57 protein-coding genes, 2 tRNA genes and 1 pseudogene (1 of these 60 running past the window's edge) are annotated in these 57,671 nt (G+C 31.1%); 50 read left to right on the top strand and 10 right to left on the bottom strand.

Features of this window, described 5'->3' with window-relative positions:
* The 36 genes from BOW57_RS10435 to BOW57_RS10260 all read left to right on the top strand — a co-directional run.
* Positions 1–164: the end of an acyltransferase gene (locus BOW57_RS10435; protein WP_241687432.1), read on the top strand. It extends 220 nt beyond the left edge of the window; 164 of the gene's 384 nt are visible here — the last part of the coding sequence; its start codon lies beyond the left edge, outside the window; the stop codon is at positions 162–164.
* A 357-nt stretch (positions 165–521) separates the two neighbouring features.
* Complete coding sequence (locus BOW57_RS10430) at positions 522–1,520, top strand: O-antigen ligase (RefSeq protein WP_164973691.1); 999 nt, start codon at positions 522–524, stop codon at positions 1,518–1,520.
* 48 nt (positions 1,521–1,568) lie between these two features.
* On the top strand, positions 1,569–2,513 hold the full coding sequence (locus BOW57_RS10425) for a glycosyl transferase (protein WP_129054093.1): 945 nt from the start codon (positions 1,569–1,571) through the stop codon (positions 2,511–2,513).
* 211 nt (positions 2,514–2,724) lie between these two features.
* On the top strand, positions 2,725–3,843 hold the full coding sequence (gene wecB / locus BOW57_RS10420) for a non-hydrolyzing UDP-N-acetylglucosamine 2-epimerase (protein ID WP_129054091.1): 1,119 nt from the start codon (positions 2,725–2,727) through the stop codon (positions 3,841–3,843).
* Between the two features lie 11 nt (positions 3,844–3,854).
* Entirely contained in the window at positions 3,855–5,072 is a 1,218-nt protein-coding gene (wecC, locus tag BOW57_RS10415; protein ID WP_129054089.1) for a UDP-N-acetyl-D-mannosamine dehydrogenase, read from the top strand.
* 8 nt (positions 5,073–5,080) lie between these two features.
* A complete protein-coding gene (locus tag BOW57_RS10410) occupies positions 5,081–6,208 on the top strand; it encodes a glycosyltransferase family 4 protein (protein ID WP_129054086.1) in 1,128 nt (375 codons plus the stop codon).
* Complete coding sequence (locus BOW57_RS10405) at positions 6,201–6,578, top strand: FdtA/QdtA family cupin domain-containing protein (RefSeq protein WP_129054084.1); 378 nt, start codon at positions 6,201–6,203, stop codon at positions 6,576–6,578. Before BOW57_RS10410 ends, BOW57_RS10405 begins: the two co-directional genes overlap by 8 nt.
* 18 nt (positions 6,579–6,596) lie before the next feature.
* Positions 6,597–7,700 carry a DegT/DnrJ/EryC1/StrS aminotransferase family protein gene (locus BOW57_RS10400; protein WP_129054082.1) on the top strand — a complete coding sequence of 368 codons (1,104 nt, stop codon included), beginning with the start codon at positions 6,597–6,599 and terminating at the stop codon, positions 7,698–7,700.
* 52 nt (positions 7,701–7,752) lie between these two features.
* Positions 7,753–8,436: a hypothetical protein gene (locus BOW57_RS10395; protein ID WP_129054080.1), complete on the top strand. Its 684-nt coding sequence runs from the start codon at positions 7,753–7,755 to the stop codon at positions 8,434–8,436.
* A gap of 30 nt (positions 8,437–8,466) precedes the next feature.
* Complete coding sequence (locus BOW57_RS10390) at positions 8,467–9,492, top strand: glycosyl transferase (protein WP_129054078.1); 1,026 nt, start codon at positions 8,467–8,469, stop codon at positions 9,490–9,492.
* Positions 9,493–9,534: 42 nt separating this feature from the next.
* Positions 9,535–10,737: a glycosyltransferase family 4 protein gene (locus tag BOW57_RS10385; protein WP_129054076.1), complete on the top strand. Its 1,203-nt coding sequence runs from the start codon at positions 9,535–9,537 to the stop codon at positions 10,735–10,737.
* The gene (locus tag BOW57_RS10380) at positions 10,737–11,156 is read left to right on the top strand and encodes a hypothetical protein (protein WP_129054074.1); all 420 of its coding nucleotides are present in this window, start codon (positions 10,737–10,739) and stop codon (positions 11,154–11,156) included. Before BOW57_RS10385 ends, BOW57_RS10380 begins: the two co-directional genes overlap by 1 nt.
* A 182-nt stretch (positions 11,157–11,338) precedes the next feature.
* Positions 11,339–12,556 carry a DegT/DnrJ/EryC1/StrS aminotransferase family protein gene (locus BOW57_RS10375; protein ID WP_129054072.1) on the top strand — a complete coding sequence of 406 codons (1,218 nt, stop codon included), beginning with the start codon at positions 11,339–11,341 and terminating at the stop codon, positions 12,554–12,556.
* The gene (locus tag BOW57_RS10370; RefSeq protein ID WP_129054070.1) at positions 12,556–13,143 is read left to right on the top strand and encodes a sugar transferase; all 588 of its coding nucleotides are present in this window, start codon (positions 12,556–12,558) and stop codon (positions 13,141–13,143) included. Before BOW57_RS10375 ends, BOW57_RS10370 begins: the two co-directional genes overlap by 1 nt.
* Before the next feature lie 62 nt (positions 13,144–13,205).
* Entirely contained in the window at positions 13,206–14,324 is a 1,119-nt protein-coding gene (gmd, locus tag BOW57_RS10365; protein ID WP_129054068.1) for a GDP-mannose 4,6-dehydratase, read from the top strand.
* A 45-nt stretch (positions 14,325–14,369) separates the two neighbouring features.
* A complete protein-coding gene (locus BOW57_RS10360) occupies positions 14,370–15,302 on the top strand; it encodes a GDP-L-fucose synthase (RefSeq protein WP_129054066.1) in 933 nt (310 codons plus the stop codon).
* A gap of 107 nt (positions 15,303–15,409) precedes the next feature.
* Positions 15,410–16,543, top strand: coding sequence for a DegT/DnrJ/EryC1/StrS aminotransferase family protein (locus tag BOW57_RS10355; RefSeq protein ID WP_129054064.1), 1,134 nt, complete (start codon positions 15,410–15,412; stop codon positions 16,541–16,543).
* 9 nt (positions 16,544–16,552) lie between these two features.
* A complete protein-coding gene (rfbC, locus tag BOW57_RS10350; protein ID WP_129054062.1) occupies positions 16,553–17,101 on the top strand; it encodes a dTDP-4-dehydrorhamnose 3,5-epimerase in 549 nt (182 codons plus the stop codon).
* Positions 17,101–17,946: a dTDP-4-dehydrorhamnose reductase gene (rfbD, locus tag BOW57_RS10345; protein ID WP_129054060.1), complete on the top strand. Its 846-nt coding sequence runs from the start codon at positions 17,101–17,103 to the stop codon at positions 17,944–17,946. The genes rfbC and rfbD overlap by 1 nt, the downstream gene beginning before the upstream one ends.
* 26 nt (positions 17,947–17,972) lie before the next feature.
* On the top strand, positions 17,973–18,857 hold the full coding sequence (gene rfbA, locus BOW57_RS10340) for a glucose-1-phosphate thymidylyltransferase RfbA (RefSeq protein WP_129054058.1): 885 nt from the start codon (positions 17,973–17,975) through the stop codon (positions 18,855–18,857).
* Between the two features lie 83 nt (positions 18,858–18,940).
* Entirely contained in the window at positions 18,941–20,908 is a 1,968-nt protein-coding gene (locus tag BOW57_RS10335; protein ID WP_129054056.1) for a nucleoside-diphosphate sugar epimerase/dehydratase, read from the top strand.
* A 94-nt stretch (positions 20,909–21,002) separates the two neighbouring features.
* The gene (locus tag BOW57_RS10330; protein ID WP_129054054.1) at positions 21,003–21,869 is read left to right on the top strand and encodes an ABC transporter permease; all 867 of its coding nucleotides are present in this window, start codon (positions 21,003–21,005) and stop codon (positions 21,867–21,869) included.
* A 39-nt stretch (positions 21,870–21,908) separates the two neighbouring features.
* Positions 21,909–23,201 (top strand): ABC transporter ATP-binding protein, encoded by a 1,293-nt coding sequence (locus BOW57_RS10325; RefSeq protein ID WP_129054052.1) that lies wholly within the window; start codon positions 21,909–21,911, stop codon positions 23,199–23,201.
* The gene (locus BOW57_RS10320) at positions 23,194–24,057 is read left to right on the top strand and encodes a hypothetical protein (protein ID WP_129054051.1); all 864 of its coding nucleotides are present in this window, start codon (positions 23,194–23,196) and stop codon (positions 24,055–24,057) included. Before BOW57_RS10325 ends, BOW57_RS10320 begins: the two co-directional genes overlap by 8 nt.
* Positions 24,058–24,972: a glycosyltransferase family 2 protein gene (locus BOW57_RS10315; RefSeq protein WP_129054050.1), complete on the top strand. Its 915-nt coding sequence runs from the start codon at positions 24,058–24,060 to the stop codon at positions 24,970–24,972. It abuts the gene before it with no gap.
* 36 nt (positions 24,973–25,008) lie between these two features.
* The gene (locus BOW57_RS10310; protein WP_129054049.1) at positions 25,009–26,010 is read left to right on the top strand and encodes a glycosyltransferase family 2 protein; all 1,002 of its coding nucleotides are present in this window, start codon (positions 25,009–25,011) and stop codon (positions 26,008–26,010) included.
* Between the two features lie 53 nt (positions 26,011–26,063).
* The gene (locus tag BOW57_RS10305) at positions 26,064–27,155 is read left to right on the top strand and encodes a glycosyltransferase family 4 protein (protein WP_129054048.1); all 1,092 of its coding nucleotides are present in this window, start codon (positions 26,064–26,066) and stop codon (positions 27,153–27,155) included.
* A gap of 1 nt (position 27,156) precedes the next feature.
* Positions 27,157–27,819: a cytidylyltransferase domain-containing protein gene (locus BOW57_RS10300; protein WP_129054047.1), complete on the top strand. Its 663-nt coding sequence runs from the start codon at positions 27,157–27,159 to the stop codon at positions 27,817–27,819.
* A 148-nt stretch (positions 27,820–27,967) separates the two neighbouring features.
* Positions 27,968–29,401 carry an MBOAT family protein gene (locus tag BOW57_RS10295; RefSeq protein ID WP_089055277.1) on the top strand — a complete coding sequence of 478 codons (1,434 nt, stop codon included), beginning with the start codon at positions 27,968–27,970 and terminating at the stop codon, positions 29,399–29,401.
* On the top strand, positions 29,401–30,282 hold the full coding sequence (locus tag BOW57_RS10290) for a hypothetical protein (protein ID WP_129054046.1): 882 nt from the start codon (positions 29,401–29,403) through the stop codon (positions 30,280–30,282). The genes BOW57_RS10295 and BOW57_RS10290 overlap by 1 nt, the downstream gene beginning before the upstream one ends.
* An 8-nt stretch (positions 30,283–30,290) precedes the next feature.
* Complete coding sequence (locus BOW57_RS10285) at positions 30,291–31,670, top strand: CDP-glycerol glycerophosphotransferase family protein (protein WP_129054045.1); 1,380 nt, start codon at positions 30,291–30,293, stop codon at positions 31,668–31,670.
* Entirely contained in the window at positions 31,660–32,817 is a 1,158-nt protein-coding gene (locus BOW57_RS10280; RefSeq protein WP_241687431.1) for a glycosyltransferase family 4 protein, read from the top strand. Before BOW57_RS10285 ends, BOW57_RS10280 begins: the two co-directional genes overlap by 11 nt.
* Positions 32,818–32,893: 76 nt before the next feature.
* Complete coding sequence (locus BOW57_RS10275; protein WP_129054044.1) at positions 32,894–34,009, top strand: glycosyltransferase; 1,116 nt, start codon at positions 32,894–32,896, stop codon at positions 34,007–34,009.
* The gene (locus BOW57_RS10270; RefSeq protein ID WP_129054043.1) at positions 34,006–35,076 is read left to right on the top strand and encodes a glycosyltransferase; all 1,071 of its coding nucleotides are present in this window, start codon (positions 34,006–34,008) and stop codon (positions 35,074–35,076) included. Before BOW57_RS10275 ends, BOW57_RS10270 begins: the two co-directional genes overlap by 4 nt.
* 4 nt (positions 35,077–35,080) lie before the next feature.
* Entirely contained in the window at positions 35,081–36,412 is a 1,332-nt protein-coding gene (locus tag BOW57_RS10265; protein WP_129054042.1) for an O-antigen ligase, read from the top strand.
* Between the two features lie 73 nt (positions 36,413–36,485).
* Positions 36,486–37,880 (top strand): sugar transferase, encoded by a 1,395-nt coding sequence (locus tag BOW57_RS10260; RefSeq protein WP_129054041.1) that lies wholly within the window; start codon positions 36,486–36,488, stop codon positions 37,878–37,880.
* On the opposite strand, the gene BOW57_RS10255 is transcribed toward BOW57_RS10260, so the two are convergent.
* Positions 37,881–39,017 carry a DUF4105 domain-containing protein gene (locus BOW57_RS10255; protein ID WP_129054040.1) on the bottom strand — a complete coding sequence of 379 codons (1,137 nt, stop codon included), beginning with the start codon at positions 39,015–39,017 and terminating at the stop codon, positions 37,881–37,883.
* Between the two features lie 37 nt (positions 39,018–39,054).
* Positions 39,055–40,038, bottom strand: coding sequence for a PorV/PorQ family protein (locus tag BOW57_RS10250; RefSeq protein WP_129054215.1), 984 nt, complete (start codon positions 40,036–40,038; stop codon positions 39,055–39,057).
* Positions 40,039–40,313: 275 nt separating this feature from the next.
* On the opposite strand from BOW57_RS10250, the gene BOW57_RS10245 reads away from it, so the two are divergent.
* Positions 40,314–41,030: a phosphatidylcholine/phosphatidylserine synthase gene (locus BOW57_RS10245; RefSeq protein WP_129054039.1), complete on the top strand. Its 717-nt coding sequence runs from the start codon at positions 40,314–40,316 to the stop codon at positions 41,028–41,030.
* 10 nt (positions 41,031–41,040) lie between these two features.
* Positions 41,041–41,898: a glycoside hydrolase family 25 protein gene (locus BOW57_RS10240; RefSeq protein WP_129054038.1), complete on the top strand. Its 858-nt coding sequence runs from the start codon at positions 41,041–41,043 to the stop codon at positions 41,896–41,898.
* Between the two features lie 147 nt (positions 41,899–42,045).
* Here BOW57_RS10240 and lptB read toward each other — a convergent pair whose 3' ends face one another.
* The 4 genes from lptB to BOW57_RS10220 form a co-directional block, all read right to left on the bottom strand.
* Entirely contained in the window at positions 42,046–42,786 is a 741-nt protein-coding gene (gene lptB, locus BOW57_RS10235) for an LPS export ABC transporter ATP-binding protein (protein WP_089055265.1), read from the bottom strand.
* 87 nt (positions 42,787–42,873) lie between these two features.
* Positions 42,874–43,227, bottom strand: coding sequence for a carboxymuconolactone decarboxylase family protein (locus tag BOW57_RS10230; RefSeq protein ID WP_089055264.1), 354 nt, complete (start codon positions 43,225–43,227; stop codon positions 42,874–42,876).
* Positions 43,220–44,035, bottom strand: coding sequence for a twin-arginine translocase subunit TatC (gene tatC / locus BOW57_RS10225; protein ID WP_089055263.1), 816 nt, complete (start codon positions 44,033–44,035; stop codon positions 43,220–43,222). Before tatC ends, BOW57_RS10230 begins: the two co-directional genes overlap by 8 nt.
* On the bottom strand, positions 44,035–45,000 hold the full coding sequence (locus tag BOW57_RS10220) for an SIS domain-containing protein (protein WP_164973690.1): 966 nt from the start codon (positions 44,998–45,000) through the stop codon (positions 44,035–44,037). The genes tatC and BOW57_RS10220 overlap by 1 nt, the downstream gene beginning before the upstream one ends.
* 88 nt (positions 45,001–45,088) lie before the next feature.
* On the opposite strand from BOW57_RS10220, the gene recQ reads away from it, so the two are divergent.
* On the top strand, positions 45,089–47,284 hold the full coding sequence (gene recQ / locus BOW57_RS10215; protein ID WP_129024667.1) for a DNA helicase RecQ: 2,196 nt from the start codon (positions 45,089–45,091) through the stop codon (positions 47,282–47,284).
* An 83-nt stretch (positions 47,285–47,367) separates the two neighbouring features.
* Here the strand turns inward: recQ and BOW57_RS10210 are convergent, their stop codons facing one another.
* Positions 47,368–47,607, bottom strand: a complete 240-nt coding sequence (locus BOW57_RS10210; protein WP_129054037.1) for a hypothetical protein — start codon at positions 47,605–47,607, stop codon at positions 47,368–47,370.
* Between the two features lie 475 nt (positions 47,608–48,082).
* On the opposite strand from BOW57_RS10210, the gene BOW57_RS10205 reads away from it, so the two are divergent.
* Both BOW57_RS10205 and BOW57_RS10200 read left to right on the top strand, forming a co-directional pair.
* Positions 48,083–49,642, top strand: a complete 1,560-nt coding sequence (locus BOW57_RS10205; RefSeq protein ID WP_129054036.1) for an NAD(P)/FAD-dependent oxidoreductase — start codon at positions 48,083–48,085, stop codon at positions 49,640–49,642.
* Between the two features lie 162 nt (positions 49,643–49,804).
* A complete protein-coding gene (locus tag BOW57_RS10200) occupies positions 49,805–50,884 on the top strand; it encodes a hypothetical protein (protein WP_129054035.1) in 1,080 nt (359 codons plus the stop codon).
* 67 nt (positions 50,885–50,951) lie between these two features.
* Here the strand turns inward: BOW57_RS10200 and BOW57_RS10195 are convergent, their stop codons facing one another.
* Positions 50,952–51,908 carry a quinone oxidoreductase gene (locus BOW57_RS10195; protein WP_129054034.1) on the bottom strand — a complete coding sequence of 319 codons (957 nt, stop codon included), beginning with the start codon at positions 51,906–51,908 and terminating at the stop codon, positions 50,952–50,954.
* 429 nt (positions 51,909–52,337) lie between these two features.
* Here BOW57_RS10195 and BOW57_RS10190 point away from each other — a divergent pair, with 429 nt between their 5' ends.
* A complete protein-coding gene (locus BOW57_RS10190; protein ID WP_129054033.1) occupies positions 52,338–52,775 on the top strand; it encodes an META domain-containing protein in 438 nt (145 codons plus the stop codon).
* Between the two features lie 60 nt (positions 52,776–52,835).
* Here BOW57_RS10190 and msrA read toward each other — a convergent pair whose 3' ends face one another.
* Positions 52,836–53,444, bottom strand: a complete 609-nt coding sequence (gene msrA, locus BOW57_RS10185; protein ID WP_129054032.1) for a peptide-methionine (S)-S-oxide reductase MsrA — start codon at positions 53,442–53,444, stop codon at positions 52,836–52,838.
* Between the two features lie 8 nt (positions 53,445–53,452).
* On the bottom strand, positions 53,453–54,010 hold the full coding sequence (msrB, locus tag BOW57_RS10180; RefSeq protein WP_089055255.1) for a peptide-methionine (R)-S-oxide reductase MsrB: 558 nt from the start codon (positions 54,008–54,010) through the stop codon (positions 53,453–53,455).
* A 300-nt stretch (positions 54,011–54,310) separates the two neighbouring features.
* Here msrB and idi point away from each other — a divergent pair, with 300 nt between their 5' ends.
* From idi to BOW57_RS10140, 8 genes and pseudogenes are all read left to right on the top strand, one after another.
* Positions 54,311–54,838 (top strand): isopentenyl-diphosphate Delta-isomerase, encoded by a 528-nt coding sequence (idi, locus tag BOW57_RS10175; protein WP_089055254.1) that lies wholly within the window; start codon positions 54,311–54,313, stop codon positions 54,836–54,838.
* Positions 54,839–54,858: 20 nt separating this feature from the next.
* Positions 54,859–55,269 carry a 6-carboxytetrahydropterin synthase gene (locus BOW57_RS10170; RefSeq protein WP_099720455.1) on the top strand — a complete coding sequence of 137 codons (411 nt, stop codon included), beginning with the start codon at positions 54,859–54,861 and terminating at the stop codon, positions 55,267–55,269.
* A 3-nt stretch (positions 55,270–55,272) separates the two neighbouring features.
* A complete protein-coding gene (locus tag BOW57_RS10165; RefSeq protein ID WP_129054031.1) occupies positions 55,273–55,731 on the top strand; it encodes a peroxiredoxin in 459 nt (152 codons plus the stop codon).
* 58 nt (positions 55,732–55,789) lie between these two features.
* Complete coding sequence (locus BOW57_RS10160) at positions 55,790–56,758, top strand: type I phosphomannose isomerase catalytic subunit (protein WP_129054030.1); 969 nt, start codon at positions 55,790–55,792, stop codon at positions 56,756–56,758.
* Positions 56,759–56,815: 57 nt separating this feature from the next.
* On the top strand, positions 56,816–57,082 hold the full coding sequence (locus tag BOW57_RS10155) for a hypothetical protein (protein WP_068843886.1): 267 nt from the start codon (positions 56,816–56,818) through the stop codon (positions 57,080–57,082).
* A 76-nt stretch (positions 57,083–57,158) separates the two neighbouring features.
* Positions 57,159–57,232 (top strand) — tRNA-Thr (locus BOW57_RS10150).
* 106 nt (positions 57,233–57,338) lie between these two features.
* Positions 57,339–57,415 (top strand) — tRNA-Thr (locus BOW57_RS10145).
* Between the two features lie 124 nt (positions 57,416–57,539).
* Positions 57,540–57,671, top strand: a pseudogene (locus BOW57_RS10140) (DUF4294 domain-containing protein); the annotation flags it as partial.

Below are 57,671 nucleotides of genomic sequence, written 5' to 3'. Positions count from 1 at the left end.
TTGAAGATGATGTTTGGATTGGAAGGCAAGTTATCTTTACGCCTGGTAGGCATGTAAAAAAAGGTTCTATAATCGGAGCAGGAACTGTTTTGTGTAGAAATTTTGATGAGTATAGTATTATTGGTGGAAATCCTTCCGTTTTAATACGATCTAGAAAAAAATAATTCGTTCAAATTTGTAAATTATAACGAGTTTATCTGTAATAAATGAATATTAGCCGAGTACTTTATTTCTGCATTTCCCTCTTATTGTTTTCATCAATACTGCTGGTAAAATTCCAATTTGGCAGTTACAGTTTTTTCCATCTTTGGATGTTGTTAATTTTAGCTTTAGTATTGGTTTTTCCAAACAAAAAAATTTTAAAAGAATTTCTAAGAATTGACACTATTTTTTTGAGTCTTTCATTTTTTGTTTTCATTGTAATTATTTCGTATATAATAAATATACCAAATGCTACATTGGTGTCGAAAACATTTTCTTCTAATTCTGGAGAATCCCCTTCCTTCCTATATTTGAAGATTATGCTTAATGGAGTAATATTTTGTATCAGTGCAATTCTTGCCTATTTGTTGGGCAGAACAATAAGTTTGTCGAAAGTAAACTTTTTTAAATTGTATCAATTATTATTTGGATTTTGTTTGTTAAATGGTTTTGTTAATGTTGTAGCATGGATTATAACAACAGGAGGATCTATCGGGCGCTATAATTTTGAACCACCTATAACATTTTCACCAGGAATCAGTATTTTGTACAGTTCTATTGGTTTTTTAATAGGGCTTTCAATTTTAGCGAGAATCGAAAAGGCATTTAAACGAAAGCTATTTATCGTTGCCTTAAGCATTCTTTTATTAAGTGTTTTAATTATACAAACACGCCAAAGTCAATTGAGCTTTGTGATTATGTGTATGTTATATTTTTTTAAAACTCATAAATTTTCAGTAAAAACGTTTTTTTGGCTTGTTCCTTCTTTTATTATTTTTTCAATTTTAATTTTAATAATTTTTAAAAGTTCAAGTGCCCTCGAAAGCTATGGTGATATTGATTCAACGGATAGTGTGGATGTTGCAATTAGATTATTGATGTTGAATTCTGCCTACGAAATTTTTCTAGCACATCCAGTATTTGGTATTGGTTATGGAATGTTTGTTGGTCACAATACAATACCTATCATAATAACAGGAGTGCCCGTATATTTAGCAAGTCCACACAATGGAATAGCTGCTATACTGTGCGAATTAGGCTTAGCAGGCATTATTACTCTCTTTGTAATTACCTTTTTTATAATAAAAAAGTTGAATAAGGCTTTAAAATTAGTGAAAGATCCGATTTTAAAAAAATATTGCATTTCTGTTTATGTTATTCAGGTGGTTCTTTTAATATCAGTTTTTCTTAGTAATTCGTCTATATTTGGACCTCCTGCAGAAATTTCCTACCTGTATATTTCTTTTCTTTCATTTTTTATGATTGGTTCTGTAATTGGAATTTCTAGAAACGAATCACAAATTGTAACATTTAATTAATGGTTTTTCGTAAAGTTAAATCCGCTTTTATAAATTTATTTTCAACAAATGAGTGACTTTTTAATTTTCAAGTACAACAATATTAATGATAAATATAAGTTTTTAAGAGCAGTTAAATTTTATTCTATTTATAGGTTTTTGCTTAAGTTAATTGCAATTACTTTTGTTCCTATTTGGTTTAAAATTTCAAATCTATTCAAAATATACAAATTAAGCCCTTCAACTGAAGAGAAGAAGGTTATAGTTTCCTTAACAACATTTCCTAAAAGAATCAGTATTATTTGGATTGTTATTGAATGTATGTTACGTCAAAGTGTATTACCTGATAAAATTATTCTGTGGCTTTCTAAAGATCAATTTTCAGGATTGAATGATTTGCCAAAATCTTTGTTAAAACTACAAAAGAGAGGATTGGAAGTTAAATTTTGTGAAGGAGACTTGAAATCTCACAAAAAGTATTATTATGCACTTAAAAATTACACAGATGATATTATAATAACAATCGATGATGATCTGTTTTATCCTTCATATTTAGTAAGTGATTTATTAGAGTTACATAATAATTTTCCTGATTCTATTTGCTGTCATAGAGCTTCAAAATATAAGACGTTTGATGGTAAATTATTGTCGTATAAGGAGTGGGATGAAAGAATTTTGATTTCTGAACCTACACTTGATATATTTTTCACCACTGGCGGAGGTACATTGTTTCCTCCAAATTGTTTTTCTGGAGATGTTCTTAAGGCCGAAGTTTTTATGGAAATTTGTAAGTATGCTGATGATGTTTGGCTAAATCTATTGGCTCAATTTAATAAAACCAGAATCGTAAAGATTCAAAGAGAGGATGAGAATATAATGCCAATATTAATTATAGACAATATAGAATTACATTCTGTAAATGTTACAAATGATTACAATGATATTCAATTTCAAAATGTAGTAAAATATTTAAAAGGCATTAAAGAATTAAGTTGGGGAGTTTTTAATTTTTAAAATTATTTAATTAGAGATAATTAGTAATTCTTTTTTAATATAACCGGGATAAATTAGATTGAGATTTTTTTTGGAAAATTGGTTTAGATTATGAAAGGGTATTATTTTATCCTTTTTATTTGGAAGGAAACTGTTTTTTTTTGACCATATAGTGGGAAACTCTAACTTTAAAACGTAATTAACATATCAAATTCATATAGAACAATAAAAAATGAAAAAAATACTTTTGATTTTTGGAACTCGACCAGAAGCAATAAAAATGGCACCTTTGGTTAAAGAGTTTCTTAAATTTCCTGCAAAATTTGATACTAAAGTTTGTGTAACTGCACAACACCGTGAAATGTTGGATCAAGTTTTGAGTTTCTTTGAGATTATTCCAGATTTTGATTTAAATCTCATGAGACCTAATCAAAATTTATATACATTAACATCTGATATTTTATTAGGTCTTAAGCCTGTTATGGAATCTTTTAAACCTGATTTTGTATTTGTGCATGGAGATACTACAACAACAATGGCGGCTAGTATAGCTTCGTTTTATGCAGGTGCAAAAGTTTGTCATGTTGAAGCAGGTTTAAGAACATTTGACAAATGGTCCCCTTTTCCTGAAGAAATGAACAGACAAATAACAGGAAGACTAACCGATTTTCATTTTGCTCCAACTGCAACATCAAAAGAAAATTTATTAAAAGAGAATATACCTGTAGAAAAAATAATAGTTACCGGAAATTCCGTTATCGACGCTTTATTACAAAGTGTAAATAAAGTTGATCAATTACTAGATATTGAAATTGAATGGTTGAAAAAAATTGTTGACCCTTCTAAAAAGATTATTCTAGTAACTGGTCATAGAAGAGAAAATCATGGTGATGGCTTTATACGAATTTGCGAAGCTCTAAAGCAAATTAGTAAAAATAATCAAAATATTCAAATTGTTTATCCAGTACATTTGAATCCAAATGTTAAAAATATTGTTCATGAAATGCTTGAAGGTATTGATAACATCCATCTGATTGCTCCATTAGCTTATCCTGCATTTGTATGGTTAATGAACAAATCGTATTTAATACTAACAGATAGTGGTGGTGTACAAGAAGAAGCTCCAAGTTTAGGTAAACCTGTTTTGGTTATGAGGGATACTACAGAGAGACCTGAAGCTGTTGAAGCTGGGACCGTTATTTTAGTTGGTACACAATTAGAGAAAATTGTTAAAGAGTGCGAAGTGTTGTTAAATAAAAAAGAGCATTACGACCAAATGAGTTTACTACATAATCCTTACGGTGATGGAAAAACTTGTGAACGAATTGTAAATTTTTTAGTTTCATTATAAAAATAGAATAGATGAGTCAAGAAAAAGTAGTAATGATTGGTTTAGGATATATAGGTTTGCCTACCGCTGCATTAATAGCTAACAATAATATCCATGTTCATGGAGTTGATATAAATCCAAGTGTTGTTGATACAATTAATGCTGGAAAAATTCATATAGTAGAACCAAGTTTAGATGAAGCTGTTGCAAACGCAGTTAAAACAGGGTATTTAAAAGCTGATATAGCTCCAGTTGTTGGAGATGCGTACTTAGTTGTAGTTCCTACTCCATTTAAAGAAAAAAATGAACCAGATATTTCCTTCGTATTAGCAGCAACAAAAGCTATTATTCCATTGTTAAAGGAGGGTGATTTATATATTATTGAATCAACATCTCCAATTGGAACAACCGAAAAGATGATGGATGTAATTATTTCTCTAAGACCAGAGTTAAGAGATAAAATTTATATAGCGTATTGTCCAGAAAGAGTCTTGCCTGGTAATGTAATGTATGAATTGGTAAACAATGATCGTGTTATTGGTGGTGTAAATGAAGCTTCAACGAAAAAAGCTGTTCACTTTTACAGTAGATTTGTTAAGGGAGAGCTACATGAAACTAATGCAAGAACTGCAGAAATGTGTAAACTTACAGAGAACTCTTCTAGAGATGTGCAAATTGCGTTCGCTAATGAGTTGTCTTTAATATGTGCAAAAGCTGATATTAACGTATGGGATCTGATAAGATTAGCAAATAAACATCCGAGAGTAAATATATTGCAGCCTGGTTGTGGTGTAGGTGGACACTGTATTGCTGTAGATCCTTATTTTATAGTGGCAGACTATCCGATGGAATCGCAGATTATTGGTAAAGCAAGAGAGATTAATAATTATAAATCTTTCTGGTGTGCTGAACAGGTTAAAACTGCAAAATTAGAGTTTCAACTTAAGAATGGTCAAAAAGCAAAAATTGCCATTATGGGATTGGCTTTTAAACCAAATATAGATGATTTAAGAGAGTCACCTGCTAAGTATATTGCGCAAAAAGTATTACAAGATGCAAATGACGATATGTTTTATATTGTAGAGCCTAATATCGATACTCATAATGTGTTTAAATTGACACCATATCAAGAGGCGATTGAAAAAGCTGATATTATAGTATTTTTGGTAGCTCATGATGAATTTAAAAATTTAAAAATTGAATCCTCAAAAAAAATAATTGATTTCTGTGGTGTTACAAATGCCAAATAATCCATTTTATGAAAGATAATATTTGTTGTATATTCAATCTTGCACCGCATTATAATGAGCCTATTTATAAATTAATGGATAGTGAATTGCAATGTGACTTTTATATAGGAGATCGAGTATCATATCCGATTAAATTAATGAATTATTTTAATCTGACTGGATATAAAAAAACATTAAAATATACTCCTATTATAAAAAAATTTTATTGGCAAAAGGGAGCTTTTTCTCTCGCTTTTAAAAATTATAAGCATTATATTATCACTGGAGAGCCGCATTGCTTATCAACTTGGTTAGTTTTATTAATGAATAGATTGACCGGAAGAAAAACATATTTATGGACTCACGGTTGGTATGGAAATGAAAGCAGTTTAAAAAAAATTATAAAAAAAGTTTTTTTTGGATTAAGTAATAAAGTATTGCTTTATGGGGATTATTCGAGAAACCTTATGATTAATGAAGGTTTTAATCCTGAAAAATTGGTCTCGGTATATAATTCAATGGATGTTGATAATCAATTAAATATTCGTAAGGAATTAATTTCTAGTGCGATATACAAGAACCATTTTCTAAATGATTATCCCGTTTTGTTATACGTTGGACGTATTCAGAATAGAAAGAAAATCGAATTGTTAATTGAAGCATTGCACGAATTAGAAAAAAGTAATTGTCATTATAATTTAATACTTATTGGTAATCAAATTGAAGGAATAGGTCTGGAAGAGCTTGTGAATTTGTATAAATTAGAAAAAAAGGTTTGGTTTTTCGGTCCTTGTTACGATGAAAATATCTTAGGAGAACTAATTTTTAATGCTGATTTATGTGTTGTTCCTGGTGATATTGGATTAACAGTTATGCATAGTTTTGTTTATGGCACTCCTGTTGTCACACATAATAATTTTCCTAAACATGGACCAGAATTTGAGGCGATTCGGCCCAATATTACTGGAGATTTTTTTGCAGAAGGATCCGTTAATGATCTGTGCTCCAAAATAAAGCAATGGACTATTTTTAGAAAAGAAGATAGAGAAACTGTTAGAGCAAAGTGTTATAAAGTTGTTGATGAAAAATACAATTCAAATCATCAAATAAATATTTTAAAAGAAATTTTTAAGTTAAAAGAAACGAAATATGTCTAGATATATTGATTTACAAACATTTACTGATGTTAGAGGGAATTTAACAGTAGTTGAAAAGGTTTTACCATTTGAAATAAAGAGGGTTTTCTATATTTATGGAGTTGATGATTCAGAACGTGGGCATCACAGACATAAAAAAACGGTACAAGCTGCAATCGCAATTCAAGGAAGCTGTAGAATAATTTGTCAATCAGGCAAAGGATTTCCAGTTGAAGAATTCATTTTGGATATACCTTCAAAATGTTTAGTAATAGAGCCGGAAGATTACCACTGGATGGATAAGTTCTCAAAAGATTGTATTTTAATGGTTTTTGCTTCTGAGTTTTATGAAAAAGAAGACTATATTTTTGAGCCTTACCAAAACGTTTAATTATAAAATTTAAGTAAAATGATTCCATTTTTATCTTTTGATTATCAAGATAACCTTTATAGAAAACAAATTATAGATGCCATGACAAAAGTCTTAGATTCCAAATGGTATATAATGGGTAATGAATTAGTTGAATTCGAAAATGCTTATGCAAAATTGCATGATATTAATTATTCAATAGGAGTAGCAAATGGCCTGGATGCCTTAATAATTTCATTACTTGCATTAGGAGTTGGTGCTGGAGATGAGGTGATTGTTCCGTCTAATACCTATATTGCTAGTTGGTTAGCTGTCTCAGCAGTAGGGGCAAAGCCGATTCCGGTTGAACCAGATGAAGAGAGTTACAATATTAATGCAGAATTAATAGAAAAAGCAATTACGTCTCGTACTAAAGCAATTCTTCCTGTGCATTTATATGGGCAACCATGTGATATGACGAGAATAATGGAGATTGCTGTAAAACACAATCTGTATGTAGTTGAAGATAATGCACAAGCACATTTGGCAAGATGGGATCAAAAGTATACAGGTACATTCGGACATATCAATGCAACCAGTTTTTATCCAGGAAAGAATTTAGGAGCACTCGGTGATGGTGGAGGTATTACAACAAATGATGAAATTCTTTTCAAAAAAGCAAAAGTATTAAGGAATTATGGATCTAATAAAAAATATTATAACGAAGTAAAAGGGCTAAATTCTCGTCTTGATGAGATGCAAGCAGCTATTTTGAATGTAAAACTTCCTTATTTAGATCAACTCACAGAAGAAAGAAAAAATATTGCAAAGCGATATGAAGAATTATTAATTGATTGTAAAGAAATAAAAATTCCTACAATTAAGTATAAAGCTGATCATGTCTATCATCTGTATGTTATTCAATGTGTAAACAGAGACGATTTACAGTCTTATCTGAAAGAGAAAAATATTGACACACTTATACATTATCCTGTTCCCCCACATTTGCAAGATGCATATGCGGATGAGAAATACAAAAAAGGAGATTTCCCTATTGCAGAGAAAATGGCAGAACAATGTCTCAGCATTCCACTTTACCCAGGAATGAAGCAAGATGATATTGATTATGTAGCAAAAAGTATCAAGGATTTCTTTCTAAAGTAAGAACCTACTTTTGGATCATTAAAACAACTTTTAATTTTAAAATATTTTGATTATGAAAATGAAGCATTACAGCGTATTTAGAGTTCATTCAAGCAAAATAATTAACTGGAATGATCTGAGAGATGAGGAATTGGAATTGCCATATTGGATGCCAGCAAGTAAAGACAAATATTTAACTAAGGTAAATGCTGAGAAAGTTAGTGAATCAGTTTTGGCAATGATTGAGCAAATTCAAAAAATGGGATACACTAAAGTACTTTCTTTAGGCTCAGGAATTGCTCAAACTGAATACCATATTAAACAAAATTCAAATCTAGAAGTTGTTGTTTCCGATAACACAAATTCAATAGAAAGATTAAAGGAATATCAGATATTTCATGACGCTTTATTAATAGATATAGTGAAAGATGATTTTCCAGCAAATGAAAAAACTATAGTTTTATTACATAGGATTGATACAGAGTTTGATAATGAAGATTTTAAATTGATATTTGATAAATGTAAAAAGTTAAATGTAAAACATATATGTGTTGTTCCAACTAACCCTTTAGCTTATAGCATAGTTTTAAATGAATTTAAAACTTTTATCTTGTCTATTATGAAATTTAAAAAAAGAACGTTTTGTGGTTATGCAAGATCGAAATCGAGTCTTATTAAATTATGGTTTAGGTACTATAAAATAGTTTTTGAATACAATAAAGAAAAACCTTTTTATATCATTGAGGCACAAAATTAATAGTAATGCCGAATTAACAATATTAAAAATATGAAATATAATTTTTGTACTCTTTTTGATTCTTATTATTTATCAAGAGGAATTAATTTGTACAACTCTTTAGAAGAACTATGCGATGATTTTCATCTCTATATCTTTGCATTTGATGATAATTCATTTGATGTATTGGTTAAAATGAATTTAAAAAATGCAACAATTATTCCATTAGTGGAGTTCGAAAATGAGGATTTATTGAGGATTAAAGGACAAAGAACAATAGCAGAATATTGTTGGACTTGTACTGCATCAACAATTTTCTATTCAATTGAAAAATATAATTTGGATCATTGTACATATTTGGATGCAGATATGATGTTTTTTTCGTCTCCGGAACCAATTTTTAAAGAGATCGGAAATTCATCAGTAGCAATTACTCCTCATAATTTTTCGGATGATTTAAAAACTGAAGAGATTTATGGTAAGTATTGTGTACAATTTGTTTATTTCAAAAATGATAAAGATGGACTTCAAGCTTTAAATTGGTGGAAACAAAGTTGTATAGATTGGTGCTATGCTATTTTAGAAACGAATAGGTATGGGGATCAAAAGTATTTGAATTTTTTTAATGAAAAATTTTCTAATGTAGTTGATATTAGGAATATAGGAGTTGGTGTTGCACCATGGAATATTAATAAGTTTGACGTAACAAAAGAGGGTGGAAAATTTATTATTAATGGCAAAAAACAAAAAGCATCTGCTGTTCCTCTAATATTTTATCACTATCAAGGATTAAAATTTACGGATTTAGAAGATCATATAAGATCACAGCCTTCTGAAGTTTTTATAGATAAAGTAATTTTAGAGTTGATTTATACCCCTTATATTCAAAATATTGTATCAATAAATAAAAAATTAAAAGGAGAGAAATACGAGCCTAAAAATATTATATATGAGAGGGCGAAGATTAAAAATATTTCAAGATTTATTAAAAAAACGGTTAAAAAATCAAGTTTTTTAATAAAGTTGTTTTATTTTTTTCAAACATCAAGATATGAACGACATAAAAACATCGGATAGTCTGAGTTGTTAATTGAAATTTTCTACAAAATAAAATATTAAATGAAAAACATTTTAATTGTTAATTGTGTTTTTGATCCAGAACCGGTAGTGTCTGCACAAATTGGCAAATCATTAGCAGAAACATTATATGAGAATGGAGAGAATGTTACGGTTATAGCACCATATCCATCAAGACCTTTAGGGTTCGTTTTTGAGAAGAAAATTGTTTCATCTAAAAAAACGCATATTATTTGTAGTAAAGAAAGATTGCACTTTTTTAATATTCCTTCTTTTGTATATTCCAGGTCTGGCGTTTTAGGAAGAATGAGGGAGTCAATTTCGTTTGGAAGATCATGTTACCGTTTTATTATAGAAAGTGAAGTTAGTTACGACAAAGTTTACATGAATACTTGGCCAATTTTTGGTCAATTTGGAGTAGCGCTAGCTTGTAAGAAAAAACGAATTCCTTATACAATACACATACAAGATATTTATCCAGAATCAATTTCAAAAAGGTTACCATCTCCAATCAAACAAGTTGTAGATTTTACATTGTTTCCAATCGAGAAGTTTGTTTTGAGAAACGCAACAAAAATTATTGCAATTTCAAATAAAATGAAAACATATTTGCAAGAAAGTCGTAAGTTGAATTCTGAAAAGATTGCGGTGGTCTATAATTGGCAAGATGAAAATGATTTTAATTTGACTTCGGATAAAAATTTAAATAAAAAAAAAGTTTTCATGTATCTTGGGAACATTGGTCCGGTAGCGGGAATTCCTTTTCTGATCGAGTGTTTTTCGGGTTTGAATGCAAAATTAATAATTGCTGGATCCGGTTCGTATAAGGCATATTGCCAAGATGTTGCGGTTAAATATCCAGATGCTGATGTTGAGTTTATGGATGTTCCAGCAGGAAAAGTGGCAGAAGTTCAATCATTAGCTGATGTAATGTTATTGCCAATATTAAAAGGTTCGGCAAATACTTCTATACCTTCTAAACTACCAGCTTATATGTTTTCAAAAAAGCCTGTTTTAGTTATGGCAGATTTTGATAGTGATTCTGTAATTACAGTTTTAAATGCAAAATGCGGTTGGGCAGGTGAATATGGTGATGCAATTTGGTTAGTAAATAGTGTTAATCAAATATTAGGTACAGAAGATCATGAATTGCAAAAAATGGGATTAGCTGGTTTTAATTATGCTAAAGAAAATTTTAGTAAATCGAAAAATTTAAGTAAATTAAAATTTGAACTATTAAATTAATGATTACAGTTAAACTTTTAAAAGTAGAAGAAACTAAAAATATTGCTCTCTTACATCAAAGGGCATTTAATAATTTCTTTTTAACATCATTAGGAATTAAGTTTTTGAAGAAATTTTATGCCTCTATAATAAAGAGTGAAAAAGGAGTTGCTCTAGGAGCCTATGATGGAAATAATGAATTAGTTGGCTTTGCAATAGGAGCAACTGAAAAAAAAGGTTTTTATAAAAATATTTTAAAAAATAATTTTATTTCGCTTTCATTAGCGGCAAGTGCAAGTTTATTAGGAAAACCAAATAATATTAGTAGAATAATAAAAGCATTTCTTACTACTGAGACATCAAATAACGAATATCTAAATTATGCGACCTTGTTGTCAATATGTGTTAATCCTGAAAAAAAAGGACAAAAAAATAGGTAAACATTTATTACAGGCATTTGAGTCAGAAATTGAAAAATATAGTGAAGGCATAACATTAACAACAGATAGATTGAGTAATGATTATGTAAATAATTTTTACATTTCGAATAACTATATTTTGACAGATCATTTCAATCAAGGTAATCGAGAAATGAACTTTTATACAAAAAAAATAAAATAAAATGAATATACCTTTTTCCCCACCCTTCATTGATGATGCTATTATTAATGAGGTTGTCGATTCGTTAAAATCTGGTTGGATAACAACTGGTCCAAAAGTAAAAGCATTAGAAGAAGAGATTAAAGAGTTTTCTAAAGCTAAAGAAGTATTATGTGTTAATTCTTGGACATCAGGTGCAATAATGATGTTAAAATGGCTTGGAGTAAAAGAAGGGGACGAAGTAATCGTGCCGGCTTATACTTATAGCGCAACTGCTCTGGCAGTTATTCATGCTGGTGCTAAGCCGGTTATGGTTGATGTTTGTGAAGATTTTAATATTTCGGTTGAGGCTATAAAAAACGCAATAACTAGTAAAACAAAAGCAATAATACCTGTAGATATAGCTGGTTTTCCTTGTGATTACGAAGAAATAATGCAGTTAGTAACAAGTGATACCGTAAAAGCTTTATTTGTTCCAACATCAGAAATTCAAAAGAAGGCAGGGCGTATTTTAGTTATAAATGATGCGGCACATTCTCTTGGAGCATATTATAAGGAAGGTATTCCTACTGGAAGTGAAACAGATATTGCTATATTTTCATTACATGCAGTGAAAAATGTTACAACTGCAGAAGGTGGTGCAATTTGTTTAAATCTACCTTTACCTTTTGATAATAAAGAGTTGTATGCATTTTTACGTCAAATGAGTTTAAATTGCCAAACAAAAGATGCTTTCTCAAAAAGTAAAGCAGGCGGGTGGCGATATGACATCACTGGATTAGGGATGAAAATTAATATGGCTGACGTTAATGCAGCAATTGGTTTAGCACAGATACGTCAATATTCTTCGCTATTACTAGATAGAAAAAGAATTTTTAATACTTATGACGTTGCATTTAGACAACTATCTTGGGCTAATGTTCCACCATCATTACAGAATGGAAAAGAAACTTCATACCATTTATATGCTTTACGAATCAATAATATTACAGAAAACCAACGTGATTCTATAATAGATGAAATTGCTAAAAAAGGGGTTTCTGTTAATGTCCACTTTATTCCAATGCCAATGTTGACCTTTTTTAAAGATCAGGGATATGATATTAAGGATTATCCGCAAGCTTATAAAAATTATTCTTGCGAAATTTCATTGCCAATATATCCACAACTTAAGGAACAAGAGGTTCAATTTGTAATTGATACTGTAAAAGGAGCATACGGAACAGTAATTAATTTATAATGACAAGATTTTTTGATATAGTTTTTTCTTTTTTCGGTATTTTATTGCTTTCACCTATTTTCTTAATAATTTACTTTTTAATTATTATTGAAAGTAAAGGAGGAGGTTTTTATAGGCAAAATAGAGTTGGAATTCTTGGAAAGGATTTTGAACTTTATAAATTTAGATCTATGGCAAAAGGTTCTGATAAAAAAGGACTCATCACAATAGGAGGAAATGATTCTCGTATAACAAAAATGGGCCTTTTTATTAGAAAATATAAACTAGACGAACTTCCACAACTGTTTAATGTGTTTGTTGGAGATATGAGTCTGGTTGGTCCGCGACCAGAAGTTAGAAAATATGTTGACTTGTACAATAAAGAGCAATTAGAGGTTTTGATGGTTAGGCCAGGAATAACAGATTATGCTTCAATTGAATTTGTAAATGAAAATGAAATTCTTGGGACTGTTTTAGATCCTGAAAAGGTTTACATTGAGGAAATTATGCCTGCAAAGATCCAGTTGAATATGAAGTATATTAAAAAGAAAGATTTGGGGGAATATTTTAAAATTATATTTTTGACTTTTTCGAAAATAATTAAATAAAATATCAGACGTTTAAACAATTTATTAACAATTGTATTATTGTTTTAAAACAAACTATAAAAATGAAAATAGCACTTATAACAGGAATCACGGGACAAGATGGTTCGTACTTGGCAGAATTATTATTAGAGAAAGGATATATGGTTCATGGTGTTAAAAGAAGGGCTTCGTCTTTTAATACACAACGTATTGATCATATCTACCAAGATCAACATGAAGCTCATGTGAATTTTAAGTTGCATTATGGAGATTTAACAGACTCTACTAATATTATTCGAATTATTCAAGAGGTACAACCCGATGAAATTTACAATCTAGGTGCTATGAGTCATGTAAAGGTCTCTTTTGATTCACCAGAGTATGTTGCAAATGTAGATGGTATTGGTACATTAAGAATTTTAGAAGCAGTACGTATTTTAGGTTTGGAAAAAAAGACACGTATTTATCAAGCATCAACATCTGAATTGTATGGTGGTTTGGCTGAAAATAAAAACGAAAAAGGATTTTATGATGAACATTCGCCTTTTTATCCCCGTTCTCCTTATGGAGCAGCTAAAATTTATGGTTTTTGGATTACTAAAAATTATCGAGAGGCATATAATATGTTTGCCTGTAATGGAATTTTGTTTAATCATGAATCTCCTCGTCGAGGAGAAACCTTTGTGACCCGTAAAATAACGATGGCAACCGCTGCTATTGCTTTAGGAGAACAAGAATGTCTATATTTAGGAAATTTAGATGCTCAACGTGATTGGGGACATGCTAAAGATTATGTAGAAGCAATGTGGCGTATTTTACAACAAGATGTTGCAGAAGATTATGTTATAGCCATGGGAGAAACTACTTATGTACGTGATTTTGTTAAAATGTCATTTGCTGAAGTAGGTATAGACATCGAATTTAGAGGAGAAGGTGTTGAAGAAAAAGGATATGTTGCTTCTTGCAGTAATCCCGCTTATCAAATTGAGTTAGGTAAACAGGTTATTGCTGTTGATCCACAATATTTTCGACCAACAGAAGTAGACTTGCTTATTGGAGATCCTACTAAATCGAAAACTCAATTAGGTTGGGTTCCTCAATATGATTTAGCTGGATTAGTAAAAGAAATGATGGCATCGGATATTATTTATGTTAAAAAAGAAAAGATGTTAAAAGGAGTTAGATCAGCTATTAAATATTAATTAGAAAATCAGAGTAATTTTATTCTTGAATTAGAAATTAGCATTATGAATTTAGAAGATAAAATATATATAGCTGGACATCGAGGAATGGTAGGTTCAGCAATTTTACGTCAATTAAAAGCTGAAGGATACACGAATTTTGTTTTAAAAACTTCTTCTGAGCTAGATTTGAGAGATCAACAAGCAGTTACAGACTTTTTTAAGAAAGAAAAACCGGATTATGTATTTTTAGCAGCAGCGAAAGTTGGTGGTATTATAGCCAATAATACATTTAGGGGAGATTTTATATATGAAAATTTGATGATACAAAGTAATGTGATTCATCAATCATATGAAAACAATGTAAAAAAATTGATGTTCTTAGGATCGTCATGTATTTATCCAAAGATGGCTCCACAGCCATTAAAGGAAGAATATATGCTTACAGGTGAATTAGAACCAACAAATGAGCCTTATGCAATTGCAAAGATAGCTGGAATAAAAATGTGTGATGCTTATAGAGATCAATTTGGATGTAATTTTATCTCGGTAATGCCAACAAATTTGTATGGTCCAAATGATAATTATGATTTAAAAAACTCTCATGTGTTGCCTGCCATGCTAAGAAAGTTTATTACAGCTAAACGTAATTTAGATTCGTCCGTAACTATTTGGGGGACAGGAAGTCCTAGAAGAGAGTTTTTGCACGCTAATGACTTGGCAGAAGCGTGTTTGTTTTTAATGAAAAATTACGATAGTTCTGGTTTAGTTAATATTGGGATTGGTGAAGATATTTCAATACTAGATTTGGCAATTTTAGTTAAAAAAATTGTTGGATTTCAAGGGGATATTTTAACAGATACAAGTAAACCAGATGGAACTCCGCGAAAATTGATGGATGTCTCAAAATTAAATAATTTGGGATGGAAAGCAAAAATATCTTTAGAAGAAGGTATTGAGAAGGTTTTTGAAGAGATAAAAGACACAAACTGGCAATAATTAGTTTGAATAAAAAAGTTTAATTTAAGAAATATTATTTTCTACTTTACTTTTGAAAAATGTTAAGGGAAATGATGTTCGCTTTTTCTTAGATTGCTGAAATGTAGATGAATAATAAAAGAATTTATTTGTCATTATCACAGTCAAGTGGTTTTGAACAAGAATTTATTCAGAAAGCTTTAGATACAAATTGGATAACTTCTGGGGGGCCAAATGTTGATGATTTTGAGCGTAAACTTGAGGATTATTTTACAGAAGGGTCATATGTAACAGCATTAAATTCTGGAACATCGGCGATTCATTTATCACTAATTTTATTAGGAGTAAAAGCTGGTGATGAGGTAATCTGTCAAAGTATGACATTTTCGGCATCTGCAAATCCTATTTTATACCAAGGCGCAATTCCTGTGTTTATTGATAGTGAACCTGAAACCTGGAATATTTGTCCGATTACTCTGGACACAGCAATAAAGGATAGAATAGAAAAAGGAAAAAAACCTAAAGCAATTATTGCTGTGCATTTATATGGTACGCCATATAAGGTTGATGAAGTTCATGCTGTTGCAGATAGATACGGAATACCAGTCATTGAGGATAGTGCAGAAGCTTTAGGGAGTAAGTATAAAGGTAAAAAATGTGGTAGTTTTGGTAGTTTTGGAGTCCTTTCATTTAATGGGAATAAAATTATTACTACTTCAAGTGGAGGAGCATTAGTTACAACTTCTAAAAAAATAAAAGAAAGAGCAATTTTTTATTCCAATCAATCAAAAGATATTGCAGCTCATTATCAGCATAGCGAAATTGGTTATAATTATAGAATGAGTAATATTTGTGCCAGTATTGGTTTAGGGCAAATAAAGATACTTGATAAGAATGTTGAAGCTCGAAGAAATAATCATTTTTTTTACAAAGAGATCTTTAATAAAATTGATGATGTAGTACTTTCTGAAGTAATAGGAGAAAGTTTTTTTTCTAATTTTTGGTTAAACACTATTTTGGTTAAACCCAATAAAAACAAAGGCAAAGAGGGTTTAAGATTAGCTCTTGAAAATGCAAATATTGAATGCCGTACTCTGTGGAAGCCAATGCATTTACAGCCAATTTTTGAAAAATACCCATTTTATGGTAATAAAATAGCAGAACAAATATTTGACAAAGGATTGTGTTTGCCTTCTGGTTCAACACTTACAAATGAAGATAAAAGTAAAATTAAAGAAGTAATAGTCAATTTCTTTAAATAGTAATGTAACATGAAAATTGAAGAAACGTTCATAAAAGATTTAGTAATTATCGATCCAATAGTTTTTGGAGACGAAAGAGGTTACTTTTTTGAATCCTATAGCAAAACTAAATTTGAAGATTTAGGTATTAATATTGAATTTATTCAAGATAACCATTCATTTTCTAAAAAAGGAACTTTAAGAGGGCTGCATTATCAAAACCCTCCCTTTGCCCAGACAAAATTAATACGCGTTTTAGATGGGGAGATCATCGATGTTGTTGTTGACCTAAGAAAAAATTCATCCAGTTATGGAAAATCATTTAGTGTAAAATTATCTGCTGAAAATAAAAAGCAATTATTAGTTCCGAAAGGATTTGCTCATGGATTTTCAGTTATTAGTGAAACAGCTTCAGTAATGTATAAATGTGACCAAATTTATAATAAATCTTCTGAAGGTGGAATCAGATTTGACGACCCATCTTTAAGTATAGATTGGGGAATTAATTTAAGCGATGCTATAGTTTCTGAAAAAGATCAGATTCTTCCCTTTATTGAAGAATGTAATAGTTTATTTTAATGAAAAAAATTCTTGTAACAGGTGCAAATGGACAATTAGGTTCTGAGCTAGCTGTTTTATCTTCAAAATATACTAACTACGAATGGATTTTTGCAGATAGAACTCAAATTACATTAGATAATTTAGAGATTCTAAAAATGCAATTAAACGAAATTCAACCAGATATAATTCTTAATTGTGGTGCATATACAGCAGTTGATAAAGCGGAAACTGAAAAAGAATTAGCTTTTAAAATAAATCATTTAGCTGTAGAACTAATAGCAAAATATGTGGCAGTAAATAATGTGAAATTGATCCATATATCTACAGATTATGTTTTTGATGGATGTTCTTCTATTGCTTTAAGTGAAGAAGCAGAAACCAATCCGATAAATGTCTATGGGGCAAGTAAAAGAGCGGGAGAAATAGTATGTTTAAAAGAAAATCCAAATTCAATAATTATCAGAACCTCTTGGGTTTATAGTAAATTTGGAAATAATTTTGTAAAAACTATGCAATGCTTGATGCAAGAAAGAGATGCTATTAGTGTTGTAAATGATCAAATGGGATCACCAACTTATGCCGCTGATCTTGCTCAGGTAATGTTAGATATTTTAGAATCTCCGAAATGGATTTCTGGAATTTATAATTATTCGAATGAAGGAGAAATAAGCTGGTACGAATTTGCGTTGGCTATAAAAGAACTTGGAGGATATAATTGTAATGTTGAGGAAATATCTTCAGCTTCATATCCAACTCCTGCGAAACGTCCCAAATTTTCATTGTTAGATAAGAAAAAAATAAAAGAAATTTATAATTTAGATATTCTTAATTATAAAGAGAGTTTAAAGAAAGTATTTATTTAAAGATCTTAGATTAAAAATTAAAATATATGAAAGGAATTATTTTAGCAGGAGGTTCTGGCACACGTTTACATCCTTTAACTCTTGCGATGAGTAAACAAATGATGCCTGTTTATGATAAGCCGATGATTTATTATCCTTTATCGACTTTAATGATGTCGGGAATAAGTGAAATATTAATTATCTCCACTCCACATGACCTGCCAAATTTTAAAAAGTTATTAGGTGACGGTTCTAGTTTAGGTTGTAAATTTAGTTATGCAGAGCAAGCTATTCCTAACGGATTAGCACAGGCTTTTGTAATTGGAGAAGAATTTATTGGTCATGATGATGTTGCGTTAATACTAGGAGATAATATATTCTTTGGTGCAAATATGCAAGAATTATTGCGTTCTAATACAAAACCAGATGGAGGAGTAGTTTTTGCATATCATGTTTCAGATCCGGAACGCTATGGAGTTGTAGAGTTTGACGAAAATTTTAAAGCCGTTTCTATTGAAGAAAAGCCAATAGAGCCAAAATCTAATTATGCAGTTCCAGGGTTATACTTTTATGACAATTCAGTTGTCGAAATTGCTAAAAATATTAAACCTAGCGCTCGTGGCGAATACGAAATTACTGATGTAAATAAAGTTTATCTTGAAAAAGGAAAGCTAAAAGTTGGAATATTAAGTAGAGGTACAGCTTGGTTAGATACAGGGACTTTTAATAGTCTAATGCAAGCGGGACAATTTGTCCAAGTGCTTGAAGAAAGACAAGGTTTAAAGGTTGGTTGTATTGAGGAAATTGCTTGGCGACAAGGATTTATTGATGATGCTCAACTTGAGGAACTAGCATTACCTTTGGTGAAATCAGGATACGGAGCCTATTTAATAGAATTTTTAAAACAAAAGAAAAAAGGAGTTAAAGTTTAATTTATTGTAGAAATAGATTTTTAAACCCTTTAATTTGTATTTTTGTAAGACATACAAAGTTTACAGAACGAAATCAGACCAAATTGGAGACAGATCAACCAACCAAAATAGCCTCTATATTGTACAATTCTTTTTCACCAAGGAATTTAAGAGCAAATATTAATAGCCTTAGTTATTTGCCTCGCTGGATTATTATTGCCATTGATATAATGGTACTGATTTTCTCCTTTACTTTTACCTATATGCTTTTTGAAGGAACGGGATTAGGGTATATTATTACATCACATCAATCATATTTTGTTGCTAGTTTATTAGTAGTAAATGTATTTTTCTTTTGGTTGTTCAGGACCTATTCGGGTATTATTAGACATTCCTCTTTTATTGATGCTATAAAACTGTTGTTTTCTCAAATGTCAGTTTTAGTATTCTTTTTATTTTTCAATTTAGTTTTTGAATTGTATACTGGTCACAAGGCCTTTTTGAATACTGCCCTTTTTATTAATTTGGTTTTATCATTTTGCAGTTTGTTTTTGTACCGAGTAGTCGTAAAACAAACTTTTGAAATGTACTTTTCAGAAAAGACAAATTCTAAGTTAATTCGAACGGTAATTTACGGTACCGATGCAAATGCAATTTCGGTTGCCAATGCTTTGAAGTTTGAAACTCCTTCTAGATTTAAAATTGTTGGTTTCGTTGATAAAAACAATCAGAATGCATCTAAACGAATGTTAGATCTTCCGATTTTAATATTACGTAAAAAATTACCTGCTTTAATGCGTTCTGTAGCTGCAGAAGGTGTAATTATAGCTGATAAAAGTTTATCTAAAGAAGAACAGTTAATTATTGTTGATCAATGTTTGGAGTTTAATTATAGAGTATATACCGTTCCATTGATTTCCGATTGGGAAAATCAAAAGGAGATTTCGCAAAAGGTAAAAAATATTCAGATTGAGGATTTGCTGGAACGAAAACCAATTGTTCTAGACAGTAAATCAATTTCTAAGCAATTAAAAGACAAAACAATTCTTATTACTGGAGCCGCTGGTTCAATAGGAAGTGAGATTGTGAGACAAGTTCTTGGTTTTAATCCAAAAGCTGTGATCGTTTTGGACCATGCTGAAACTCCGCTTCATAACTTATGTTTGGAGACATTGGCAATGAATTCGGACACAAAAATAATTGCCGTAATTGCTGATGTAAAAAGTAAAAAAGCATTAGAGAAGGTATTTAAAAACCATAATCCGCATGTTGTTTTTCATGCTGCTGCATATAAACATGTGCCATTAATGGAGGATAATCCTTCGCAAGCTATTTTAACTAACATAAAAGGGACTAAGAATCTTGCTGATTTATCCTGTAAATATCATGTCAAAAAGTTTGTCATGGTATCAACAGACAAGGCAGTTAATCCTAGTAACGTTATGGGAGCAAGTAAGCGTATTGCAGAGAAATATGTGCAGTCTTTATTCTTAAAAAATCAAAGTGAAAATATTCCAGGGGTAACAAAGTTTATTACTACTCGTTTTGGAAATGTTTTAGGTTCTAATGGATCTGTAGTCCCTTTATTTACCAAACAAATTGCTGAAGGCGGCCCAGTTACAATTACACATCAAGACATTATTAGATATTTCATGACCATTCCAGAAGCTTGTCAGTTAGTATTAGAAGCAGGAGCAATGGGTAATGGTGGAGAAATTTATATTTTTGATATGGGAAAACCAGTCAAAATTATTGATTTAGCTAGAAAAATGATCAAGCTTGCGGGTTTTATCCCTGATAAAGAAATTAAAATTAAAATAGTTGGTTTAAGACCAGGCGAAAAATTATACGAAGAGTTATTGAATGATACTTCTAAAACGCTGCCAACTTATCATAATAAAATTATGATTGCGCAAGAAATACAAGATGAATACGAAAACTTGCATATTGATATTGATGAGTTAATTGGAATTGCTGATTTTTATGACAATGACGATATTGTCGCTAAGATGAAAAAGATTGTTCCTGAATTTAAGAGTATGAATTCAACTTTTGAAGTTTTGGATAAATAATATGGATAAACTATAGGATGTTATCTACAAACATAATTTGTAAGAAAAAAGGTGCTTTTTTAGCGCCTTTTTCCATTGTTAAATATTTCTGATAATGGACAGTGAAAATGAGCAAGAGGATTGGTTATTTGTTATAAAACCAAGGCACAAATTTCTATCACTAAATCTTAGAGAAGTTTGGCAATATAGAGATCTATTATTTCTTTTTGTAAAAAGAGATATAATAACGGTTTATAAACAAACGGTTTTGGGGCCATTATGGTATTTGATACAACCATTATTTACGTCGCTTACTTTTACCATTATTTTTAATAACGTAGCCGGAATTAATACGGGTTCTGTACCGCCTTTTTTATTTAATTTGACAGGAATTACGGTTTGGAATTATTTTACAGCTTGCTTGAATGGAACTTCTGATACTTTTAAAGTGAATGCAAGTGTTTTTGGAAAAGTTTATTTTCCAAGAATTATTACTCCATTATCAATTGTGATTTCTAACTTAATTAAATTCGGAATCCAATTTTTAATTTTTATTGCATTTTGTATATTTTATTATTTAAAAGGTGCGAATTTAATTTTAAATGGATTTGCAGTGTTTTTTCCTTTTTTAATTATCATCATGGGGATTTTAGGGCTTGGATTAGGAATGCTTATTTCTTCAATGATTACTAAATATCGAGATGTTAGTTATTTGGTAAGTTTCGGAACCCAATTATTAATGTATTTGTCAGCTGTAATGTATCCAATGGAATTGGTGAAAAATAAGCTGCCAAAATACGGATGGATTGTTGAATACAATCCGCTGGCATATATAATAGAGACTTCAAGATACATTCTTTTAAATGTGGGGGAAGTTTCTGTTTTAGGATTAGTTTATAGCGTTTCTGTTACGATCATTATTTTTTTTATTGGTCTTTTAACTTTTAATAGAACCGAGAAAAGTTTTATAGATACAGTTTAAAAAGAGTTCGATATTTATTAAATCTAGTTTATTCAAAAATTGAAAGACATTATTTTAAAAGTCGAAAATATTTCTAAACAATATCGTTTAGGGCAAGTTGGTACAGGAACCATAAGCCATGATTTAAATCGCTGGTGGTACAAGATAAGAGGAAAGGAGGATCCTTATTTAAAAATAGGAGAGACAAATGATCGTTCTATTAAAGGAACTTCAGATTATGTGTGGGCCTTACAAAATATAAATTTTAAAGTTAAGCGCGGTGAAGTTTTAGCCATTATTGGTAAAAATGGCGCAGGAAAATCTACACTTCTTAAAATATTATCGAAAGTTACTGCCCCAACTACAGGCAGAATAAAGTCTCGAGGACGTATTGCTTCATTACTAGAAGTTGGTACCGGATTTAATGGAGAATTGACAGGAAGAGAAAACATTTTTTTGAATGGAGCAATCCTTGGAATGACCAAAAAAGAGATCATTTCAAAACTTGACGAAATTATTGAGTTCTCAGGCTGCGAACGTTATATTGATTCTCCCGTAAAAAGATATAGTTCAGGAATGAATGTTCGTTTGGCATTTGCTGTAGCAGCCTTTTTAGAGCCTGAAATTTTGGTTGTTGATGAGGTATTGGCAGTTGGTGATGCAGAATTTCAGAAGAAAGCAATCGGCAAGATGCAAGATATTACAAAAGGCGAAGGCAGAACTGTTTTATTTGTAAGCCATAATATGGCAGCAATAAAGAGCCTATGCACAAGAGGAATTGTTTTGGAACACGGAAAGGTTATTTTTGAAGGTGAAATTAGCGAAAGCATAGATTTTTATTCAAAAATAACAACAGAAGAACTTTTGTCAGAGTGTATTCATATATCTCGTTTAAATAGAATAGAATTTAATTATTTTAAAGTCACAAATCATAATACTCCAATTTTACAAGGTCAGATTATTGAATTGGGAGATAAATTAGAATTTGAAATTAACTTTAAGGTTTTAGATCGTGTTACAGATTTATCTATTGCGATGGATGTTTTAAATACAAATCAAGAGTTAGTTGCCCATATAACAAACGAAGATGATGGTTTGCTGTTTGAGAAATTAGAAAAAGGAAAGGAAATTACAATTCACGTTAAGACAGATCACTTGTTATTTATTCCTGGTTTTTATACTATTAATCTTTGGATTGGAAGTGGTCAGGTTGACACTTTTTATACCATTAAAAACTTAGTGGGATTTTATTTAGAACAAAGCAGTTTCACAAAAAGGACAAAACCGTTGCCTAAACATTCGAAAATGTATTTACCCACAAAGTGGAACTCAAAAGTTACAGAGAATGATTAGTGTAAGTTATTTGGTATCTTATGATTATGATCTATTGCTTACTTCTATTAAACAATTGTATGATGATGTCGATAAAATTGTTTTAGCAATTGATAATGAAAGTAAAACATGGAGCGGAAATATATTTAAAATACCCGATTCTTTTTTTGAGGAAGTTAAACTTTTTGATAAGAAGGATAAAATTCAATTCTATTTTGATCAATTTTACTTGCCAGATTTGACTCCGACGGAATGCGAATCAAGAGAACGAAATATGGTACTGAAGAAATTAGGGAAAGGTTGGAAAATTCAGTTGGATGTTGATGAATACATTTATGATTTTAAAAAGATCGCGAAGTATTTAAACAAGTATTGGTATCTAAATTTATTTCCTAAACTTACACCAATCTGTTTTCACGGAAAGCTGATTACTTTGTTTCGAGAATTGCCAGATGGTTATTTGTATATTGATAATGAAGAGAAGTTTCCGTTTATTACAAATCAGACAATAAATACGCATACAAGAGGAAATAATAAAATCAAAAATCATTTTTCGAATATTAAAGTAATTCATCAATCTTGGGCTAGAAGCGAAGAACAAATTCATTTAAAGATTAAAAATTGGGGACATAGAGATGATTTTGATACAGAAATATATTTTCAGTTTTGGAAAGGCTTAAATAGTTCTAATTACAAAGAGTTTAAAGATATTCACCCCATAATACCAGAAGTATGGAATGTGTTAGAATTTATGCCGTCAAATTCTATTGATGATTTTATAGTAAAATATGAAATTAATAATGGTCAAGTTACACGATTGTTATCAAATAAAATGGTTTTTAAAGCCAGCATAAAAAGATTAATAAGGCTTAAGTAAATGTTGGCTATTATAATTCCTTTTTACAAATTAGCTTATTTTGAAGAAACAATTCAATCACTAGCTAATCAATTGGATAAAAGATTTAAGGTTTATATTGGAGACGATGCGAGTCCTGAGTGTCCGAAAAAAATAATAGAAAAATATCGGGATAAGTTTGATGTTAACTATTATCGTTTTAATGAAAATTTAGGAAGTAAGTCATTAACAAAACAGTGGCAGCGCTGTATTGATTTTTCAAGAAATGAAGAATGGATCATGATTTTGGGCGATGACGATGTTTTGGGTAATAATGCTATTGCGGAGTTCTATAAAAGTCTGTCCCAAATCGATGAAGAGATTAATGTTATAAGGTACTCGACACAATTAATCAATGAGCGAAATGAAACCATTTCGGATGTACATACACATCCAGAAATAGAAAAATCAACCGATTTCCTGATTAGAAAAATAACAAATAAAACTCGCAGTTCATTAAGTGAGTATATTTTAAAGAAAGAAAAGGCTTTAGAGATTGGTTTTAGAGATTATCCATTAGCGTGGTATAGCGACGATATGGCCGTTTTGGAGTTTTCTGAATTTAAAAATGTCTATAGCATTAATAACGCAGTAATTTTTGTGAGATTTTCATCTCTGAGTATTTCTGGAGATGTAACAAAAGAAAGAATCAAGAACAAAGCAAAATTTATATTTTATTATTTTCTTTTGACGAGAAGAACGAATTCTTTTTCAAAAAAGCAAAAACAAATTCTAGTTTCCAAAATCTCAAATTGTTATATAAATGAAAAAAAGCAAATAGTTTATTTCTTAAAAATAACTTGGCTCTATTTCAATTATAATTCTTTTATAAATTATTTGAAATTTATAAAATCGGTTGCATACCACTCTACAAAAAGATTGGTAAGAAGTACATGAAAATTATAAAATGCGCTCTTTTTATTTTTTGATCAAATGCCCAATAAATTAGTTTCTATAATCATTCCAACCTTTAATCGAGCAGATTTAATAGTAGAAACGTTAAACAGTATAGTAAACCAAACTTATACAAACTGGGAATGCCTTATTATTGATGATGGAAGTACTGATGAAACAGCTAGTTTGATTGCTGGCTACATATATAAAGATAAACGTTTTCAATATCATCAAAGACCAATAGATCGAATAAAAGGTGCAAATGCCTGTAGGAACTTTGGTTTCGAGTTATCTAAGGGGGCATACATAAAATGGTTTGACAGCGATGATATTATGAGTTCTGATTTTCTCGAAAAACAAGTTGGTGTTTTAAATAAAAATAAGGAATTAGGGTTTTGTGCAGCGTTTTCGAAAATATTCACAAAATCAATTCATGATGCTAATGAGGATTTTATCCCTCAAATGATTTACGATAGAAATGCCTTATTTCATTTTATAATAGGTGAGCTTTATTTTTTAACACCATCTTCACTTTGGAGAAGAGAAGTACTAAATAATAAAGAACTCTTTGATGAGACTTTGTCAAATGCTCAGGAAACTGATTTTAACTTTAGAAGATTGACCGAAAATGTGAGGTTTTGCTATATTGAAGACGTATTGTTTTTTGTGCGAAGAGGACATAAAAGTATCGACTCCGAAGTATCAACTAATCCAATCAGTTTACAATCACAATTTGATTATTTTCAAAAAGTTTATAAAGTTTTAAATTCCAATGAATGTAATATAGAAGAAGATAAAATCAAAAAGCTTAAGAAATATATAATATACAGGAAATTGCATTTTTTCTACGAGATAAGATTGCTGTTAAAATGTAATAATAGCATAAGAAATTTTAAATCCATTTTAGAAAACTTAAAGGATGTAAATCTTAACTATTATGATGCAGTAAGACTTTATGTTGGAATTACGACAATTATTTTAACCAAAAAAGGTTTTCGTTTAATACATCTGAAAAGATTTGATATTAGAATTAAAGACTAAATAATTATATAATGTAGTGCAAAAATGTTGAAAAGATTAATGAGAAAAGTTTAATGGCAAAAGTGATTTTACTTTCGCAAGTTCCGCTGCCTTTTTCAAAGATTGGAAGTTGGACAACCCTATATAATAATTACTTAGAGAAAAATAATGAAATAGATTATATAGTTTGCCCTAAGTCAGAAGATTTGTTTAAGGGAGTAAAATATAGTTTTATACAAGCAACACTTTGGAGCAGCATTCAGAACAAAGTTTTCAAGAAAAAAAACATAGAATATTTAAAAGCGTTAAACAAGATAATAGTTCCAAAAGAAAACTATATAATTCAAATTGTTGATAATTACGGAATGGTTAAACCACTTAAAGAGTATCTTGTTTCAAAAGGAGTTTCAAAGAATTGTTACATTCAGTTCTTTTATCATGGTTTCTCCCCGTATGCTCAGCTAAATTCAAAATTAAATTTTTATGAATTGATTAATGAATTGATAGTATTAACAAATGATAGTTATAAACTGCATAAAGAAACAATTACTACTCTTCCCAGCCATTTTTCTATACTTTATAATGGCATCGATACTAATAAATTTAAAAAAGTTTCGATTTTAAAAAAGCAAGAACTAAAACAAAAATATGGGTTTGATGATAAAAAAGCCTTTGTATGGTGTTCTCAAGATAGACCAAAAAAAGGATTGCACATTGTTTTAGAAGCATGGAAAAAGATATATAAGGCAGAAAAAAATATAATATTAATAGTCATTGGATGTGAATCGCGAGAAGACATAGATGGAGTGAAATTCTTGGGTAAAATTCCAAATCATGATCTTCCAGAATATTACCAAGCGTCAGATTGTTATCTTTTTCCAACGTTATGCCAAGAGGGTTTTGGACTAAGTTTAATTGAGGCTTTGCACTGCGGTAATTATTGCATTGCCTCTGCAATGGGGGGAGTCCCAGAAGTTTTGCAATATGGAAAGCTGGGAAAACTGATCCAAAATCCAGATTTTATTTCAGAATGGGTTGATGCCATAAATGATTTTTTAAATGGAGAGTTTGAGTTTCCTGAATTTTCTTCAGAATTGTATTCTTCAGAAAAATGGAATATTAGAATGAATGAACTTATAACCAAAGCTAAAAACAGTATGCCTTAGAGTGAAAACAATTGCCATAATTCCAGCACGAGGAGGTTCTAAAAGACTGTATCAAAAAAACAGAAAACTAATTGGCGGTATTCCTTTACTGGTGCATAGTATTTTGTATGCACAAGCCAATAGTGAAATAATTGATGAAATTTATGTTTCGACTAATGATGCAGAAACAAAAAAGATTGCATTACAATTTGGAGCAAAAGTTATAGACAGACCAGAATCGCTATCAGGAGATTTAGAACCAACCGTAACTGCATTGAAGCATGTTTTAGAGACAATAAATGTTGATATTGAAAATGTTATTTTACTGCAGCCTACAAATCCATTAAGACCAGAAAATTTATTGAAAGATGCTTTTAGAGCATATGAAAGAGAGCGGTATGATAGTTTATTTACGGTTACTGGGAATGATAAAAAGTTTGGAAAAATAGTCGATAATAAATTTATTCCGTTTACTTATAAAATCGGACAAAGGAGCCAAGATTTGGAGCCTCTTTTTTTTGAAAATGGATTACTGTATATCACGAAAGCAAAATTAATTTTTGAAGATATAATTATTTCAAAAGATGCATTACCATACGAAGTAAACCATACGTTCGCGAATGTTGATATTGATACCCAAGAGGATTTTGATTACGCTGCATTTTTATTTAAAAATATGTATTGATTTACATCTCAATGAGTCTGTATATAGAAATATTACCAAATTATTTCTTAGTTGTCTGCAGAAATCGGATATTTGTCCGCTCAATCATCAAAAACAATTTAGAGATATTTAAATATGTTTCGTTATTAATTTCCACTTTTAAGCACTTATGTTTTTCAACTCCATAGCTTTTGCTGTTTTTTTACCAATAGTATTTTTATTGTATTGGTTCGTTTTTAATAAAAACAAAAGCACCCAAAATTTTGTATTAATTATTGCTAGTTATTATTTCTATTCCTGCTGGGATTGGAGGTTTTTATTCTTATTAGTTTTTTCAACCTTCTTAGATTATTATACAGGAATTCAAATTGAGAAAGGGAAATCGGAAAAAAGCAGGAAATTTTGGTTTTGGTTAAGTATTATTGTTAATCTTGGATTTTTGGGAATCTTTAAATACTATAATTTTTTCGCAGCCTCTTTTGCAGATTTGTTAAGTGCAGCAGGATTTAAAGCAAGTCCAATTTTGTTAAATGTGATTCTTCCGGTAGGGATTTCGTTTTACACTTTTCATGGTCTGTCTTATGTAATAGATATTTATTATAAACGAATTAAAGCCGAATACAACTTTGTAGATTATTCCTTGTTTGTAAGTTACTTTCCTTTGCTGGTTGCCGGTCCAATTGAGAGAGCTACACATTTGCTTCCGCAAGTAAAAGTAAAACGCGAATTTAATTTTCAAACTGCAAAAGATGGAGTTTGTCAAATTATTTGGGGATTAGTCAAAAAAGTAGTTATTGCCGATACTTGCGCAACTTATGCTAATGCCATTTTCGATAATTATTCAACGATGAACTCTTTTTCATTGATATTGGGAGCCGTCTATTTTGCATTTCAAATTTACGGAGATTTCTCAGGTTACTCAGATATTGCTTTAGGGGTTTCAAAATTGTTTGGAATCGATTTGTTGCGAAACTTCAATTACCCTTATTTTTCTAGAGATATTGCTGAGTTCTGGAGAAGATGGCACATATCGCTTTCGTCATGGTTTCGAGATTATTTATATATCCCGTTAGGAGGAAGTAAAGGCGGACTTTGGATGAAAATTAGAAATACGTTTATAATTTTTATTGTCAGCGGATTTTGGCATGGAGCAAATTGGACTTATATAGCTTGGGGATTCATAAATGCTGTTTATTTTTTACCGCTGCTTCTGGCAAAAAGTAACAGAAATAACATTGATACAATAGTTTTAAAAAGAGATTTAGACTCTGTAAAAGTAATCCTTAGTATTTTATCAACGTTTATAATTACATGTATCGCTTGGGTGTTTTTTAGAGCAAGAACGATATCAGATGCTTTGTTGTATCTGAAAAGATTAGTTTTAAATCAAGATTTTAGTTTTCAATATTTAGATAATGAAAGATATAATTATGAATTAATACTCTTAGTAGTATTGTTTGTTGCAGTAGAGTGGAATAGCCGTGCTAAGATCGAACCGCTTTCAGGACGAAATAGTATGCTTAAAATTGCATTGGCTATTACAGCAATACTTGCGTTTGGAACTTTCTCTGATTATAAAGAATTTATATATTTTCAATTTTAATGAAACGTTTTTTAACTTATAGCGCTAAAATTATTCTAATAACAACTCTAATAGCAGTTGTTTTGGATGGACTTTATACAGCGGTTTTTTTTCAATCAAAAAATCGCGGAAAAATTGAAACAGTTGTCAATTCTAAACCTCAAAACTATGATGTAGTTATTCTAGGTTCCTCGAGAGCAAACAATCATTTTGTTTCGCAAATGTTTGAAGACAAAGGGCTGAAAACTTTTAATTATGGTATGAGCGGCGGACATTTATTTGAAGCTTCATTGATGCTGAAATTAATGATTGAAAGAAAATACAAAATTAAAAATGTTGTTCTTGAAGCCGATTTAAATTTGTCAAACGACAAAGAATCTGATGGCGTTTCGGCAAAGTTTTTACCTTACATTCATAATTCGGAAGTAATAAAAAATCAGTTTAAATCTCAAGAAAATTTTAATGAACTCTATTATATTCCATTTTATAGATTCATAAAGTTTGATAGCAAAATTGGTTTTAGAGAAGTTTGTAAAATCATTAAAAATGAAAAAACAAATGCATTAGATAACCTAGGATATTATCCATTAGAAAAACATAAAAATGGCAATATGAAAAATAATATTGTCAATTTAAATCCGCTTCCTCATAATAAATATTACGAAGAAATTAAAAATATCTGCAAAGCAAACAACATTAATTTTATTGCAGTAATGACGCCAATGTGCGAAAACGTTGTGGGAATGAATTATTTTGAGAAAGTTAAAAAAGCTTATCCCGAGATTCATAATTACGAGAACATAGTGATCGAAAATAAGTACTTCTCGTCTTGCGGACATATGACAGATGAAGGTGCTAAAATTTTTACGGCTAGAATTTTGAAAGACTTTTTTAATAAGTAGGTTTTTTAATGAAGAGGAATAAAATTTTACTATTCTTTCCTGATGGAGTTGGAATTAGAAATTACCTTTATTCAGACACATTTATTAATACAAACGAAGAATTGATTCTGTTTCATAATTTTGATCCAGAGACCATAATAGCAATTAAGCAGCATGTAGCAATAGAAAGTGAAATTGTAATTCCTGATTATAAAGAATCTGTAAAGGAAAAATTTCTGAGGGAATTAATTTGTTTATCAAGATTGTATTACAATCAGAAACAGGTGAAGAATCCAACTTTGTTAAGTAACTGGAATTGGAATCAAAAGACATTTTCTAAAAAGATTTTCTACAAAGTAATTGAGTGTATTGCTCCTTTTTTTAAAAAGTATTCCAGCATTTTAAAATTAGAACAAAGATATCAGAATGCCCTTCGTCAAAATCCTCTTTACGATGAGGTAAAAAAAAATCTAAAAAAAGAGCGGCCTAGTGCTGTTTTCTGTTCCCATCAAAGAGCTTTAAAAGCAGCAGCAATATTTGCTGCGGCATCAGATTTAGGAATTTCGACAACAACCGTGATTTATTCTTGGGATAATCTGCCCAAAGCCCGTTTAGCTTTAAGAGCCGATAATTATTTAGTTTGGTCAGATTATATGAAAAATGAGCTGAATACATATTATCCTGAAATTTCTGCGGATAAAATTTCTGTCACAGGAACACCTCAATTTGAGTTTTATAAAAAAGCGGAGAATATAATTGAAAAAGAAATTTTTTATAAAAGATATAATTTAGATCCAAATAAGAAAATAATATGTTTTTCAGGAGATGATCTAAAAACATCTCCTGATGATCCGAGTTACTTAAAAGATCTTGCTCAAGAAATTATTAGAGCAAATTTACAGCACCAGTATCAAATACTATTTAGAAGATGTCCAGTTGACTTTTCAAGAAGATTTGATGAAGTTATAAATGAATTTAAAGATCTAATAAAAGAAGCTTCGCCATTGTGGTATTTTAGTAAATCAAAGGAATGGAATGCTGTCTATCCATCTCTCGAAGATGTAAAACTGCTTGTCAGCACCGTTTTTTATTCTGATATAGTTATAAATGTCGGTTCAACAATGGCATTTGATTTTTGGATGTTTAATAAACCTTGCATCTTCATTAATTACGATCAGCAAAATAAAAAAGAAGAAAATTGGTCCGTAAAGACAATCTATCAGTTGCAGCATTTTAAGAGTATGCCAAATAAAAAAGCGGTTATTTGGCTGAACAGCAAAGAAGAAATTTCAAAAAAAATAGTTTTAGAGACAAGTCAAAATGCTGCTATGGAAGAATGGAAAGTGAAAATACTTGGAGATTATAAAAATGCATCAAACAACATAAGGCAAAAACTCATTGCTGTTTAAGATGCATATTTGTTTTATAACAAACGAATTTCCGAAACAAGGTTTCCCACATGGAGGAATAGGAAGTTTTGTTAGAACATTGGCACCAGCACTAGTCAAACAAGGAATGAAAGTGTCAGTTGTTGGGATAAATTACATTGCAAAAGACGAAACTGAAATTGTTGAGGGTGTAGAAATTTATAGATTAAAGAAAAATACAGTAAAAGGCTTTACGTGGTATTTAAACTCTAAATTGATTAATAATAAAATCAAAGAAATACATCAAAGTAATTCAATACAAATTGTTGAATCATCTGAGCTTAGTCTCTCTTTTATAAATAAGCTACCAGATGTAAAATATGTGATACGTCTGCATGGAGGCCATCATTTTTTTGCAGAAAGTGAAAAAAGAAAAATTGACAAATGGAAAGGGTTTCAGGAAAAAAGATCTTTCAAAAAAAGTGATGCATTTATAGCAGTTTCTCATTATGTAAAAAATCATACCGAAAAGTATTTGAGTTACAATAACAAACCACTAGTATATTTAAGTAACCCTATTGATACGGATTTTTTTAAACCTGTAAATGAAAATGAATCTCAGAACAAAATTGTTTTTGTTGGGACGGTTTGCGAGAAAAAAGGAATCCGGCAGTTGATTCAGGCTTTTCCGCTAGTAAATAAAAAGTTTCCTAATGTTTCATTAGAAATTTATGGAAGAGATTGGTTTTTTCCAGATAGAAGCTCTTACATACAGATGCTTAAAGAAAAGGAATTATCTCAATTAGGACAATTAGCAAGACATATTCATTTTCACGGAGCGATTCCTTTTGAAGATATTCCAAAAGCATATTCAAAAGCTGCTGTTTGCGTTTTTCCATCTCATATAGAAACTCAAGGTCTTGTTGCACTTGAAGCAATGGCAATGGGAAAAGCGGTAGTTTTTACAAAATACGGTTCAGGTCCTGAAACTATTGAAGATTATAAATCAGGTTTGTTGTGTGATTCATACAATCCAGCAGATATTGCTGAAAAAATTATATGGTTTCTTTCTAACAAACAAAAAGTAAATGAAATAGGAAAAAGTGCAAGAGAGCTTGTGCTTCAAAAGTATAAAGTTGATGATATAGTAACTCGTACTATTACTTTTTTTAAAGAGTTACAGAATTAACTATGTAAGGCTTCTTGTTTTTATGTACGAGTTATAAAATGAATTCTCCGAAAATAAGGATGAAAGCAGATATAAAATGAAGTTTTTAATAATTACAAATGTTAATCATATTCAAAAAAGAAATGAGTATTTAGGTTATACGCCGTATGTGACTGAAATGAATAGTTGGTTGAAATATGTTGATGAGGTTATTATTTTGGCTCCATTAAAAAAAAACAGGATAACAAAAATTGACAGCGCTTATCAACATAGCAAGATTGATTTTAGGAGCGTTTCCAACTTTAGCTTTACTAGTTTTAAAAACAGTTTTTTATCGATTTTCAAAATTCCATTTATCCTTTGGCAGCTCTTTTGGGCTATGAAAGATGCTGATCATATACATTTGCGATGTCCAGGAAATATTGGATTATTGGGCTGTTTTGTTCAAATACTTTTCCCAAATAAAATAAAATCGGCGAAGTATGCAGGGAATTGGGACCCTCAAAGTAAACAGCCTTGGACATACCGTTTACAAAAGTATATTTTAACTAATACTTTTTTGAGCAGAAATATACAGGTTTTGGTTTACGGAGACTGGGAAAATCAATCAAAAAATATAAGACCGTTTTTTACCGCAACTTATTCAGAGTCTGAAAAAGAATTGATCACAAAAAAGAGTTTAGATCAAACAATTGAGTTCGTATTTGCAGGCAGTTTAGTTGAAGGTAAAAATCCGATATATGCTGTTAAGTTAATCGAACAACTTGTGAAAAAAGGAAATAAAGCGGTTTTAAATTTATATGGAGAAGGAAATGAAAGGGATTCTTTAGAAAATTATATTGCAGCAAATCAACTCCAAAACATTGTTTTTTTGCATGGTAATCAAGATAAAGAAACATTAAAAAAAGCCTACCAAAAAAGCCATTTTGTTATTTTACCTTCAAAGAGTGAAGGATGGCCAAAAGCTATTGCCGAGGGAATGTTTTGGGGTTGTATACCTATTGCGACAAAAGTTTCGTGTGTTCCATTTATGCTAGATTATGGAAAAAGAGGAATAATATTGAACATGAATTTAGAGAAAGATCGGGATCAAATAATTGATTTTTTAGATGAAAAACTTTTTCTAAAAATTAGTAAGAGAGCTGCTGATTGGTCACAGTATTATACAATTGAAATCTTCGAAACAGAACTTAAAAAGGTACTTGAGAAATGAGAGTGGTGCAAATTGTAGATTCATTGCAAATGGGAGGTGCCGAAAGAATGGCGGTGAATTATGCCAATGCTTTATCAAAAGAAGTGACTTTTTCAGGGTTGATTGTAACTCGAAAAGAGGGACAATTGTTTGATCAGATAAATGAAAATGTTTCGTATTTGTTTTTAAACAAAAAGGGTAAAGTTGATTTTAAAGCTGTTTTAAAGTTAAGAAGGTATATATTAAATAATAGAATCGAAATTATCCATGCGCACAGTACTTCTTTTTTTACAGCAGTTTTAGTAAAATTGACATTGCCCAGAACTAAGATTTTCTGGCACGATCATTTTGGAAATAGAGCTGTTGAATCGAAGAGTAAGAATAAAATGTTGATTTTTTGTTCTTTCTTTTTTGCTTCGATTTTTGCAGCAAATCTGCAATTAGAAGATTGGAGCAAAAAAAGTATGTTTTGTAAAAATGTTTTTTTTATTCCAAATTTCATTTTAGATACAAAAGATAATTTACAAACAACAAAATTAAAAGGAATTCTAGGCAGGCGAATAGTTTTTCTAGCAAATTTAAAAGAACCCAAAAATCACATTCTAATGCTTAAAGCTTTTCAAGATTTAAGATTGCAGGAATCAGGATGGACTTTACATTTAATCGGAAAAGATTATTTCGACTCTTATTCAGCCTATTTAAAAAAGTTTGTAAAGTTTAATTCATTAGAAAGCTATATACATTTGTATGGAGAAAGGAACGATATCAAATATATATTATCGCAATCTTCAATTGGAGTTTTGGTTTCGACAAACGAGGGATTCCCTATAACTTTATTAGAGTATGCATCAGAAAAATTGGCAGTTCTTTCTTCTAATGTTGGTTATTGTTCGCAAATTATTGAAAATGGTTTTAACGGATTGTTATTTGACCCGTTAAACTTCTTAGAAGTGAAGGATCAGTTGAAATTACTAACTAACGATGAAGTATTGAGAACTACTTTAGCAGAAAATTTTTCAAAATCAGCAGCAAAGGAATATTCAAAAGAGGCTGTAATCAAAAAAGTAATACAGCTTTATAAGAATTAAATTAATGAAAAGAATCTCATTTTCTTATCTTATTTTAGTCCATGTTATAATTGCATTGATGGTTTTTGTGTTACCTTTTTTGTCAATGCTTTATGCTTTTTTAATTCCAGTTGTTGGCCTCTTTGTTGTTTTTCGAAGCAAGAATAAGAATAACGAAGTTCTTTACGTAAGTGCTTACTTAATATGCGTTGAAGTTTTTTTGCGAATGACAGGAGGTAATTTCAGTAATGAATATGTAAAAATGCTGGTTGTCTTTTTTATGTTAACAGGCATGTTTTATAGTACTGTTTCAACTAAATCGTTCGTTTATTTCTTTTATTTATTGTTGTTAATACCTGGGATTTTTGTTTCTGTAAGTACAGCTGATCTCAATATAGATATTAAAAAAGCTTTAGTATTTAATTTATCAGGTCCAGTGTGTTTAGCAGTTTCTTCAATCTATATGTTTAAAAGAAAAATTCTATTTAAAGATCTTCAAAATATTATTTTAGTAATGGGACTTCCTATTATTTCAACAGTAGTTTATCTTTTCTTGTATAATCCAAGCGTAAAAGATGTTGTTACGGGTACACAGTCTAATTTTGAAACTTCAGGCGGATTTGGTCCTAATCAAGTTTCTACTATTTTAGGATTAGGAATGTTTGTCTTTTTCTCTCAATTGCTTTTGTTTTCAAAATCAAAAAAGAAGATTATTTTAAATGGAATTCTTCTGACCTTGGTAAGCTATCGTGCAATTGTTACCTTTTCGAGAGGTGGTGTTATTGCTGGAATTGCCATGATTATCTGTCTTATGGTTGTAATTTATTACTTCTCGAATTCTCTTGGAAAAGCTAAGGTCGGTTTAGTTGTAATTTTGTCGTGCCTTTTAGGAATTGGTATTTGGGGATATACTATTTCGGAAACCAGCGGATTAATCGAAAAAAGATATGCTAATCAAGATGCTAAAGGAAGACAGAAAACAGATCGATTGGGCGGGAGAGAAGCAGTTATAGAGGCAGATCTTAAAATGTTTTTTGACAACCCCATTACTGGAGTAGGAGCAGGAATGGGAAAAGAATTGCGAAAAGATTCATTAGGACAAGAAGTTGCTTCTCATAACGAAATAACAAGAATGCTAAGCGAACATGGTGTATTGGGCATATTTGGACTTTTGATATTACTTATTACTCCGTTTATATTATATATCAACAATCGACAGCATTTGTATTTTTTGTCTTTTTTCATTTTTTGGTTTCTTACGATAAATCATGCGGCTATGCGAACAGCAGCTCCTGCATTTATATATGCTTTGACACTTTTATTTGTGCAAATAAAACTTCCAGAAAAAACAACATAATTGTAGGATAAAGTTTATGTTTTTTACTGTATATTTGCTTTGAAGTAAAGCTTTTAAATCTGCAAAAAAGTAAATGTCCTCAAATAAAAAAATGCACTTTGAAATTTCAGAACGAAAAGTATTACTTTTTGTTTTTGATATCTTTTTTGTTTTGACAGCTCTATATTTATTAAACAGCATTTTTGATTATAATTATCTTGCTTTTGAAAAAAAGACCTTCTATCGCCCTTTGATCCTTGTTGCATATCTATCTGTTTTTGGAGCTATTTTTGAGGTATATAATTTGCAGGCGGCCAGTAATCAATTTCAAATACTTAAAAATGTTATTCTAGCGGTTTCAACTACAGTTTTAATTTATCTTTTTACACCGGTATTATCGCCTGAACTTCCAAGTCAGAGATTGGCTATCTTTATCTTTTATTTCACAATATTAATTACCGTGCTACTTTGGCGGTTTTTTTATGCCTTCTTTTTGGCGTCTCATCGTTTTTCACAAAATGTTGTATTGATATGCGGCCAAAATCAGGTTGAAGAACTGGTTTTAGGACTCGAAAATGTCGATCCGCATTATAAAATTGTAGGTTTCGTTAATTCTGATTCTGTTTCTGAGGAGAATAATGATTTTTATTACGTAAAAGAAATTAAGAAAAATGAACTCGAAGATTTCGTCGCGAATCAAAGTATCTCTGAAATTGTTATTGCATCTCAAAAGACAGATGGAATCAATGCCGATTTGTATCAACAGTTACTCCATTTACTAGAATCTGGAAATAGTATTAGAGAGTATACACAGGTTTATGAAAGTAAAACACAGCGAATACCAGTCCATTATATTGCAAGAGACTTCTATCGGTTTTTTCCGTTTAGCCGCAGCAATAGCAATAAATTGTATTTGGCTTTAATCCGCCTTTTAGAATTTGTTTTTTCATTTGCCGGTTTAATAATCTGTATTGTTTTTATACCCTTTATTTCTTTCGCTAATTTTTTTGCTAATAGAGGAAGTTTGTTTTATACGCAAGAACGAGTAGGTAAAAATGGATCAGTTTTTAAAATTTACAAATTTAGAACTATGGTTGAGGCTCAAGAAACGCAAAGCGCAGTTTTTGCAGTTTCAAATGATAAGCGAATAACTCCATTTGGTAAATTTATGCGTAAATCAAGGATTGATGAACTGCCGCAGTTTATCAATATTATAAAAGGAGATATGGCAATAATTGGCCCAAGACCAGAAAGACCTTTTTTTGTTAAGAAAATCGCGCAAATAATGCCCTTTTATGAAACCCGTCATGTTATAAAACCTGGTCTTACGGGATGGGCACAAGTTAATTACTCTTATGGAGAGTCTATAGACGAGAGTTTGATAAAACTGCAATATGATTTATACTATATTAAACACCGAAGTATTTTTCTAGATTTAAGCATCTCTTTCAAAACTATAACTACCGTTTTGTTTTATCGCGGACAGTAATTAGATTATTATCGGGATGCGTTTTTTGTTTCTTATTGCAACTCGAACCAGCACAAAACCACTTGTGATTATCATTGGTAAAACAATTAAAAAATGTGCTTTATTGATTAGGAAAATAGCATAAACAATTAAGAAGATCAAATGTAAAACCGCAAATCGGTAAGTCCATCTTTTGTTTTTTGCAATTGAAAAAAGAATTAACATCAATAATAGCGGACTAAATAGTAAAACATTGTAATTCATTGCCAGTTCTTGGTGAAATGAATAAAATCCCATTATCACAAAAAATACTCCTATTAAAGACAAAATGAACAGGTAGATTTTATCGATAATTTTATTATGCGCTAAAACGACAAAACCTAAAATAATTAAATAAGTATAAATGTTATTCCACCATGAGGATGGTGTTTCTTTTTCAAAACTCAAAAGTGTTTGGTTCTCTTTTGCTAAAGGATGATTTTGAAAAGTAGTTTTCGCTAAACTATTTTTTAACTCAAAAGGCAGGAAAATTTTGGTTCCCAATTGATCAACTTTAGTTCCAAAAATAATACTAGTTCCTAATTGATCATAAAAATGCCCATTAAAATAAGGGAATAAAATAGAACGGTATGTTTTATCAGTGTCCTCTTTCTTAACAATAACATTTCCATTTAAAGTTGAGTTGATAATATCAACCACCATCGAAGTACAATTTTTATCAATGAACTTGTAGGTATAATATCTTTCTTCAGATAATAGAACAGAATTTAGTTTATCAAAAAGTTTTTGTTTTAAATCTTGAGAAATAAGAAGCTCTTGCTCAAAAACACTTCGTTTATCCTCATTATATTCGTTTAGAAATTCTAAAAAAGAATGTGTAATTACAAAATACTGTAAATCACCTTTCGCAAATTTTGCTACAAAGTTTGGAGTTCTAAAATCAAAAGCACCAAAATTGTAAACAACGTCAATATTGTTGGCAGGATCAGCTATTCGAATCGCAGTATGTCCAAAATAAGAATAGGTTTCATTACCTAAACCACAAGTAATCACACTTGCTTTAGCCTCTTTCGATAAAGGAATATTTTGGCTGTAACCAATAAAACTTAGTAATAATAGTAAACTAAAAAGTGTTTTTTTGAAAAGGACATTTTTCATGATTTAAAATTTTAAAAAGTTGAACGGTTTGAAAAAATTATCTAAAGATACCTAAATCTACTTTTAGTGAAAAAATATTTGAGTATAAAGCTGCGCTTTGATTTCCTAAATCAGTTAAGGCATAATCTACTTGGATACCTTTGTATTTGAAACCCAGCCCAATATTAGGCTGGAAATTTATTTTTTCAGTATTGTCTAATTGCATTACATTTTGAAAGTTTCCAGCACCGGCTCTCAGAAAAACCAAATCAGTATATCCAAATTCAAAACCAACAGCGGGATCAATACTAACAATTTTTGATGAAATAATATCATTTGTCTGCTCAAAGCGCATATTTAAATTGGCTGCTGCCATAAGACTGTAATCATTATGGAATTCAAATTTTTTAGAAACTCCTAATTGCGCTTTTGGCAAAGTAATTTCTGTACTTTCTGGCAGTTCATTGTTTTCGCCTGGAATTGCATTTGCGATTTTGGCATATTCATCTTCGTCAATATTCCAGACATTATAAGTAGTAGTAATATCACGAAGCATTAAACCAAATTTCCAATTATTGCGTTCGAATTGCAATCCCACATCAAAACCAAAACCCCAAGAATTTGCAAATTTCCCAATGATTCGTCTAATTATTTTTGCGTTAACACCATATTGAAATCCGTCAACAGGCAGTTTTCTAGCATAAGAAAAAGTAAAACCATAATCAGCCGTAGAAAATAAACGAATTCGATTATAATCAATATTTCCCTGATTATCGATTAACTGTGTTGTGTCAAGAATATCATCGACACCAAAACGAATCATCGAAATTCCCCAAGCACTTTGATCATCAATTGGGCTTGCATAACCTATAAAATCATATTGAGCAATATTAGCAAAATAACTGGCATGCATTAATGAAATCTGATGATCTTCTAGATGCGTTAAACCAGCAGGATTCCAATAAACTGCATTAACATCATTTGTAGACGCAGTAACAGCACTCGACATTCCTAACGCCGCCGCATCGACACCAATATTCATAAACTCATTCGAGTATTTTCGAACTGTTTGTGCATACTGAGAAGTAAAACTCCAAAATAGTAAAAACGTTAAAAGTTTCTTCAACTGATATTTTTTTGCAGACGAGAGCCTGTTTTTATTTTTTTCAAAAATATAATAATTTATGCATCTAATTTCTTCGTTTCGAGAAATATTGATAAAGCTTTAATTTGTATTAAAAAACAATTGTAAAAACACGTTTTTCATGGACATATTATGCTAAATTTGTTGACCAAGATTATCAAAATTTATAAAACATGAATATTAAAAAGCACATTCCAAATTTAATTACATTAATTAATCTTTTTTGTGGTTGTATAGCTGTTGTCTTTATTTCTAAAGTTAATTATGAAATGGCTTTTTATATGGTTTGTTTAGGAATCTTTTTTGACTTTTTTGATGGTTTTTTTGCCAGATTATTTAAAGTTTCAAGTCCGCTTGGACTTCAATTAGATTCACTTGCAGATATGGTGACCAGCGGTGTTGCTCCAGGATATGTAATGTATTCTTTATTTGTAAAAAGTGCACATCCGCATGATATAATTGGATCTGAGTTTATTCCTTTTTTAGGATTTATTGTAACATTAGGATCTTGTTATCGTTTAGCAAATTTTAATATTGATACACGACAAACCGATTCATTTATTGGGCTGCCGACACCTGCAAATGCTCTTTTTATTTTAAGTCTGCCTTTGGTTTTGAAATTTTCAGATTCTTTAATGCTGTTAGAAATTCTGAGTAATCAATGGGTTTTGCTTGCAATTACTTTATGCAGTGCCTATATTTTGAATGCCGAAATTCCGTTGTTTTCTTTAAAATTTAAGAAATTCAATCTTAAAGATAATGCGTTGCAAGTTGGATTTTTAGTTATTTCTTTAGTATTACTTTTATTGTTTCAATTTGGAGCCGTTCCCTTAATCATTATTTTTTATGTGCTATTATCGATCATAAATAATATGTTTTTGAAAAAGTAGTTTTATTCGAATGGCAAGAAAAACGACACGACGAACTTCTTACACACGAAAAACGAAACCTGCCAAATCTGTTTTTAGTAAATTATTCCGTTTCATTATATTTAGTTTTTTAGGATTAATTTTCATTGGAACGATTTATCATTATCGTTCAGGATTGGCTTATTATTTAGGTTTTAAGTCAGATAAAGTTTTAGAAGAAGATGAGGTAGACAAACACCTTTCAGACGTTAGAAATATTCAAGTTCTTGAAAATCATAAAGGAAAAGTAATTGGAATTGATGTTTCTGAATTTCAAGGAACTGTCGATTGGGATGAGGTTGAGATTCTAGAAGAAAAATATCCTGTGCAATTTGTTTTTATTCGTGCAACAGCAGGAAATGATAGAGTTGACAGGCAGTTTAAATACAATTGGGAAGAAGCAAAAAAAAATAAAATCATACGAGGCGCTTATCACTATTATCGTCCGAATGAAAATTCTATCGAGCAAGCAGATCTTTTTATAAAAACAGTAAAGTTGAAAAAAGGTGATTTACCGCCGGTTCTTGATATAGAAAAACTTCCAAAAAATCAATCTATAGATAGTTTAAAAAAAGGATTAAAGCGCTGGCTTAACAAAGTAGAAGCACATTATCAAGTTCGCCCTATAATTTACTCAGGAGAACGTTATTACTCAGATTTTTTAAAAGAAGAATTTGGAGAATATTTATTTTGGATTGCCAATTACAACTTTTATAGAGAAAAAATTGATGAAGAATGGCTGTTTTGGCAGTTTACAGAAAAAGCTTCTCTGCCTGGAATAAAACATCGTGTAGATGTGAATATTTATAATGGTGATTTAGAACAGCTGCAGTTTATTACAGTTGATTGACAGTGATCAGTGGTTAGTTCTTTAGTATTCAGTCTTTTTCGAAAAAAAACAGTTTTTTAGTTCCAGCTCAAAACTGAATACTAAAAAACTGATCACTGATTTTTTTAAGAACTGATCACTAAAGACCTGAACACTGAATACTATAAATTAGAATTCCAATTTCTTTTTACGAAGTTCGAAGTTTTGTCCAAGATATACACGGCGAACCATTTCGTCTTCAACAAGTTCTTCTGGAATTCCTGCTTTAAGGATTCCTCCTTCAAACATTAGATATGTTTTATCGGTAATGGCTAAAGTTTCCTGAACGTTGTGGTCAGTAATTAAGATTCCGATGTTTTTGTTCTTTAATTGTGCCACAATTCTTTGAATATCTTCAACCGCAACAGGGTCAACTCCAGCGAAAGGTTCATCAAGCAAAATAAATTTTGGATCTGTTGCCAATGCGCGAGCAATTTCAGTACGACGACGTTCACCTCCAGAAAGTAAATCACCTCTATTCGTGCGAATATGTTCTAAACTGAATTCTTCAATTAAGCTCTCCATCTTAGCATATTGTTCTTCCTTAGAAAGTTTTGTCAGCTGCAAAACACTCAAGATATTGTCTTCAATACTTAATTTTCTAAAAACAGATGCTTCTTGTGCCAAATAGCCAATTCCTTGCTGAGCACGTTTGTACATCGGGTAATCAGTAATATTCAAATCGTCAAGATAAATGTTTCCTGAGTTTGGTTTTACCAATCCTACGATCATATAAAAAGAAGTTGTTTTTCCAGCACCATTTGGTCCTAGAAGTCCAACGATTTCTCCTTGATTTACTTCAACAGAGATTCCTTTTACAACACTACGGCCTTTATACGTTTTGATTAAATTATCGGCTCTTAATTTCATTTTTTTAGTTTAATCGTTTAAACGTTCAAATCGTTTATTCGTCACAAATTAACGAATAAACGATTCAACAAATAAACCTATTAACAATTATTTAGTTTCAGCTTCTTCAAGAGCTTCCCAAAATTCGTAAGCTCTTCTTAAATGCGGGATTACAATTGTTCCACCAACAAGGGTTGCAATTCCCATCGCTTCCATCATTTCTTCCTTTGTAACGCCTTCTTTATGACTTGTTTCAAGATGATATTTTACGCAATCGTCACAGCGTAAAACAGCAGATGCGACTAATCCTAAAAGTTCTTTGGTTTTTACATCAAGAGCTCCTGGAGCATAAGCATTAGTGTCAAGATTAAAAATTCGCTTTACAATTTTATTGTTATCAGCAAGCAGTTTTTCGTTCATTTTAGAACGGTAGTCGTTGAATTCTTGAATAATATCAGACATTTTCTTTCAATTTATTTTTATAAACAATTCTAGATATTAGAATACTTACTTCGTAGATAATTAACATTGGTATTGCTACAATAGTTTGACTCACTACATCTGGCGGAGTTACAATTGCGGCAACAATTAAGATGATAACAACTGCATATTTCCAATATTTTCTTAAAAAATCAGGAGTTACTAAACCTAACTTAGTTAAGAAATAAATGATAATTGGCAGTTCAAAAAACAATCCGCTCGCCAGAATACTCGTTTTTACCATTCCCATATAAGATTCTATTGTAAATTGATTTACAACCATTTTACTTATAGAGAAAGTAGCGACGAAATTCACCGACATTGGTATTACAACATAATAACCAAATATTACTCCTAAGAAGAAAAGTAACGAAGAGGTAAATATAAATACCTTCGCATTTTTTCTTTCTTTTTCATACAATGCAGGACTGATAAATTTCCAAACTTCCCATAAAATATAAGGAAAACTTAAGATAAAACCAGCCAATAGACACATCCATACAAAAATATTAACCTGTCCTTCCATTTCTGTATTCTGAATAATAAAATTTAATTCAGTAATACAAATACTGTCAGCAAATCCTAATTGATGAGATAAGTCGCAAAACCATTGATAAGTGAAAAAAGTAGGTCTTGTTGGACCTAGAATAATTTCATCAAATAAATAATCACTAATAAAATAAGTAACAAATGCCATAATACATATAGCAAAAGTACTTCTAACTAATAACCATCTTAGTTCTTCAAGATGATCTAAAAATGACATTTCGCCAAGATTTTTCTTTGCCATTATACGATTCCTTCTTTTAAAATGTCATGTAAATGCAGTACTCCTTTGTATTCGCCGTTGTCTGCAACGATAAGCTGTGTTATAGAAAAATCTTCTAGAATATTTAAGGCATCAACAGCCATAGTTTCTGAAGATACTAATTTTGGGTTTTTAGACATAATGTCTTTAGCAGTCAAATCTGCAATAGAATCTCTGTCGTTCAGCATTCTTCTTATGTCTCCATCAGTAATAATGCCTACGATTTTATCATTTTCGATAACTGCCGTAACACCAAGTCTTTTTTCAGAGATTTCAAAAATTACCTTTTTAACAGACGTTTCAGGAGTTACCATAGGTTTTAATGAATGCTCAATCATATCTTTTACGCGAAGCAGTAATTTTTTGCCCAAAGCACCTCCCGGATGATAAACTGCAAAATCTTCAGGTTTAAAATCACGCATTTCCATAAGACATACAGCAAGCGCGTCTCCCATTACAAGTTGTGCAGTTGTGCTGTTTGTTGGAGCCAGATTAATAGGGCAGGCCTCAGTATCTACGGTGGTATTTAAAACATAGTCAGAACCTTTGGCTAAAGCTGAAGTTATATTTCCGGTAATAGCGATTAAAGTATTTCCGAAGCGTTTTAATAACGGTACTAATACTTTAATTTCAGGGCTGTTTCCGCTTTTTGAAATGCAAATAATGATGTCTTCATTTTGTATCATTCCTAAATCGCCATGAATTGCCTCTGAAGCATGCAGGAACATAGAAGGAGTTCCCGTAGAGTTGAAAGTAGCAACCATTTTTTGAGCAATAATTGCGCTTTTTCCTATGCCGGTAACGATTAAACGACCTTTAGTTTCATATATGCACTGGGTTGCTTCGAAGAAATTTTCATCAAGAAAATCGATTAACTTTGTAATTGCTTCACTTTCAGAGAGTATGGTTTTTTTGGCAATCGCCAATATATTTTCTTTTGTGATCAAAACAGAATATTTAAAATTTGTATGTATAAAAGAAAGTTGTATCTTTATGTGTTGCAAATTTATACAAAAATATCCATTTAAATAAAGAATGAATTCAAACGAAATTGAAATACATAAGGAATTAAAGAAGTATTTCGGCTTTAGCCAATTTAAAGGCTTGCAAGAGCAAGTCATTACGAGTATTTTAGATAAAAAGAATACTTTTGTAATTATGCCTACTGGCGGAGGAAAGTCTCTTTGTTATCAATTACCCGCTTTAATTCAGGAAGGAACAGCCATTGTTGTGTCTCCTTTAATTGCTTTGATGAAAAATCAGGTAGATGCGATTCGAAGCCTTTCTTCAGAAAACGGAATTGCACATGTACTGAATTCCTCACTTACCAAAACAGAAATTGCACAAGTTAAAAAAGACATTTCGTCTGGATTGACTAAACTCTTGTATGTAGCTCCAGAATCTTTAACGAAAGAAGAATATGTTACTTTCTTGCAAAGTGTGCCCATTTCATTTGTTGCTATAGATGAAGCACATTGTATTTCAGAGTGGGGTCATGATTTTAGACCAGAATACCGGAATCTTAGAAATATAATTAAACAATTAGGTAAAGTGCCAATTATTGGACTTACTGCTACTGCCACACCAAAGGTACAAGAAGATATCTTGAAGAACTTGGATATGGTGGATGCAAATACTTTTAAAGCTTCGTTTAACAGACCTAATTTATATTACGAAGTACGTACAAAAACTAAAAATATTGAGTCGGATATTATTCGATTTATCAAACAACATAAAGGCAAATCAGGAATTATTTACTGTTTGAGCCGAAAAAAAGTAGAATCGATTGCTGAGGTTTTACAAGTAAACGGAATTAGCGCTGTTCCTTATCATGCAGGTTTAGATGCAAAAACGAGAGCAAAACATCAGGATATGTTTTTGATGGAAGATGTTGACGTAGTTGTTGCAACAATTGCTTTCGGAATGGGAATTGATAAACCCGATGTTCGTTTTGTAATTCACCACGATATTCCAAAATCATTAGAAAGTTATTACCAAGAAACAGGCCGCGCAGGTCGTGACGGCGGCGAAGGGCATTGTTTGGCATATTACTCTTATAAAGATGTAGAGAAATTAGAAAAATTTATGTCTGGAAAACCAGTTGCTGAACAAGAAATTGGTTTTGCCCTTTTGCAGGAAGTGGTAGCTTATGCAGAAACCTCAATGTCACGCCGTAAATTTTTACTTCATTACTTTGGTGAAGAGTTTGACAGCGAAACTGGTGAAGGTGCAGATATGGATGACAATGTTCGTAATCCTAAAAATAAAGTTGAAGCCAAAGATCAAGTGGTTAAATTGCTTGAAATTGTTCGCGATACCAAACATATATATAAGTCAAAAGAAATTGTCTTTACTTTAATTGGTCGTGTCAATGCTGTTATAAAAGCGCATAAAACAGATACGCAGTCTTTTTTTGGTTCAGGTTCAGATCATGACGAGAAATATTGGATGGCTTTACTTAGACAAGTTTTAGTAAGCGGCTATTTATCAAAAGATATTGAAACTTATGGCGTAATAAAAATCACGAAACAAGGTTTAGATTTTATCAAAAAACCAGTTTCATTCCTGATGTCAGAAGATCATGAATACAGTGAAGCTGATGATGAAGCTATTGTTGCTTCATCAAAATCATCGGGTACTGCTGATGAAGTTTTAATGGGAATGCTGCGCGAACTGCGTAAAAAAGTCGCCAAAAAATTAGGTGTTCCACCGTTTGTTGTTTTTCAAGATCCTTCGCTTGAAGATATGGCTTTAAAATATCCAATTTCATTAACTGAATTGTACAACATTCACGGAGTTGGAGAAGGAAAAGCTAAAAAATACGGAAGCGAATTTGTTACTTTAATCAGCAGATATGTTGAAGACAATGATATTATTCGTCCAGACGATTTAGTGGTAAAATCTACCGGAGTAAATTCTGCCAATAAATTGTATATCATTCAGAATATTGACAGAAAATTGCCTTTGAGCGATATTGCTTCTGCAAAAGGACTTTCGATGGATGCTTTAATTAAAGAGATGGAGCAAATTGTATATTCGGGAACAAAGCTGAATATCAAATATTGGGTTGATGATATGCTCGATGATGATCAGCAAGAAGAAATTCACGATTATTTCATGGAATCGGAATCAGACAAAATCGAAGATGCCCTAAAAGAATTCGACGGTGATTATGATATTGATGAATTACGTTTGATGCGTATTAAGTTTATCAGTGAAGTAGCCAACTAGTTATAAGTTAAATATAAAATGAAAAATGTGAGATGTTAAATATATTTTGATCATCTCACATTTTTCATTTTTCATTTTACATCTTACTCAGAATAAATCTCTCCTCGATGTGGTTTCAAAGCATCCCTAACTTGAATCATATTTTCATCACTTACCACCATAAAAGCTATGGCGTACATATCGTCTATGATTTTAAATCCCGTAATATTTAAAGGAAGTTTTTCGATTGTAATATATTCTTTTAAATGAATTTCATGATGTTCGGCTGTTTTTGCAGAAGCTGGGCCACGAAAATCCCAGATTAGTTTTATTTTTCTTGACATTTTTTTTAGTGAAAAGGTTCAGAGTGGCAAAGGTACAAAGTCTTTTTTAAAGGTTCTAAGATTCTGAGATGCTAAGGTTCTAAGTTTTTTTGTGTAGAGACGCACTGCAGTGCGTTTACGTAACGTGTGCCCGTAATAGGTTAGACGCACGACAGTATGTCTAACCGTTCTTAAATAAATCTTTTTAATCCCAATAATCTGTGGCTAAAAATAAATAGTAAAGATTTTAGGAAATGGAAAGTTACTGCATAAATTAACTGTAAAGTGCGCTAAGATTTATTTTTTCTTTAAATATGGAAAACATAAAGTTCGCAAAGTTACGTCAACATAAAGCTTTATGAACTTTGTGTTTTATAAAACTGTATCTAAAAAAAACTTAGCACACTTTGCGGTTAATTACATAAAGTCAGTTCAAAGTAGTACTTTTGCATCTTCTTTTCATAGAAAGAAAAGCTAATAGAATAAACATAAAAAAATGCCTAAAGAACTTTTACTTCAAGTAACACCAGAAATTGCTGCAAACGAATTATTGCTGAAAGACCATTTGTCTAAGCAAATTAAAGTTTCTGCTCAAGAAATTCAGCATGTTTCGATTTTAAAACGCTCTATTGATGCACGTCAAAAAGCGATTAAAATAAACTTGAAAGTTCTGGTTTATTTAAAAGGAGAACCTTTTCAGGAAACCAAAATTGAACTACCTATATATAAAGATGTTTCTTCTGCACAAGAAGTCATTGTTGTTGGTGCAGGTCCAGCTGGACTTTTTGCTGCTTTGCAATTAATTGAATTAGGTTTGAAACCAATTGTACTGGAACGCGGAAAAGATGTTCGCGGACGCCGACGTGATTTAAAAGCAATAAATGTAGAACATATCGTAAATGAAGATTCAAATTATTGTTTTGGAGAAGGCGGAGCTGGAACCTACTCTGATGGTAAATTGTATACGCGATCTAAAAAACGCGGTGACGTTACAAGGATTTTAGAACTTCTGGTTGCTTTTGGCGCTTCAGAAGATATTTTGATTGAAGCACATCCACATATCGGGACTAATAAATTGCCGAAAATTATTGAAGATATTCGAAATAAAATCATTGAGTTTGGTGGTCAAGTTTTGTTTGATACTCGAGTAACTGATATTTTACTAAAAAACAATGAAGTCGAGGGAATTGTAACTCAAAATGGAGATAAAATTCTTGCTAATAAATTAATATTAGCAACGGGGCATTCAGCACGAGATATTTTTGAATTATTAGATAAAAAGAAAATTTTAATCGAAGCAAAACCTTTTGCTTTAGGAGTTCGAGCAGAACATTCGCAGGAATTAATCGATAGTATTCAATACAGCTGTGATTACCGAGGGGAACATTTGCCGCCGGCTCCGTATTCGATTGTAAAGCAAGTAAACGGTCGCGGAATGTATTCGTTCTGTATGTGTCCAGGGGGAGTAATTGCACCTTGTGCTACAAGTCCAGGCGAAGTAGTGACAAATGGCTGGTCGCCATCGAAACGAGATCAAGCAACAGCAAATTCAGGAATTGTAATTGAGTTGAAGCTAGAAGATTTTAAACCTTTTGCAAAATTTGGCGCTCTTGCTGGAATGGAATTTCAAAAAAGCATTGAACAAAAAGCATGGCATTTAGCTGGACAAACTCAAAAAGTTCCGGCTCAGAGAATGGTTGATTTCACGCAAAATAAAGTTTCTGTGGATATTCCAAAAACATCATATGTTCCTGGAACAACTTCTGTTGAAATGGGACAGGTTTTTCCAGGTTTCTTATCACAGATTTTACGCGAAGGTTTTAAAGAGTTTGGTAAATCAATGCGAGGTTACTTGACCAATGAAGCCATTTTACACGCACCAGAAAGTAGAACTTCGTCGCCAGTCAGAATTCCACGAGATGCTCAAACTTTAGAGCACTTACAGATAAAAGGATTGTATCCATGTGGAGAAGGAGCAGGTTATGCGGGGGGTATTATTTCTGCGGCAATCGACGGAGAAAAATGTGCTTTGATGATTGCTGAAACATTGAAATAAGAGTTTGTTTTTTGGTACAACGTTTTTATACTTATTTAAAAGCCACATAGTATGATGTATTGGGTATAAAAAACATATTGGTTTGTTATTTTTGTAGTAAATAAATCATAGTTTTGAATACTTAATTTTACTATTATTTCGATTTTTTAAACTCTAATTTCAATGAGCAGTTTTTTTTCTAATTTGTTTAAAAGAAATAATGACCCAAAGTCGATTGTTTCTTTTGATGTTTTATACGAAGTTTATTCTCATTTATACCACGAATCCAGCAGGTCGAATTTCAAAATGAAAGGAATTCATGACACTGTTTCTGTAACCTTATATTCAATTCCAGATTCATTTGATCATGATGAGGGAAAAGCAGAAATCAAAAAAGCGGGTTTTAATAATGCATACGAAATTTTAAATGAGGTATATAAAAAGGTTAATATTGGACCGCTTTCAGATGAAGAGATAAAGGAAGGATTGAATTATTACTACATTCACATCGAATTTTTCTCAAAGCCTGCTCCAGAAATGAAAAAACATTTGAAGCATGTTTTAAATAATTTCATTGTTTTCTTTTGTTGTACAGACAGCATGGAAACAAACGATTTTAAATTACTATATAATAATAGCTATTTTTATGATTATACACGCGGGCTTTTAGAACTTAAAGCAGTCGATATAAAAGAACCAACTAATGAAATTCAGAAAATTGGTTTTAAGGATTTTGAAATTGTTTTGCAGGGTATTTGCGAATATTTAGGAGCCGAAATACCTGCAACAGTTGTAAAACCTTCAACAGAAAGTCTAATAGCTGAAAGTACTTCGGTTGAGCATTTTCAAGAATTTTTGCGATTGATTTCGAGAGGCGAAATGAAAGATGAATTGTTAGAAGATCAAGCAAGGGCTCTTTTTGAAGCGTATGAGGAAGGAGTTGAGGACTATGATTACGATGATGAGTTTGACTTTTTTGAAGGAATAAACAGCTGGCAAAGTGACTGGAAGTTTGATGCAGAAGAAGCTGAAGCCATAGTATCTGATTTGATTGATCAAGATTTTAAATTTGATTATCCTGAAGAAACGTACAGTCATGATTTGTTTCCTTATATACAAAAAGAGTTAGCAAAACAAGAATTAGAGTTAATGAGTTATGATACAAAAGGAGATAGTTATCTGTTTTTTGTAGCGAACAAAAATGACGTCGATAGAATTTTAGAATTATCAGAATTGACTAAAATAGAAATTGATCAATTGTAAAGTATATTTTTCGCCGTGAGTCACGATTTTATTTTAAATAATTCATGAATTTGTGGCTAAAAAAAAATTAAGGAATCAAAATTATTTTTCCTGTACTTTTTCTGCTTTCCAAAAAATCGTGCGCTAGTTTACCTTCTGATAACTTGAAAGAAGTTGGTTCTGAAAGTTTTATTTTTTTATCTAAAATCCAATTAAATAGTTGATTGGCTCTTTTTATTCTTTCTTCCTTAGAATTTAAATAACTCCATAGATCTCCACCAGTTAAAGTTTTAGAACTGTCCATTAACATTCTCGGATTTACAAATTCAGGATCTCCGCCCGCCATTCCGAAGAAAACAACTTGACCACATTCTTTGGTGACTTCAAAGCTTTCCATTAAAGTACTTCCAATACTGTCGTAAACCACATCGACACCTTTTGGGATTATTTTAAAAAGATCTGATTTCCAATCCTCATTATATAGTAAAACATGATCTACTCCGTGTTCAATTGCTATTTTTGCTTTTTCTGCAGATGAGGTTAGACCAATAACATTCGCGCCCAGCAATTTACTGATTTGTGTTAAAAGCTGACCAACACCTCCGGCAGCAGCATGAATTAGAACAGTTTCGCCTTTTGTGGTTTTATGGCTGTCGGTTGCTAAATAATGTGCAGTCAAGCCTTGCAGTAAAACAGAAGCAGCAGTTTCAAAAGAAATATCATCTGGCAAAGGAATAACATGATTTGTATTAACGGAAACTAATTCAGCATTAGCAAAAGGGACATCGGCAAAGGCTACACGATCTCCTATTTTATAATCTAAATTATTAGAATCAACAACAATTCCTGCGCCTTCATAGCCAGCAATAAAAGGCGGGTTTCCTTTTAAATGGTAATTTCCCTTTCGTCTGTAAACATCCGCAAAATTTAATCCGATAGCTTTCATTTCAACTAGAATCTCATCATTTTTTAATTGCGGATTAGGGATTTCGGTATATTCTAAAACATTTGATTCTCCAAAAGTAGAGAAGGTAAGTGCTTTCATTTTAAACTTATTTAAGGATGTAAAGTTCGGAAAAAATAAAAAGAAAAAGTCTCAGAATATTTGAGGCTTTGATTTATTTTCTCTCAGTAGTTCCCAATAGCTATCTGTATAACAAAGATTATTAAGATTTTTTTGAGAATGAATTGTAGTTAGAGCGAATAAGAATAAAAAACACAACGGAATATTTCGTATTAAATAATTGATTGGTAGTGTTTTGAATAAAAATATGTAACTTAGAGATCAGAAAAGTGTGATTTATATTGAAATGGAATTTATTGCTGAAGTACATTTTTCATGCTTAAATTAAATTTTTAAAGATTTAGAATTTTTAGCAATCTGTGCAAACAGGCATGAATATTGAGAAAGTGCTGTTTGTAGAAAGAGTTTAATTTTCAAGAACAAAAAATATTAATCTAAAAAAACATCTTTATGAAAAAACTTACACTTGCAGTCGTTTCAGTTTTAACCTTATTACTTACTTCATGTATGGTATCAAAAGAGAGTAAAAGCACAGCGAATATTTATGATACAACTTGGGAATTAGAATATATTTCGGGTCCTAGAATTGCTTTTGAAGGTTTGTATCCAAACAAAAAGCCACAAATTACTTTTGATCAGAAAGAAACGAAAGTTTTTGGTAATAATGGGTGTAATGGTTACAGTGCACCGTATACTCTAAACGGAAAGTCGCTGACTTTTGGAGAACCGGGGCCAACTACAATGATGTTTTGTGAAGGCGGCGGTGAACAGCAATTTTTAAAGCAAATGAGAAAAATTACAAGTTACTCTGTTGATAAAGATGGAAAATTAAATTTAATTCAAGGCGATGTGCCAATGATGAGATTTAAAAAAGTAGCTAAACAATAGTTTTAAAAGAGCATAAAAAAGGGGAAATTAAAAATCATTTCCCCTTTTTTATGCTCTTTTTTATTTCTTCTTTAGTTTGTCTTTAAAAACTTTTTCAAATTTTTCCAGTTTAGGCTGAATCACCATTTTGCAATAAGGTTGATTCTTGTTGTTTGAATAATAATTTTGATGATAATCTTCAGCTTTATAAAAAGCTTTGAAAGGTTCAACTTTAGTTACAATAGGATTACTGTAAACTTTTGCTTTGTTCAATTCGGAAATAATAGATTCAGCCGCTTTTTTTTGTTCAGTATTTTTGTAAAAAATCACAGATCTATATTGTGTTCCAACATCAGCACCTTGTCTGTTTAGTGTAGTCGGATCGTGGACAGTAAAAAATACTTTGAAGATTTCGTTTATATCGGTTACATTTTTGTCGAATGTAATTTGAACTACTTCTGCATGACCAGTTGTACCTGTGCAGACTTCTTCATAAGTTGGATTTGCATTTTTTCCGCCAGAAAATCCAGAAACAACAGATTTTACGCCATTCAGATTCTCGTAAACAGCTTCAACGCACCAGTAACATCCTCCGCCAAGTGTAATAGTATCTAGATTTGAGGCTTTTTTAGTTTGCGAAAATCCGTTTAAGGCTAGCGCAAAAAGGGAGATTAAAATTGTATTTTTCATTTTTCAGTTTATTTGTTGTCAGGAATAAAATCCAGAGCAATCGAATTCATGCAATAACGTTTTCCAGTAGGAGCGGGGCCATCATCAAATAAATGTCCTAAGTGTCCTCCGCAGCGGCCGCAAAGCGCTTCGATTCTTTCCATTCCAAGAGAATTATCATTTTTGTAAACCACACTTTTTTTATTGTCTTGCTCAAAAAAACTTGGCCAGCCGCAGCTGCTTGCGAATTTTGCACCAGATCTAAAAAGTTTGTTTCCGCATGAAGCGCAGTAATACGTTCCTTTTTCATCAGTATTCCAATATTTTCCGGTAAAAGGCCTTTCAGTGTCAGCTTCGCGCATGACCGCATAAACATCTTCAGGAAGTACTTTTTTCCATGCTGCATTACTCACATTTAATTTAGTTGTGTCAGTATTTGAATAGTATGGATTTCCGGGTTTGCTGATTTTATTTTCCATAGCAGTAACAGTGTTTGCAGTTTGTTTTTTAGTATTTTGCCCGCATGCCTGTAAAATAAAAAGTGGAATTAAAAAGCAAAGACTAAGAATTTGTTTTTTTGTTTTCATTTTTTTTAAAGCTTTAATTCTGTTTCTTTTTCAAAGATACGACTACATTTTTCCTTCAAATGTCGTGTATTTTACAATTCAGATATATTTAAGTATGTTTTAACTTTTTATTATCTACGTAAAACTCAGCAATACAGTTTTTAAATCTTATTTTTAAAGGATTTTAAAAGAAAAGGTAATATATAGTGTGTTGTAAGTCAGTATTTTGTGTAGATTCGAGACAAGTTAAACTTTTCACAATGTCTGCTGAGATTTTTAAGCCATTTCTTTTTTCGTATTTTTGTTTGATTAATGCGCCATATGACAGAAGAAAACGTAATATTAGTTAACCAAAATGATGAGCAGATTGGTTTGATGCCAAAATTAGAAGCTCATGAAAAAGCTGTTTTACATCGTGCTTTTTCAGTTTTTATTTTAAATAATAAAAATGAAATGATGCTGCAGCAGCGTGCACATCATAAATACCATTCTCCATTACTCTGGACTAATACATGCTGCAGTCACCAGCGTGAAGGTGAAACCAATATAGAAGCCGGAAGTCGACGACTGTTTGAAGAAATGGGTTTTAAAGCGGAGCTGAAAGAATTATTTCACTTTATATATAAAGCACCTTTTGATAACGGTTTGACAGAGCACGAGCTTGATCATGTAATGATTGGGTATTATAATGAAGAGCCTTTAATAAATCCAGATGAAGTTGAAGACTGGAAATGGATGAAAATAGAAGATGTTAAAGCTGATATTGAAAAACAGCCTGAACTTTATACCGTGTGGTTTAAGATAATTTTTGATGAATTTGATCATTATCTCGAAGATCACAAATTATAACCAAAGCTAACCAAACCTAAATGAGAGTAACCATATCAAGAAAAGCACATTTTAATGCTGCACATCGATTGCATAGAAAAGATTGGACATTAGAGAAAAACAATGCTGTTTTTGGAAAATGTAATAATCCCAATTTTCATGGTCATAATTATGGTTTAACAGTAAGTGTTACAGGTAAAATTGATCCAGAAACTGGTTTTGTTTTAGATGTGAAAGTATTAGCGGATATTATACTTGAGGAAGTAGAAGTTCCGTTTGATCACAAAAATCTGAATCTGGATGTTCCGGAATTTCAAGATTTGAATCCAACCGCAGAAAATATTGCTGTTGTGATATGGAATAAAATTAGAAAAAGAATTCAGCCTGATTTTGATTTAGAAATCGTGCTTTATGAAACAGATCGCAATTTTGTAACTTATAAAGGAGAATAATAAATGTCATTAAAAATAGGAGATATAGTTCCGAATTTTACTGCAAAAGATAATCACGGGGATATTTTTGAAAGCCAGAGTATTTTAGGCCGAAAGCCTTTAGTGATTTATTTTTATCCAAAAGATAATACACCTGGTTGTACAACTGAAGCCTGTAGTTTTAGAGATCAATATGAAGATTTTGCAGCTTTAGGTGCAGAAGTAATTGGTATTAGCAGTGACAGTGTAAAATCGCATCATAAATTTGCAGATAAACACCAGCTGCCTTTTATCTTACTTTCAGATCAAGATAAAAAATTGCGTCATCTTTTTGGTGTTCGTAACAATTTGTTTGGTCTTCTGCCAGGACGCGTTACCTATATTATTGATCGAAATGGTGTTGTCATTTATATTTTTGATAGTGTAAATGCATCAAAGCACATTCCAAAAGCATTAGAAATAATTAAAGAGTTAGTATTATAAATAAAATAAATGCTTTTAGGTTATTGTTTATTTAAGCTATTAGTCTCAAAATTAAAATATGAAAACAAGTTTATACCCTTTGCAATTTGAGCCAATTTTAAAAGAAAGAATTTGGGGAGGCGAAAAATTAAAAACAATATTAAATAAGCCCATTTCTTCTAAAATTACTGGTGAAAGTTGGGAATTGTCTACAGTAGAAGGCGATGTTAGTATTGTGTCTAACGGAGAATTAAAAGGAAAAACATTAATGGAGCTTATTGCTGAAACTCCAAATGAGCTTTTGGGAACAAAAGTTTATGAGCGTTTCGGTAAACAATTTCCGTTGCTTTTTAAATATTTAGATGCAAGAGAAGATCTTTCGATTCAAGTTCATCCAAATGATAAACTAGCGAAAGAGCGTCATAATTCATTTGGCAAAACCGAAATGTGGTATGTAATGCAGGCTGATGCTGATTCTAGAATCATTGTTGGTTTTAAAGAGAACTCAAGTAAAGAGGAATATTTAAAACATTTAAAAGATAATACTTTAGTTTCTATTCTAGACAATGTAAAAGCAAAAGCTGGTGATGTTTTCTTTTTAGAAACAGGAACTGTTCATGCAATTGGTGCAGGTTTGGTAGTTGCAGAGATTCAACAGACATCAGATATTACCTATCGTTTGTACGATTTTGATCGTGTAGATGCACAAGGAAATAAAAGAGAGCTTCATGTAGATTTAGCACTTGATGCGATTAACTATAATAAAGTAAATACACAGAAAAAATACGATTCAAAAATAAACACTTCAAATGTCGTGGTTGATTGTCCTTATTTTACCACTAATTTTATTCCTTTAGAAAGTAATATTGAAATTTCTAAATCTGGTGAAACATTTACCGTTTATATGTGTATTGATGGAAGTTTTGAAATTGAATATGATGACTTTAAGCATACTTATATAAAAGGAGATACAGTATTAATTCCTGCCGCTGTAAGATCCTTTGTTTTGAATGGAAAAGCTTCAATTTTAGAAATTTACATTTCATAGCGTGTAATATAAAGATTATGTGTATTTTTGCAGACGCAAATTAAAATTATAATAAAAATGGCAAACGTTAAAAATTTAAAGAAAGACATCAATTTTGTATTAGGAGATATTATTGAGGCGGTTTACTTGTTTGAAATGTCTACAACAGGAAATCCTACTCCAGAAACGAATGCTTTAGTTGATGAAGCGATCACAGCTTTTGATACTTTGATCACAAAAGTGAATGCAAAGAACGTTGAAAATAAAAAAGCGCACTTCAAACAAATAAATGTTGAATTGGAAGAAACTGCTAATCAATTGATTGCTAAAATCAACGAATTGTAAGCAAAAAAAAGTATAAAAAAGGGCAAAATTATTTTGGTAAAACGAAAAACCGCTTTATATTTGCACCCGTAATGAGGCCGATGTAGCTCAGCTGGCTAGAGCAGCTGATTTGTAATCAGCAGGTCGTGGGTTCGAGTCCCTCTATCGGCTCAACAAAACCATCACAGAAATGTGGTGGTTTTTTAATAATAAAGAGTGGTGTGAAATTTTTTTTGGAATATTAAAAAACAATTTTATCTTTGCACCCGGAAAATAGGCCGATGTAGCTCAGCTGGCTAGAGCAGCTGATTTGTAATCAGCAGGTCGTGGGTTCGAGTCCCTCTATCGGCTCCAAAAGAAAACCATCACATTTGTGATGGTTTTTTTATTTGTGCCTTCTGGTGATTATGTTTAGAGGGGTGAAGGATGAGGTTTGTTTCTTGTTAGGGGAATTCGAATTGTGACTTTGGGTTTTTAGAATAAAGGCATGTCACTTTTGGAAAGCAATCGCGAAAAGAAGAAGTGTTTTAAGATTGTTGAAGACTACCTTAATAATGAATTTGAAGACAGGTTAAAGAAGTTGTTCAGAAAACAAGGTCAGATTCTTGTG

This window comes from Flavobacterium sp. YO64 (assembly GCF_004119505.1).
GTDB lineage: Bacteria > Bacteroidota > Bacteroidia > Flavobacteriales > Flavobacteriaceae > Flavobacterium > Flavobacterium oncorhynchi.
This window is presented reverse-complemented; position numbering and strand designations above follow the sequence as displayed.

Coding starts and splice junctions, on each gene's coding strand:
- BOW57_RS10430 (WP_164973691.1), top strand. CDS start 522: ATGCTTAATGGAGTAATATTTTGTATCAGTGCAATTCTTGCCTATTTG.
- BOW57_RS10425 (WP_129054093.1), top strand. CDS start 1,569: ATGAGTGACTTTTTAATTTTCAAGTACAACAATATTAATGATAAATAT.
- wecB (WP_129054091.1), top strand. CDS start 2,725: ATGAAAAAAATACTTTTGATTTTTGGAACTCGACCAGAAGCAATAAAA.
- wecC (WP_129054089.1), top strand. CDS start 3,855: ATGAGTCAAGAAAAAGTAGTAATGATTGGTTTAGGATATATAGGTTTG.
- BOW57_RS10410 (WP_129054086.1), top strand. CDS start 5,081: ATGAAAGATAATATTTGTTGTATATTCAATCTTGCACCGCATTATAAT.
- BOW57_RS10405 (WP_129054084.1), top strand. CDS start 6,201: ATGTCTAGATATATTGATTTACAAACATTTACTGATGTTAGAGGGAAT.
- BOW57_RS10400 (WP_129054082.1), top strand. CDS start 6,597: ATGATTCCATTTTTATCTTTTGATTATCAAGATAACCTTTATAGAAAA.
- BOW57_RS10395 (WP_129054080.1), top strand. CDS start 7,753: ATGAAAATGAAGCATTACAGCGTATTTAGAGTTCATTCAAGCAAAATA.
- BOW57_RS10390 (WP_129054078.1), top strand. CDS start 8,467: ATGAAATATAATTTTTGTACTCTTTTTGATTCTTATTATTTATCAAGA.
- BOW57_RS10385 (WP_129054076.1), top strand. CDS start 9,535: ATGAAAAACATTTTAATTGTTAATTGTGTTTTTGATCCAGAACCGGTA.
- BOW57_RS10380 (WP_129054074.1), top strand. CDS start 10,737: ATGATTACAGTTAAACTTTTAAAAGTAGAAGAAACTAAAAATATTGCT.
- BOW57_RS10375 (WP_129054072.1), top strand. CDS start 11,339: ATGAATATACCTTTTTCCCCACCCTTCATTGATGATGCTATTATTAAT.
- BOW57_RS10370 (WP_129054070.1), top strand. CDS start 12,556: ATGACAAGATTTTTTGATATAGTTTTTTCTTTTTTCGGTATTTTATTG.
- gmd (WP_129054068.1), top strand. CDS start 13,206: ATGAAAATAGCACTTATAACAGGAATCACGGGACAAGATGGTTCGTAC.
- BOW57_RS10360 (WP_129054066.1), top strand. CDS start 14,370: ATGAATTTAGAAGATAAAATATATATAGCTGGACATCGAGGAATGGTA.
- BOW57_RS10355 (WP_129054064.1), top strand. CDS start 15,410: ATGAATAATAAAAGAATTTATTTGTCATTATCACAGTCAAGTGGTTTT.
- rfbC (WP_129054062.1), top strand. CDS start 16,553: ATGAAAATTGAAGAAACGTTCATAAAAGATTTAGTAATTATCGATCCA.
- rfbD (WP_129054060.1), top strand. CDS start 17,101: ATGAAAAAAATTCTTGTAACAGGTGCAAATGGACAATTAGGTTCTGAG.
- rfbA (WP_129054058.1), top strand. CDS start 17,973: ATGAAAGGAATTATTTTAGCAGGAGGTTCTGGCACACGTTTACATCCT.
- BOW57_RS10330 (WP_129054054.1), top strand. CDS start 21,003: ATGGACAGTGAAAATGAGCAAGAGGATTGGTTATTTGTTATAAAACCA.
- BOW57_RS10320 (WP_129054051.1), top strand. CDS start 23,194: ATGATTAGTGTAAGTTATTTGGTATCTTATGATTATGATCTATTGCTT.
- BOW57_RS10315 (WP_129054050.1), top strand. CDS start 24,058: ATGTTGGCTATTATAATTCCTTTTTACAAATTAGCTTATTTTGAAGAA.
- BOW57_RS10310 (WP_129054049.1), top strand. CDS start 25,009: ATGCCCAATAAATTAGTTTCTATAATCATTCCAACCTTTAATCGAGCA.
- BOW57_RS10305 (WP_129054048.1), top strand. CDS start 26,064: ATGGCAAAAGTGATTTTACTTTCGCAAGTTCCGCTGCCTTTTTCAAAG.
- BOW57_RS10295 (WP_089055277.1), top strand. CDS start 27,968: ATGTTTTTCAACTCCATAGCTTTTGCTGTTTTTTTACCAATAGTATTT.
- BOW57_RS10290 (WP_129054046.1), top strand. CDS start 29,401: ATGAAACGTTTTTTAACTTATAGCGCTAAAATTATTCTAATAACAACT.
- BOW57_RS10285 (WP_129054045.1), top strand. CDS start 30,291: ATGAAGAGGAATAAAATTTTACTATTCTTTCCTGATGGAGTTGGAATT.
- BOW57_RS10275 (WP_129054044.1), top strand. CDS start 32,894: ATGAAGTTTTTAATAATTACAAATGTTAATCATATTCAAAAAAGAAAT.
- BOW57_RS10270 (WP_129054043.1), top strand. CDS start 34,006: ATGAGAGTGGTGCAAATTGTAGATTCATTGCAAATGGGAGGTGCCGAA.
- BOW57_RS10265 (WP_129054042.1), top strand. CDS start 35,081: ATGAAAAGAATCTCATTTTCTTATCTTATTTTAGTCCATGTTATAATT.
- BOW57_RS10260 (WP_129054041.1), top strand. CDS start 36,486: ATGTCCTCAAATAAAAAAATGCACTTTGAAATTTCAGAACGAAAAGTA.
- BOW57_RS10255 (WP_129054040.1), bottom strand. CDS start 39,017: ATGAAAAATGTCCTTTTCAAAAAAACACTTTTTAGTTTACTATTATTA.
- BOW57_RS10250 (WP_129054215.1), bottom strand. CDS start 40,038: ATGAATATTGGTGTCGATGCGGCGGCGTTAGGAATGTCGAGTGCTGTT.
- BOW57_RS10245 (WP_129054039.1), top strand. CDS start 40,314: ATGAATATTAAAAAGCACATTCCAAATTTAATTACATTAATTAATCTT.
- BOW57_RS10240 (WP_129054038.1), top strand. CDS start 41,041: ATGGCAAGAAAAACGACACGACGAACTTCTTACACACGAAAAACGAAA.
- lptB (WP_089055265.1), bottom strand. CDS start 42,786: ATGAAATTAAGAGCCGATAATTTAATCAAAACGTATAAAGGCCGTAGT.
- BOW57_RS10230 (WP_089055264.1), bottom strand. CDS start 43,227: ATGTCTGATATTATTCAAGAATTCAACGACTACCGTTCTAAAATGAAC.
- tatC (WP_089055263.1), bottom strand. CDS start 44,035: ATGGCAAAGAAAAATCTTGGCGAAATGTCATTTTTAGATCATCTTGAA.
- recQ (WP_129024667.1), top strand. CDS start 45,089: ATGAATTCAAACGAAATTGAAATACATAAGGAATTAAAGAAGTATTTC.
- BOW57_RS10210 (WP_129054037.1), bottom strand. CDS start 47,607: ATGTCAAGAAAAATAAAACTAATCTGGGATTTTCGTGGCCCAGCTTCT.
- BOW57_RS10205 (WP_129054036.1), top strand. CDS start 48,083: ATGCCTAAAGAACTTTTACTTCAAGTAACACCAGAAATTGCTGCAAAC.
- BOW57_RS10200 (WP_129054035.1), top strand. CDS start 49,805: ATGAGCAGTTTTTTTTCTAATTTGTTTAAAAGAAATAATGACCCAAAG.
- BOW57_RS10195 (WP_129054034.1), bottom strand. CDS start 51,908: ATGAAAGCACTTACCTTCTCTACTTTTGGAGAATCAAATGTTTTAGAA.
- BOW57_RS10190 (WP_129054033.1), top strand. CDS start 52,338: ATGAAAAAACTTACACTTGCAGTCGTTTCAGTTTTAACCTTATTACTT.
- msrA (WP_129054032.1), bottom strand. CDS start 53,444: ATGAAAAATACAATTTTAATCTCCCTTTTTGCGCTAGCCTTAAACGGA.
- msrB (WP_089055255.1), bottom strand. CDS start 54,010: ATGAAAACAAAAAAACAAATTCTTAGTCTTTGCTTTTTAATTCCACTT.
- idi (WP_089055254.1), top strand. CDS start 54,311: ATGACAGAAGAAAACGTAATATTAGTTAACCAAAATGATGAGCAGATT.
- BOW57_RS10170 (WP_099720455.1), top strand. CDS start 54,859: ATGAGAGTAACCATATCAAGAAAAGCACATTTTAATGCTGCACATCGA.
- BOW57_RS10165 (WP_129054031.1), top strand. CDS start 55,273: ATGTCATTAAAAATAGGAGATATAGTTCCGAATTTTACTGCAAAAGAT.
- BOW57_RS10160 (WP_129054030.1), top strand. CDS start 55,790: ATGAAAACAAGTTTATACCCTTTGCAATTTGAGCCAATTTTAAAAGAA.
- BOW57_RS10155 (WP_068843886.1), top strand. CDS start 56,816: ATGGCAAACGTTAAAAATTTAAAGAAAGACATCAATTTTGTATTAGGA.